Origin of the sequence: Carnobacterium divergens DSM 20623 (assembly GCF_000744255.1) — a bacterium.
GTDB classification, from domain to species: domain Bacteria; phylum Bacillota; class Bacilli; order Lactobacillales; family Carnobacteriaceae; genus Carnobacterium; species Carnobacterium divergens.
Genome location: NZ_JQLO01000001.1, coordinates 1,037,847 through 1,095,517 on the forward strand (window position 1 = coordinate 1,037,847; position 57,671 = coordinate 1,095,517).

Annotated in this window: 55 protein-coding genes and 1 other annotated feature (2 of these 56 cut by a window edge); of the genes, 8 read left to right on the top strand and 47 right to left on the bottom strand. The window is 35.4% G+C overall.

Features of this window, described 5'->3' with window-relative positions:
* The 3 genes from BR52_RS05075 to BR52_RS05085 form a co-directional block, all read right to left on the bottom strand.
* Positions 1 to 45 carry the 5' end (the start) of a GatB/YqeY domain-containing protein gene (locus BR52_RS05075; protein ID WP_034569882.1) on the bottom strand. Its footprint begins 399 nt before the window's first position, so only the first 45 of its 444 coding nucleotides appear in the window; its start codon is at positions 43 to 45; its stop codon lies beyond the left edge, outside the window.
* Positions 46 to 74: 29 nt separating this feature from the next.
* The gene (gene rpsU / locus BR52_RS05080) at positions 75 to 248 is read right to left on the bottom strand and encodes a 30S ribosomal protein S21 (RefSeq protein WP_010053707.1); all 174 of its coding nucleotides are present in this window, start codon (positions 246 to 248) and stop codon (positions 75 to 77) included.
* 250 nt (positions 249 to 498) lie between these two features.
* The gene (locus BR52_RS05085) at positions 499 to 924 is read right to left on the bottom strand and encodes a Fur family transcriptional regulator (RefSeq protein WP_034569884.1); all 426 of its coding nucleotides are present in this window, start codon (positions 922 to 924) and stop codon (positions 499 to 501) included.
* A 218-nt stretch (positions 925 to 1,142) separates the two neighbouring features.
* Here BR52_RS05085 and BR52_RS05090 point away from each other — a divergent pair, with 218 nt between their 5' ends.
* The 3 genes from BR52_RS05090 (at position 1,143) to BR52_RS05100 (ending at position 3,600) form a co-directional block, all read left to right on the top strand.
* A complete protein-coding gene (locus BR52_RS05090) occupies positions 1,143 to 1,766 on the top strand; it encodes a helix-turn-helix transcriptional regulator (protein ID WP_034569887.1) in 624 nt (207 codons plus the stop codon).
* A gap of 27 nt (positions 1,767 to 1,793) precedes the next feature.
* Positions 1,794 to 2,594, top strand: a complete 801-nt coding sequence (locus BR52_RS05095) for a pyruvate, water dikinase regulatory protein (protein WP_034569889.1) — start codon at positions 1,794 to 1,796, stop codon at positions 2,592 to 2,594.
* Between the two features lie 178 nt (positions 2,595 to 2,772).
* Positions 2,773 to 3,600, top strand: coding sequence for a pyruvate, water dikinase regulatory protein (locus BR52_RS05100; RefSeq protein ID WP_034569892.1), 828 nt, complete (start codon positions 2,773 to 2,775; stop codon positions 3,598 to 3,600).
* A 42-nt stretch (positions 3,601 to 3,642) separates the two neighbouring features.
* On the opposite strand, the gene BR52_RS13130 is transcribed toward BR52_RS05100, so the two are convergent.
* From BR52_RS13130 to psiE, 3 genes are all read right to left on the bottom strand, one after another.
* Entirely contained in the window at positions 3,643 to 4,485 is an 843-nt protein-coding gene (locus tag BR52_RS13130; RefSeq protein WP_269083317.1) for a TPM domain-containing protein, read from the bottom strand.
* 29 nt (positions 4,486 to 4,514) lie between these two features.
* Entirely contained in the window at positions 4,515 to 5,087 is a 573-nt protein-coding gene (locus tag BR52_RS05110) for a LemA family protein (protein ID WP_034569899.1), read from the bottom strand.
* A 113-nt stretch (positions 5,088 to 5,200) separates the two neighbouring features.
* Positions 5,201 to 5,614: a phosphate-starvation-inducible protein PsiE gene (gene psiE / locus BR52_RS05115; RefSeq protein WP_034569903.1), complete on the bottom strand. Its 414-nt coding sequence runs from the start codon at positions 5,612 to 5,614 to the stop codon at positions 5,201 to 5,203.
* 241 nt (positions 5,615 to 5,855) lie between these two features.
* On the opposite strand from psiE, the gene BR52_RS05120 reads away from it, so the two are divergent.
* Entirely contained in the window at positions 5,856 to 6,542 is a 687-nt protein-coding gene (locus BR52_RS05120) for a response regulator transcription factor (RefSeq protein ID WP_034569906.1), read from the top strand.
* A gap of 173 nt (positions 6,543 to 6,715) precedes the next feature.
* Here BR52_RS05120 and BR52_RS05125 read toward each other — a convergent pair whose 3' ends face one another.
* The 8 genes from BR52_RS05125 to hisS all read right to left on the bottom strand — a co-directional run bounded on the left by BR52_RS05125 (position 6,716) and on the right by hisS (position 16,216).
* Positions 6,716 to 7,384 carry a hypothetical protein gene (locus tag BR52_RS05125; protein WP_147291893.1) on the bottom strand — a complete coding sequence of 223 codons (669 nt, stop codon included), beginning with the start codon at positions 7,382 to 7,384 and terminating at the stop codon, positions 6,716 to 6,718.
* A gap of 174 nt (positions 7,385 to 7,558) precedes the next feature.
* Positions 7,559 to 7,897 carry a PadR family transcriptional regulator gene (locus BR52_RS05130; RefSeq protein ID WP_034569910.1) on the bottom strand — a complete coding sequence of 113 codons (339 nt, stop codon included), beginning with the start codon at positions 7,895 to 7,897 and terminating at the stop codon, positions 7,559 to 7,561.
* A 184-nt stretch (positions 7,898 to 8,081) separates the two neighbouring features.
* The gene (locus BR52_RS05135) at positions 8,082 to 9,956 is read right to left on the bottom strand and encodes a DUF2207 domain-containing protein (protein ID WP_034573521.1); all 1,875 of its coding nucleotides are present in this window, start codon (positions 9,954 to 9,956) and stop codon (positions 8,082 to 8,084) included.
* A 123-nt stretch (positions 9,957 to 10,079) separates the two neighbouring features.
* A complete protein-coding gene (locus BR52_RS05140; RefSeq protein ID WP_034569913.1) occupies positions 10,080 to 10,982 on the bottom strand; it encodes a deoxyribonuclease IV in 903 nt (300 codons plus the stop codon).
* A gap of 147 nt (positions 10,983 to 11,129) precedes the next feature.
* Entirely contained in the window at positions 11,130 to 11,903 is a 774-nt protein-coding gene (locus BR52_RS05145) for an RDD family protein (protein WP_034569916.1), read from the bottom strand.
* A gap of 1 nt (position 11,904) precedes the next feature.
* On the bottom strand, positions 11,905 to 12,933 hold the full coding sequence (sppA, locus tag BR52_RS05150; protein ID WP_034569919.1) for a signal peptide peptidase SppA: 1,029 nt from the start codon (positions 12,931 to 12,933) through the stop codon (positions 11,905 to 11,907).
* Positions 12,934 to 13,080: 147 nt separating this feature from the next.
* Positions 13,081 to 14,868, bottom strand: a complete 1,788-nt coding sequence (aspS, locus tag BR52_RS05155) for an aspartate--tRNA ligase (protein ID WP_034569922.1) — start codon at positions 14,866 to 14,868, stop codon at positions 13,081 to 13,083.
* Between the two features lie 25 nt (positions 14,869 to 14,893).
* On the bottom strand, positions 14,894 to 16,216 hold the full coding sequence (gene hisS, locus BR52_RS05160; RefSeq protein WP_034569925.1) for a histidine--tRNA ligase: 1,323 nt from the start codon (positions 16,214 to 16,216) through the stop codon (positions 14,894 to 14,896).
* A gap of 79 nt (positions 16,217 to 16,295) precedes the next feature.
* Positions 16,296 to 16,511, bottom strand: a binding site (T-box leader).
* Positions 16,512 to 16,720: 209 nt separating this feature from the next.
* Here hisS and BR52_RS05165 point away from each other — a divergent pair.
* The gene (locus tag BR52_RS05165) at positions 16,721 to 18,040 is read left to right on the top strand and encodes an N-acetylmuramoyl-L-alanine amidase family protein (protein WP_034569929.1); all 1,320 of its coding nucleotides are present in this window, start codon (positions 16,721 to 16,723) and stop codon (positions 18,038 to 18,040) included.
* A gap of 39 nt (positions 18,041 to 18,079) precedes the next feature.
* On the opposite strand, the gene dtd is transcribed toward BR52_RS05165, so the two are convergent.
* The 7 genes from dtd to BR52_RS05200 form a co-directional block, all read right to left on the bottom strand.
* Positions 18,080 to 18,526, bottom strand: coding sequence for a D-aminoacyl-tRNA deacylase (gene dtd, locus BR52_RS05170; protein WP_034569932.1), 447 nt, complete (start codon positions 18,524 to 18,526; stop codon positions 18,080 to 18,082).
* A 16-nt stretch (positions 18,527 to 18,542) separates the two neighbouring features.
* Positions 18,543 to 20,753: a RelA/SpoT family protein gene (locus tag BR52_RS05175; RefSeq protein WP_034569937.1), complete on the bottom strand. Its 2,211-nt coding sequence runs from the start codon at positions 20,751 to 20,753 to the stop codon at positions 18,543 to 18,545.
* Between the two features lie 222 nt (positions 20,754 to 20,975).
* Complete coding sequence (deoC, locus tag BR52_RS05180) at positions 20,976 to 21,647, bottom strand: deoxyribose-phosphate aldolase (RefSeq protein WP_034569940.1); 672 nt, start codon at positions 21,645 to 21,647, stop codon at positions 20,976 to 20,978.
* A 66-nt stretch (positions 21,648 to 21,713) separates the two neighbouring features.
* A complete protein-coding gene (locus BR52_RS05185; protein WP_034569943.1) occupies positions 21,714 to 22,472 on the bottom strand; it encodes a 16S rRNA (uracil(1498)-N(3))-methyltransferase in 759 nt (252 codons plus the stop codon).
* Positions 22,473 to 23,423, bottom strand: a complete 951-nt coding sequence (gene prmA / locus BR52_RS05190) for a 50S ribosomal protein L11 methyltransferase (protein ID WP_034569944.1) — start codon at positions 23,421 to 23,423, stop codon at positions 22,473 to 22,475. It lies immediately after the preceding gene.
* 21 nt (positions 23,424 to 23,444) lie between these two features.
* A complete protein-coding gene (locus tag BR52_RS05195; protein ID WP_034569947.1) occupies positions 23,445 to 23,939 on the bottom strand; it encodes a DUF3013 family protein in 495 nt (164 codons plus the stop codon).
* Between the two features lie 14 nt (positions 23,940 to 23,953).
* Positions 23,954 to 24,577 carry a DNA-3-methyladenine glycosylase gene (locus tag BR52_RS05200; RefSeq protein WP_034569949.1) on the bottom strand — a complete coding sequence of 208 codons (624 nt, stop codon included), beginning with the start codon at positions 24,575 to 24,577 and terminating at the stop codon, positions 23,954 to 23,956.
* A 145-nt stretch (positions 24,578 to 24,722) separates the two neighbouring features.
* Here BR52_RS05200 and BR52_RS05205 point away from each other — a divergent pair, with 145 nt between their 5' ends.
* Positions 24,723 to 25,742, top strand: a complete 1,020-nt coding sequence (locus BR52_RS05205; protein ID WP_034569951.1) for a S66 family peptidase — start codon at positions 24,723 to 24,725, stop codon at positions 25,740 to 25,742.
* A gap of 45 nt (positions 25,743 to 25,787) precedes the next feature.
* On the opposite strand, the gene BR52_RS05210 is transcribed toward BR52_RS05205, so the two are convergent.
* The gene (locus BR52_RS05210; RefSeq protein ID WP_034569954.1) at positions 25,788 to 26,519 is read right to left on the bottom strand and encodes an NAD-dependent protein deacylase; all 732 of its coding nucleotides are present in this window, start codon (positions 26,517 to 26,519) and stop codon (positions 25,788 to 25,790) included.
* A 176-nt stretch (positions 26,520 to 26,695) separates the two neighbouring features.
* Between BR52_RS05210 and BR52_RS12530 the strand changes: the two genes are divergently transcribed.
* Positions 26,696 to 27,733 carry a hypothetical protein gene (locus BR52_RS12530; protein ID WP_051915640.1) on the top strand — a complete coding sequence of 346 codons (1,038 nt, stop codon included), beginning with the start codon at positions 26,696 to 26,698 and terminating at the stop codon, positions 27,731 to 27,733.
* Positions 27,734 to 27,808: 75 nt separating this feature from the next.
* On the opposite strand, the gene BR52_RS12920 is transcribed toward BR52_RS12530, so the two are convergent.
* The 16 genes from BR52_RS12920 to truB form a co-directional block, all read right to left on the bottom strand.
* Positions 27,809 to 28,819, bottom strand: coding sequence for a phage tail tip lysozyme (locus BR52_RS12920; protein ID WP_160113849.1), 1,011 nt, complete (start codon positions 28,817 to 28,819; stop codon positions 27,809 to 27,811).
* 215 nt (positions 28,820 to 29,034) lie between these two features.
* Complete coding sequence (locus BR52_RS05225; RefSeq protein WP_051915641.1) at positions 29,035 to 29,421, bottom strand: hypothetical protein; 387 nt, start codon at positions 29,419 to 29,421, stop codon at positions 29,035 to 29,037.
* A gap of 34 nt (positions 29,422 to 29,455) precedes the next feature.
* Positions 29,456 to 29,992 (bottom strand): hypothetical protein, encoded by a 537-nt coding sequence (locus BR52_RS05230; RefSeq protein WP_034569955.1) that lies wholly within the window; start codon positions 29,990 to 29,992, stop codon positions 29,456 to 29,458.
* Positions 29,993 to 30,283: 291 nt separating this feature from the next.
* A complete protein-coding gene (gene lepA / locus BR52_RS05235) occupies positions 30,284 to 32,119 on the bottom strand; it encodes a translation elongation factor 4 (RefSeq protein WP_034569958.1) in 1,836 nt (611 codons plus the stop codon).
* Between the two features lie 159 nt (positions 32,120 to 32,278).
* Positions 32,279 to 33,451, bottom strand: coding sequence for a molecular chaperone DnaJ (gene dnaJ, locus BR52_RS05240; protein WP_034569959.1), 1,173 nt, complete (start codon positions 33,449 to 33,451; stop codon positions 32,279 to 32,281).
* A gap of 143 nt (positions 33,452 to 33,594) precedes the next feature.
* Positions 33,595 to 35,421, bottom strand: coding sequence for a molecular chaperone DnaK (dnaK, locus tag BR52_RS05245; protein ID WP_034569960.1), 1,827 nt, complete (start codon positions 35,419 to 35,421; stop codon positions 33,595 to 33,597).
* 77 nt (positions 35,422 to 35,498) lie between these two features.
* Positions 35,499 to 36,080 carry a nucleotide exchange factor GrpE gene (grpE, locus tag BR52_RS05250; RefSeq protein WP_034569961.1) on the bottom strand — a complete coding sequence of 194 codons (582 nt, stop codon included), beginning with the start codon at positions 36,078 to 36,080 and terminating at the stop codon, positions 35,499 to 35,501.
* Between the two features lie 20 nt (positions 36,081 to 36,100).
* Complete coding sequence (gene hrcA, locus BR52_RS05255; protein WP_034569963.1) at positions 36,101 to 37,138, bottom strand: heat-inducible transcriptional repressor HrcA; 1,038 nt, start codon at positions 37,136 to 37,138, stop codon at positions 36,101 to 36,103.
* A 188-nt stretch (positions 37,139 to 37,326) separates the two neighbouring features.
* Positions 37,327 to 37,791: an NUDIX hydrolase gene (locus BR52_RS05260; RefSeq protein ID WP_034569965.1), complete on the bottom strand. Its 465-nt coding sequence runs from the start codon at positions 37,789 to 37,791 to the stop codon at positions 37,327 to 37,329.
* 101 nt (positions 37,792 to 37,892) lie between these two features.
* Positions 37,893 to 38,306, bottom strand: coding sequence for an EVE domain-containing protein (locus tag BR52_RS05265; RefSeq protein WP_034569968.1), 414 nt, complete (start codon positions 38,304 to 38,306; stop codon positions 37,893 to 37,895).
* Positions 38,299 to 38,760 carry a MarR family winged helix-turn-helix transcriptional regulator gene (locus BR52_RS05270; protein WP_034569970.1) on the bottom strand — a complete coding sequence of 154 codons (462 nt, stop codon included), beginning with the start codon at positions 38,758 to 38,760 and terminating at the stop codon, positions 38,299 to 38,301. Before BR52_RS05270 ends, BR52_RS05265 begins: the two co-directional genes overlap by 8 nt.
* Positions 38,761 to 39,174 carry an SRPBCC family protein gene (locus tag BR52_RS05275; protein WP_034569973.1) on the bottom strand — a complete coding sequence of 138 codons (414 nt, stop codon included), beginning with the start codon at positions 39,172 to 39,174 and terminating at the stop codon, positions 38,761 to 38,763.
* Between the two features lie 133 nt (positions 39,175 to 39,307).
* Complete coding sequence (locus BR52_RS05280) at positions 39,308 to 40,906, bottom strand: ABC-F family ATP-binding cassette domain-containing protein (RefSeq protein ID WP_034569974.1); 1,599 nt, start codon at positions 40,904 to 40,906, stop codon at positions 39,308 to 39,310.
* Between the two features lie 317 nt (positions 40,907 to 41,223).
* Positions 41,224 to 42,366, bottom strand: coding sequence for a radical SAM family heme chaperone HemW (gene hemW, locus BR52_RS05285; RefSeq protein WP_034569976.1), 1,143 nt, complete (start codon positions 42,364 to 42,366; stop codon positions 41,224 to 41,226).
* 18 nt (positions 42,367 to 42,384) lie between these two features.
* A complete protein-coding gene (gene ribF, locus BR52_RS05290) occupies positions 42,385 to 43,329 on the bottom strand; it encodes a riboflavin biosynthesis protein RibF (RefSeq protein ID WP_034569978.1) in 945 nt (314 codons plus the stop codon).
* 19 nt (positions 43,330 to 43,348) lie between these two features.
* Complete coding sequence (gene truB / locus BR52_RS05295) at positions 43,349 to 44,263, bottom strand: tRNA pseudouridine(55) synthase TruB (protein WP_034569981.1); 915 nt, start codon at positions 44,261 to 44,263, stop codon at positions 43,349 to 43,351.
* A 203-nt stretch (positions 44,264 to 44,466) separates the two neighbouring features.
* On the opposite strand from truB, the gene BR52_RS05300 reads away from it, so the two are divergent.
* Positions 44,467 to 45,309, top strand: a complete 843-nt coding sequence (locus BR52_RS05300) for a DegV family protein (RefSeq protein ID WP_034569985.1) — start codon at positions 44,467 to 44,469, stop codon at positions 45,307 to 45,309.
* A gap of 65 nt (positions 45,310 to 45,374) precedes the next feature.
* Here the strand turns inward: BR52_RS05300 and BR52_RS05305 are convergent, their stop codons facing one another.
* The 9 genes from BR52_RS05305 to BR52_RS05345 all read right to left on the bottom strand — a co-directional run.
* On the bottom strand, positions 45,375 to 45,971 hold the full coding sequence (locus BR52_RS05305; RefSeq protein ID WP_034569986.1) for a hypothetical protein: 597 nt from the start codon (positions 45,969 to 45,971) through the stop codon (positions 45,375 to 45,377).
* Between the two features lie 95 nt (positions 45,972 to 46,066).
* On the bottom strand, positions 46,067 to 46,414 hold the full coding sequence (rbfA, locus tag BR52_RS05310; RefSeq protein WP_034569991.1) for a 30S ribosome-binding factor RbfA: 348 nt from the start codon (positions 46,412 to 46,414) through the stop codon (positions 46,067 to 46,069).
* Between the two features lie 35 nt (positions 46,415 to 46,449).
* Positions 46,450 to 48,864 carry a translation initiation factor IF-2 gene (gene infB, locus BR52_RS05315; RefSeq protein ID WP_034569993.1) on the bottom strand — a complete coding sequence of 805 codons (2,415 nt, stop codon included), beginning with the start codon at positions 48,862 to 48,864 and terminating at the stop codon, positions 46,450 to 46,452.
* Positions 48,865 to 48,879: 15 nt separating this feature from the next.
* Positions 48,880 to 49,188: a YlxQ-related RNA-binding protein gene (locus BR52_RS05320; RefSeq protein ID WP_034569994.1), complete on the bottom strand. Its 309-nt coding sequence runs from the start codon at positions 49,186 to 49,188 to the stop codon at positions 48,880 to 48,882.
* Positions 49,185 to 49,469: an RNase P modulator RnpM gene (rnpM, locus tag BR52_RS05325; protein WP_034569995.1), complete on the bottom strand. Its 285-nt coding sequence runs from the start codon at positions 49,467 to 49,469 to the stop codon at positions 49,185 to 49,187. Before rnpM ends, BR52_RS05320 begins: the two co-directional genes overlap by 4 nt.
* A 14-nt stretch (positions 49,470 to 49,483) precedes the next feature.
* On the bottom strand, positions 49,484 to 50,761 hold the full coding sequence (gene nusA / locus BR52_RS05330) for a transcription termination factor NusA (protein ID WP_034569997.1): 1,278 nt from the start codon (positions 50,759 to 50,761) through the stop codon (positions 49,484 to 49,486).
* A 39-nt stretch (positions 50,762 to 50,800) separates the two neighbouring features.
* The gene (rimP, locus tag BR52_RS05335; RefSeq protein ID WP_034570000.1) at positions 50,801 to 51,274 is read right to left on the bottom strand and encodes a ribosome maturation factor RimP; all 474 of its coding nucleotides are present in this window, start codon (positions 51,272 to 51,274) and stop codon (positions 50,801 to 50,803) included.
* A gap of 181 nt (positions 51,275 to 51,455) precedes the next feature.
* Entirely contained in the window at positions 51,456 to 55,799 is a 4,344-nt protein-coding gene (locus tag BR52_RS05340; protein ID WP_034570002.1) for a PolC-type DNA polymerase III, read from the bottom strand.
* A gap of 168 nt (positions 55,800 to 55,967) precedes the next feature.
* A protein-coding gene (locus BR52_RS05345) for a proline--tRNA ligase (RefSeq protein WP_034570006.1) crosses the window boundary here: on the bottom strand, positions 55,968 to 57,671 show its 3' portion. It continues 3 nt past the right edge of the window; the window shows 1,704 of its 1,707 coding nt (coding positions 4–1,707); its start codon lies beyond the right edge, outside the window — the gene reads right to left on this strand; it ends in the stop codon at positions 55,968 to 55,970.

The following is a 57,671-nucleotide window of genomic DNA, read 5'->3' on the forward strand; positions in this document are numbered from 1 at the left end:
CATCGCTGTTTTCATGTCTTCATTTAACGTAGTTAGAAGAGACATATTATCCACCCTCATTAAAAAGCAACTGATTAGAATTTACGTTTTCTAGCAGCTTCAGATTTTTTCTTACGCTTCACACTTGGTTTTTCATAGAATTCGCGTTTGCGAGCTTCTTGCAAAGTACCTGTTTTAGATACGGTACGTTTGAAGCGACGAAGAGCATCATCAAGAGATTCGTTTTTACGAACGACTGTTTTTGACATATTAAATTCCCTCCCTCCGAGCTTATAAAAGTAACCGTTTTTTATTATGCAACTAACAATCTACTACATAAATAATAACTGTCCTTCTTCATTATATCGAATGAATAAAATTACGTCAATAAGACATTGGAAATTCTTTTAAAAAAAGTGAAATTATTTTTAGATTTTCGTAATGAAAAAATAATAAAACAAGGCGATTCTACTAAAAATCCCACTAAATCAGTTCTTAAAGCTGTCATAGCAAGTTTTTTTATAATAGAGAGCATTTTTCACACTTACCAAAAATTTCAAATCGGTGGCTTTCAATCTCACAACCAGTTAGTTGTTCTTCAAAGAAATTCATTGGACACATATGAATTTCTTTTGTATTGCCACAAATTGTACAAATAAAATGATGATGGTGGCCTTCATGAACACAAGCAAAACGAAACATTTTTTCACCATTTAATTCGGTTTCTTCTAAAACATTTACTTCAACAAATGTATATAAATTTCGATAAATAGTATCATAACTTAAATTTGGAAAACTTTCTTTCAATCCACTTTGTACATCTTTAGCAGTCAAATAACGATTTTCATTCGCAAAAAGCAATAACATACCTTCGCGTTTATCCGTATACTTATAGCCATTATCTTTTAAAATATCAATTGCTCTTTTAACAGCAGTTTCATGCATTTTTTCTGCCTCCCATCTACATTTCTCTTAGTTATTATACCCTATTTTATCTTCAATTAGCAAATTTGCTTACTTAAAAGAAGCAGAGAATAGTTTTCGGAATTTTCAATAACGCTATTTATTTGTTTATTCGATTCATTAAGACGTCTTATTGATTTTATTTGTGACCTACTATATAATTAAGATACATGATCAACACATAAGAACTGAGGTGCACAATGGAGCTAACAGAACGTCAAAAAAGGATTATTCAAATCGTGAAAGAAAACGAGCCCATTAGTGCCGATAATATTGCAAAACATCTCTATTTATCAAAACCTACTTTGCGAACAGATTTAACCATTTTAACCATGACAGGAATCCTTGATGCTAGACCTAAAGTCGGTTATTTCTTTGCAGGTCAAAATTTTGAACCTCTGCTATTTGAGGATTTATATGAAAAAAGCATTTCCGAAATTATGGTTCCACCTGTTGTGATAAAAAAAGAGGCAACTATTAATGACGCCGTGACTATGTTGTTTATGCATGATGTTGGAACCCTTTACGTAACAGAAAATCAAGTATTACTTGGAATTATTTCAAGAAAAGACTTATTGCGTAGTACGATTTCCAACACCTCAATAAATAAAGTTCCAGTTGCGATGATTATGACAAGAATGCCCAATGTCGTGACCCTTCAAGAAGACGAACGGATTTTAGACGCTGGATATAAAATTATTCAACATCAAATCGATTCTCTACCAGTTATAAGTAAAGATAACCCCGCTTTAGTAATCGGAAAAGTTTCTAAAACTGTTGTCTTAAAGCATTTTATAGACGAAGCCATGCACTTGAAGAAATAAAACGTATCCTCGAAGGAGTTCGCTATTATGAATAAAAAACCAATTATTTACATTTTATCTGATTCCATTGGTGAAACTGCTCAAAAAGTTGTTTCTGCCGTATTGGTTCAGTTTCCAGAACTTAAATTAACAGACATTCGACGCTATCCTTTCATTGAAGATGAGCGCATGCTACTTGATATTTTGAATGAAGTATTGAAAGAAAATGGTGTGATTGTCCACACGTTAGTCTCAAAAAAATTTGTAAGTCTTGTAATGAATTTTTGCAAAGAAACAGGATTATCTTATATTGATGTGATGAGTCCACTAACTAGTGTCTTACATGCTAAAACAGGAATATCTCCTTTGGAAGAACCTGGTGCGCTTCATAAATTAGACGAGCATTATTTTAGTCGAGTGTCAGCGATTGAATTTGCAGTAAAGTATGATGATGGCAAAGATCCGCGAAGCTTCTTATTAGCAGATTTTGTCTTGCTAGGCGTTTCACGAACCTCAAAAACTCCTTTAAGTATGTATCTAGCAAACAATAATTTTAAAGTAGCAAATCTTCCAATTATTCCAGAAGCTACATTGCCAAAAGAATTATTTGAAATAGATCCTACAAAAATTATTGGTTTAACCAGTAGCGCCCATTCTTTGATGAAAATACGAAAATCAAGATTGCGTACGCTTGGTTTAAATGAAGATGCAAGTTATTCAAGCGAAACACGAATCGAAGAAGAACTCGCTTTTGCAAATGAACTTTATCAAAAATTAGGCATTCAAGTCATTGATGTCGAACATCGTGCGATTGAAGAAACCGCCGCATTGATTTGTGCCTTAACTTAATTTGTTTGTCCCTCCACTTGGAGTACAATATATATACCTCATAGACATAAAAAACCTCAATTTTATGTCACTTTAATTGACCTATTCTACCTCAGGATAGGTCTTTTCTTTTATTTTAAAGTTCGTTTAAATAAGGTATAATAAAGTATCACATTACTTTTTAACAAAGGAGTTCATTATGAGTAAAAAAGAGCAATATGTATACATTATTTCTGATTCTGTTGGAGAAACAGCAAATAAACTGATTCAAGCAGCCTTAGCACAATTTCCCGATTTAGAAGTGGATGTTTCCCGCTATCCATTTGTTCGAGGAGAAGACACACTTATTTCAATTTTAGAAAAAGCTAAAGAAGATAACGCCATGATACTTCATACGCTAATCACAAACGGATTGAGTTCTGCTGCAAATCAATTTTGTAAAGAAAATAACTTATACTGTTTTGATTTATTAAACCCTGTTATTGAAGAAATTGAAAAACGAACTGGCGCTATTCCTACAAAAGAAGCTGGTGCTCTACATCAACTAAACGATAATTACTTCCATCGAATCAGTGCAATTGAATTCGCTGTAAAGTATGATGACGGGAAGGATCCTAAAGGCTTCCTTGAAGCTGACATTGTTTTACTAGGTGTTTCTAGAACTTCAAAGACCCCTCTAAGTATGTTTTTAGCCAATAAAAATTTAAAGGTAGCTAATTTGCCACTTGTTCCTGAAGCACACATTCCTGATCAATTATGGAAAGTAAATCCTAAAAAAATCGTTGGGTTAACAAACGATCCAAAAATTTTAAATTCGATTCGTCGTGAAAGAATGATTGCCTATGGATTAAATCCAGATACTGCGTATTCCGATATGAAGCGTATTGATGATGAACTAGCATTTGCGCAAAATTTATATAATAAATTGGATTGTCTTGTTATTAATGTTTCAAACCGTTCAATTGAAGAAACAGCAGCGATTATTTTAAATACTTTACAACTAAATGACATGAGTTACGACAATTAAAAAAGCGAGCTAAACAAATGTTTAGCTCGCTTTTTAGCATTTTTAGAATCCTCGACTAGAGCCACCTCCGCCAGAGCTTCCTCCGCCTCCGAAAGAACCGCCGCCGCCAAAACCACCACCAGATGATCCGCCGCCACCTCTGAAAATGCCACTAGACAATCCATAAAGTAGCGCTGTACTTACATTGCTTCCCCTTCTTCTTCCACCAGGGCCGCCACTATTTCCACCGCCACCAAAGAAAAAAATAGCTAGAATAACAATGAACAGAATTGTAAAAATAGAAACTGGAGAATCTTTACTATCCTCTTGTTTATAATCAGAAGGGTCTACAGCATAGCCCGAAAAAATCGTATCATCTTTATAGCCGTATTCTTTATTGACTTTTAGTGCTGTTTCAGTAAAAATTTGTTTTAATGCCTCATCAAATTGATCCTTTTTTAATAAATCGATATTACGATCTAAAATTTGCCCAGTTCCACTATCTGTTAGAGCGCCTTCTAACCCATAACCCACTTCAAACCGAATTTTTCGGTCTTCTTTGGAAAATAAGATTAATACTCCATTATCATCTGTCTTGTTTCCAATTTTCCATTTCTCAAATAAATGAGAGGCATACTCTTCTATCGTCAAACCTTGTAAATTATTAACTGTTGCTACAACAATTTGAGGTTTTTCTTTAGTTTCTTCATAATGTTTATTCACATCAACAATAAATTTATTGGTTGTTTGTGATAAAATAGAGGCTTCATCATACACATAAAATGCTTTGGATGCTTCTGGATAAGTGACTGCTGCCTGACTTATTCTGGGAAACAGTATCAAACAAAAAGAGGCCATTGCCATTACTAGAAAATAGAGACTTAATTTTTTAGACCCATTCTTCAAGATTAAACAGCTCCTTTCTCTTTGAACGATTATTTCGTATCAAAATTGACACTTGGAGCATTTTGAGCTCCTTCAACTGCTTTAAAGTAAGTTTTAGAATCAAATACACTCATTTTAGCAACAATTGATCCAGGGAATCTTTTAACTTTATTATTATAAGTTTTAACAGCATCGTTGTAACGGTCGCGTTCAGTTGAAATACGGTTTTCAGTTCCTGCTAACTCGTCCATCAAGGCTTGAACATTTTTATCTGATTTAAGATCTGGATAATTTTCAACGACTACTAACAAGCGAGACACTGCTGAATCTAATTCATTATTTGCTTGAACTTTATCATCCGTGGTTGATGCATTGCTTAATTTTGAACGAGCATCTGCAATCTTTCCAAAAACTTCTTTTTCTTGGGTCATGCTTCCTTTAACAGAGTTTACAAGATTAGGAATCAAGTCATAACGACGTTGTAATTTTGACTCAACTTTTGCCCACTGTGCATCTACTTCACTTTCTGCACTAACTAAACCATTATAAGAACTAGCAAATGGCACTACCAATATTACAATCGCCACAACAATTCCAATAGCTATTTTCATCCAATTTTTCATTCCAATTCCTTCTTTCTATTTTAAGTGTTATCTTTTGTAATTACTGTTACTATTGTTGATTTTACACTACTTCCATGTGAAATAAATCCATCCAAAGTCCTATTTTTATGCAGTTAGCTTTTATCATCTAAACTATGACGATTAACAATCACTAACGCAATTAGCAATACCACAATCGCACAAGCTAAAATCAATGTATCCCACGGGCTACCATGATCTGTAATAATAATACGGACAATCGCTGTGATTCCAATATAAATAAAGTAATCTAACGGAAAATGGTAATTTGATTCAAAATACTTTACCACTAATGAAATAAACTCGAAATACAAGAAAAAGACGAGGACTTCTTGGATTAAAACATAATAATCATTAAATCCAGATTTTGCGATCATCAAAAAGATATACACTACTTCCTTTGCAATGCAGTAAGCAAGGACTAAGCCTAAGATGGACAATGAGATGTTCAAGATAAATCTCAAGCCTTTTGCAATTTTAAGTGTTAGCTTATTTTGTTCATGTTCCATGATTATCATCTCTTTCCTATTTAAATTGATCAGCTAATTTTCTGCTTCTATTACATAATAACCGTTTTAGGAAAAAAAAAAAAGAAAAATTTATTTCTTTAATTCGAGTGATAATAATACTTTTTTAATTTCTATTCAATTAACGGAAAAAAAAGAATAAAAAAAAGGTAGTATCTCCATAAAAATACTTCTAAATAAAGTATACTATAAGAAGATACTTAGATTCACATAGGAGGTTTACATGAAAAAGATTTTAATCGTTGAAGAATCACTGAATACAAATAATCGGTTACTTGATCAATTAAAAAGCGCAGGATATTTAGTAAAAAATACGTCTAGCTGTGATCAACTGAAATTATTTATTGAACAAATTGAATTTGATTTAGTTTTAATGAACCTATCTTCCTCAGCACAAGTAAAAGAAAGCATTCATTTAATTCATAGCATCGATCAAATACCCGTCATTGTGATTTCGGATTCTTGGGACAAACAATCTAAAATTAGAATTTTAAAGGATGGGGCTGATGATTTTATTGCAGATCCTTTCGATATCGAACTTTCATTAGCACGAATAGAAGTTGCTTTGAGAAGAACACAGCCCATTATTTTTGAAAAAAAAGAAACGATGATTCAACATAAAGATTTGATAATTTACCCTGAAAATCGTAGCTTGTATATTCAAGATAAAGAAATTCATTTAACTAATTCTGAATTTGATATTTTATCGTTTTTAATGTCCAATCCTAAAAAGGTATTTACTAAAAAAGAAATTTTTTGTTATGTTTGGAAAGTCCATTCTTTTGTTGGTACAGAAGGAACAATTAATGTACATATTAGCCATTTACGTGCGAAGTTATTAAAAGCAAACTCGGAAATGACTTATATTGATACTGTTTGGGGAATAGGGTTTAAAATGAATGAAGAGTAATGACTAAATCAGATAGTGTACAAAAGAGTCGCTACTCTAAAAATTTATTAGCAATTCATAAACTATGGAAGCATAATTTCTTCGTTCTTTAATAAGTTTTGATATAATTGAACACCTTATTTGAGCTTAATTAATAGTGTAAAATTTACATTATTGATTAGCTCTTTTTTTATTTATTTATCTGATTGAGTTTTAAAAATAATACGGTTTAAAACGCTAAAAACAAGGTAACCAACTATCATGGCTACTACAAATAAACATCTGCCCTTCGTACTATTAAACAAAGATTTTCCAAATGCTAATTTTGAGTATATACCAACCATACCTATAATAAATGTAATTGGCAAAAAAGCATACAATTTATCTGGATTTTTCAAAAAATCATAGCCTAATACAGCAATCATTAGGATTCCGATAAAAATCAAATCAAAAGGATTAGGGATCCTAAAATCTAAATTTTTAGGTGTGAATAAATCAATCAAAATAAAAGTACCCATGACACAAGAACTAATTAACCATAAGTAAAAATATCCCAATAAACGCTTTATTTTAGTGGGAGTACTATGTGAATACACATTTTTATGTACATAGAAAAAAGTTAAATAAACTATAATAAAACTTAAAATACCCTTTAATAAAAGAAGAATCGGATTAAAATTGAATTCAGGGGCTGCCAATTCTCCAAGTAAGCTAAAAAATGAACTAATTCCAACTATATATCCTGATAATTTCAATTTTGTTTGAAATTTAGGTTTTTCTAGTTTTGAAATTAAAGAATCTGCCATTTTTTTAGGATCTCTTCCTAAATAGTCGGCTGCTGCTTCACCATGTTCTTGTGCCAATACTATATCGCTTAAAATAGCATATAACAAGCTCTCAGTTTCATCTTCATCATAAAAAAATTCAACGCTTCGAATATAAATTAATAGTTTTCATAGTAGTCCTTATTGGCATCCTCTAATTTATCTCGCAATAAATTATTTTTTACAATCCATTGATTGGTATCATTTTTCTGATTATTCATCTGGATACATCCTTTCTGAGGTTAATAAATGATTGACTTTCTTTACCAAACCATTCCACTGGTTGTCAAATTCTTGCAGATACAATTGACCTTCTTTAGTTAAGAAAAAATATTTACGGTCAGGACCATCATGGGAAGGAAGTATTTTACTTTCTATGAACTGTTGCTTCTCAAGTTTTTGTAAAAGAGGATAAACCGTTCCTGCAACAATAGTAGTAAATCCATAACTTTTTAAAATTTGAACAAGTTCATAACCATAAACTTCACGGTCTGCAATAATTGACAACACACAGCCTTCCAATACACCCTTTAATAATTGAGTTTCTTTCAAGTCACTCCCTCCTCTCTAGTATGCTTTACATACTAGTCAATTACAGTATAAAATAAATCCACTAGTTTGTAAAGCATACTAGTGGATAAAATGATTTTCTAAAATAACACATAATAAAAATAAGTTAAAGCAGAGACTTCGTTTAAAAATTTGGGATAGCCTCTTCTTTTATACTAGTTATTGACTAAAAGGCACCTCCGCCTCCGCCTCCAAAACCTCCTGAAGATCCACCACTAAATCCACCACCAGTTCCGCCGGCATTACTTGAATTTGAAATAGCACTTCCCATTGCGTTCGTAAAACTACTTTCAAAAGCACTATTAAAGGCACCATTTGCCCCCATGTTCCACGCTGCTCCATACAGGTAGTAATGTCCTACATTCATCGTCCCCAAATCTGCTTGTGGAAATTGGACTGCTAAAGCTTTAATGACTTCTTTTGAAACCCCAAGAGAAATGGCATACACTAGGAAATGATCCCATAAAATTAGCGAACCAACATCTGCCATTTTCAAATTGCTAACGTCTTGTAACATCTGTTTAAAAGACGCCCACTGCTTAAGTGCGGTCTCACCTTCCAAATTGCGAACTGGAAAATAGCCGATCCATTGAATGAAACCAATCGTTGCTGCTAAAACTACAATAACTGCAACTATTGGATAAAAGCCATTTAACATCAACATAGTCATGATCGTACTTACTCCGATCAAGGTTAAAGTTCCCCCATAAATCATTGCAAGTGTGAAAGCTTTTTGGCTACTTGATTTGATGTAGCCTAAGTTCGTTGAAGCTTTTTTTACTTTTTGTTGCCAATTTAAATATTTTTTTGTAAATATTTCTGCTTTTTTCACATCTTTTTTTCCGTAATCCTCAATTTGTTTTAAGGTTACTTTTTGGCCATCTCCAATTTTCTCAATCAACCATGTCTGTAAATAAATTTCATGCTCAAGTAAATGAGCGGGTTTTGATGGAATCACTTTCTCAATTAAAAAAGTTTTTTCAATTTTTTTATTTTTTCTTTTAATTGGTATTTCAATCTCAATTTCTTCGATTGTAAGTTGACCTTTACGAACTAAATCCATAATGGTTGCTGTTAAGTCCGTTGTTCTCGGTAACTGATTCGTCGTCGCGTGGTACATTACAGCTGGGGTAATATCTGCTGGAATATCATACAGATGCTCTGGAACTCCAATTGAGAATTTTTTTTTGCCTGCTACTTTTCGAACATGTAGTGAACCAAAAATTAAAATAATAACGGATAAAACTGCAAAACCATAGCTTATGCCCATTACCATTTTACGTTCTTTAGTTGCTTTTTCTGCAGCTATTTTTTCTGATTTAAGAATCTTGTTTAATTGCTTAGTATTTACTTTGTTTTGATTTTCACTAGTAATAGTAGTCGGAAAAATGACTCTTGCTTCAATTGGACTATTCGCTGGATTTTTTTTGATTGTTAATTGAACCGTATTCTCATTCGCTAATTTTATGCTACCATTTAAGGAGCCGTGTGCCCATGCGCGTAACTCGTCACTTTTTGTTCCCTTAGGTAAATGAATTGTTATATGGACATCATTTAGCGTATCTTGCCACTCTTCACCAATAACAATTTGATTTAATTCTGCAATATCTTCATAGTTTGTCACCACATTTTTTAAATGATAACGATAAATAACGGCTTGCTTTTCATTTGTTACTTGATTGAACACTTTAAACTTAGCTATTCCATTATTTTTTGTTAGTTGATACGTGTTATTTTTCCCTGAATTATCCTCTGTGTATGGCGCTGTTTCTTTTCCTCCAAACGGTTGTGTTCGAATTTCAATATCTGAAATGGATGAATCATTTCGTCGTCCAGTTAAATTTAAATCGTAAAATACACCATTAAACGTTCCGTCAAACTGATACAACATTCGCTCTTCATAGTTTGCGCTACCATCTTTTTGCAGCTGAATATCGACATTGTATTGATCAATTGAGTAAGAACGTTCTGCATTTACATTATTCGGAAAACTTAGCCCTATTCCAATGATTAGAATTAAACCAACTATATATTTTTTCATTTTTTTCCCTCCATTTTTCATTGACTCCTTAGTTACATTATGACACAGATGTTGTTTTTTCGGTAGTCAAACTATACGAATTTTAGGGATAAAAAAAGACTCTTAATCAGAGTCTTTAGTGATTTAAAATCCAACTTGATTAAGAATGTCTTCTAATAAATTAGGATTAAATTTTTGTTCCCGTAGCATTTTAATTTCATAGCCATATGGTGCTTTTTTGTCTTTTTTATCTTCGCCAACATAAGGTGTTTCTAGAATTTTAGCTAGTCCTTTTAATTCTGGATGATGCACAATTTTATTTAGCGCATCAAAGCCAATTGTACCAAATCCAATATTGGCATGTCGGTCTTTGTGACTACCTTGTGGATTTTTTGAGTCGTTGATGTGCATCACTTTTAAGCGATCTAATCCAATAATTTTATCAAATTCTGTCAAAACTCCGTCAAAATCTTCTCGGACATTGTAGCCTGCATCATTCGTGTGGCAAGTATCAAATGTGACAGATAATTTATCATTTAATGTTACGCCATCCATAATTCGAGCCAATTCATCAAAGGAACGACCTATTTCTGTTCCTTTTCCAGCCATTGTTTCCAGAGCGATTTGAGCTACTTGGTCTTTGTGTAAAACTTCGTTAAGCCCCTTAACTATTTGGGCAAGTCCAGCATCTACCCCCGCTCCAACATGAGCTCCTGGATGCAAGGTAATTTGAGTTGCGCCTAGTGCTTCCGCTCGAACAATTTCTTGGCGTAAAAATTCTGTTGCAAAACCAAAATTCTCTGGTTTAATTGTATTTCCTAAATTGATGATATACGGGGCATGGACCACTATATTCGATAAGTGATGCTCCTTCATATATTCTTGACCAAGTGGAATATTCATTTCTTCAATTGGTTTTCGTCTAGTATTTTGCGGGGCTCCTGTATAAATCATAAACGTATTTGCTTGGTAACTTGCTGCTTCTTCAGCTGATCCTAGCAACATTTTTTTTCCACTCATTGAAACATGACTTCCTAATAAAACCATTTTTTCACTTCTCCCTTTTTCCCATTTTCCTCTTAATCATTGTATGTGATATTTCTTAAAAGTACAAATTATTTATTTTCTTTTGTTACACTCTATTTTTTAGGAATAAAAAATAAAGCGTGTCTTAATTAAAGACACGCTTTATTATCAATTGACAATCGTTACCTGACTCGCTTTCACTAGGTTTTCTGTTACTACACTGGTATCGCAAAATAAATCTGCTGCTTGCTGTTTGCGCTCATTAAAAAATAAAATCAAGTACAATGCATACATAAAGAACCAAACTTGCATTAAGTAGCGCCCGAAGCCTTCTCTTACAATAACGGTTCCCCAACTTAAATTTTCTTCTCTAAAACAAACTACCCGTAAGCCAAAAATCATTTTCCCAATCGTTTGCCCATTGCTTAATTTTGTCATTAAAACAAAATACAGTAGAAAAACTGCTAAGTGTGCTAAAGCATAAGGTGAATAAGGAACAGTCGATTTTTCTATTTGAAAAGCTGAAAAAATAGGATCCACTATAATTCTACCGATGCTTCCCACGACAATTAAATCGACTAGATAAGCAAAGAATCGCAACCAAAATCCTGCATAAAAATAATTTGGATAACGGTGATACGGTTTTTCAGCTAAATCTTCTTCCACTTGTTTTTCATGTAAATAACGTCTTCTAATTTCACGACTTAAAGCTAATTCTTTTTCTTTAGCTTCTTTATTTTCTATATCATTGAGTTTCTCTTCATATCTTAGCTTTGTATCCTCTGTATCATTCTCATCGCTTATTTCTTTTTCAACGACAGCTTGATCTAAGGCTTGAGTAAATTCTTCCATTTCTATTTCCTTTTGAAAATCATTTAAATCAAATTGTTTTGTTTCGTCAATTTCTCCATCAATTTTTTTATCTAAGAAATCATTTGACATTTTACTCACCTCCGTACAGATACATCATTTTAGGAGAATTCGTTGTTCCAAATTTACTCATCATACCATCCAATTCACTTAATACCGAATTTTTAGGTGAAATCATTTGACTTGCTTTTGATGTAAATAAACTCGATAGACTTGGACTAGCTGCTTGATATTCAAATAATTCTGCTTCTTTTAAGGAGTAATCTTTTCTCATCGCTTTGATTACATCTTCTTGGTAGCCGATTTCATCTACTAAACCCGCTGCTTTTGCTTGTGCGCCATCGTAAATTCGCCCATCTGCTAATTCTCTCACACGAGACTCATCCATGTGACGACCTGTTGCAACGACATTTACAAAACGGCCATAAGAATCATCGATCATTTGTTGTAAAATAGCACGGTCCTCTTCTGTCATTGGGCGACTAGCTGAGCCAATATCCTTAAATTCTCCACTTTTAATGGTTGTATCACTAATGCCTAGCTTTTCAAATAAACCACTGTAATTTGAGCCTGACATAATCACACCAATTGAACCAGTCATGGTTTCATCTGTTGCAAAAATTTTCTCAGCATTTGCTGACACATAATAGCCCCCACTGGCAGCCATATTCTTCATTGATACATAAAGTGGTTTCTTAGTTTTTTCTTTAATTTCGACTAATTTATCTTTGATTTGAGCACTTTCATACGTCCCACCACCTGGAGAATTGACGGATAAAACAATTCCTTTAATAGTGTCGTCTTCTTCGATTTTTTGCAATTCACTCATAAATAGTTGATGGTCGTAACTTGCTGTATTAAACATACCCGACGTACCACCAGATAAAATGGTTCCTTCAATCGTTAACAAAACGATTCGTTGATTAGCTTTTCCAGCTTCAATGACATTCTCTGAAAGTGAATCCTCTCCACCTAATAACTCATTAATTGAGTTTGTTGAGCTGGCATTCTTTTTTGAAATCTCCATAACTCCTGTAGCAACAATTGATGCTACAAATAATATTATTGCTGAAACAATTGCAATCCATCTTTTTTTATTCACTTTTTATTCCTCCAATGCTAATTTAAATTCTTCTTATCTTTATTTTGACAAATTTTATGACGCATTACAAGCTTTATCCTAAAATGGCTCCACTTAACGAAAGAAAGTCTTGTAAGAATTCTTCCATTTCTCACAAGACTTTTTCTCTTATTCTTCTTCGGTTGTTTCTTCTTCAATTCTTGTTGTTGCAAGTGACAACTCATCTAATTGTGCTTCACTGACAACACTTGGTGCTGACGTTAATGGATCTGATGCACGCCCATTTTTAGGGAAAGCAATCACTTCCCGAATATTTTCTTTGCCTGCTAATAGCATTGCTAAGCGGTCTAAACCAAGTGCAATTCCGCCGTGTGGTGGGAATCCATAATCTAATGCTTCTAATAAGAAACCAAATTGTTCTTCTGCTTCTTCTTTTGAGAATCCTAATGCTGCAAACATTTTTTCTTGTAATTCTCTTGTGTGGATACGAAGAGATCCACCACCTAATTCATACCCATTTAAAACGATATCATAGGCTTGCGCGTAAACTTCTCCAGGACTCGTTGTTAATTTATCAATGTCACTCTCTTTTGGCATTGTAAATGGATGATGAGCTGCAGTATAGCGTCCATTTTCTTCATCGTATTCCAATAAAGGCCAGTCAATGATCCAAAGAAAAGCAAATCTAGTTTCATCGATTAATTCTAATTCTTTTCCTAATTTATTTCTCAATGCTCCTAAAGCGTCGGCTACAATTGATTTTTTATCTGCTACAAATAATAATAAGTCACCTGGTTCTGCATTCGTTGCAGCGATTAAGCGTTCTGCGTCCTCAGTAAAGAATTTAGCAATTGGCCCTTTTAAGCCATCCTCTTCCATTTTTAGCCAAGCCAAACCTTTCGCACCGTATCTGCCAACAAATTCTCCTAAGCCGTCAATGTCTTTTCTTGAATACTTGTTAGCTGCACCTTTTGCATTAATTGCTTTTACTTCGCCGCCATTTTCGATAGCTCCACTAAAGACTTTAAAGCTAGAATCTTTTACTATCTCGTTTAATTGGATTAATTCTAAGTCAAAACGGATATCTGGTTTATCTGAACCGTATCGGCTCATCGCTTCATCGTAACTCATTTGTGGAAGGGGCAATGAAATATCAATACCTTTTGTTTCTTTCATTACTTTTCTCAATAATTCTTCTGTAAAACCTTGAATTTCATCAGCTTCTAAGAAACTTGTTTCAATGTCAATTTGCGTAAATTCAGGCTGACGGTCACCACGTAAATCTTCATCTCTAAAACAGCGAACGACTTGATAATAACGATCAAATCCAGCTCCCATCAACAACTGTTTAAATAATTGCGGGGATTGTGGCAATGCGTAGAAATGACCTGGGTGTACTCTAGAAGGGACTAAGTAATCTCTTGCACCTTCGGGAGTTGATTTTGTTAAATAGGGCGTTTCAATATCAATAAACCCAGTGTTATCAAGGTAGTTACGAATTGATTTAGTAATTTCATGACGTAAAATAAAGCTCTTAGTCATTTCTGGACGACGTAGGTCTAAATAACGGTATTGCATTCTTTTATCGTCTGAAACGCTGACGCCGTCTTCAATGTAGAATGGTGTCGTTTTTGCTTTATTTAAAATCGTAATTTCGTTTGCTTCGATTTCTAACATTCCTGTTGCAATATTTTTGTTAATTACTGAAGCATCTCTATTTACAACTTTACCTGTAATTTCAAGTACATATTCACTTCGAACATTTTCGGCAATTTCTAGTGCTTCTTTTGAAAAATCTGGATTGAAAACAACTTGTATAATGCCTTCACGGTCACGTAAATCGATAAAGATTAAACCACCCAAATCTCTACGTTTTTGCACCCAACCTTTAACTGTAATTACTTCTCCTAATAAATCTTCTGAAACTTTTCCACAATAAACTGTACGTTTTGCCATTTGAGTTGCTCCTTTTTAGTTGGTTTTAGTCTTTGTTAAAAAATTCATTAAATGCTGTCATATCTGTTGTTTGTAAATTATAGACTTTATCAAAATCGCGGTAAATATTTTTTAATGACACTTTTTCTTGTTTTCCTGTTTTCATCACTTTGAAATTCACTTCACCATTTGCAAGTTCTTCTTCTCCAATAGTAATTACAACTTTTGCACCTAATTTATCAGCTGTTTTAAATTGAGCCTTTATTTTTCGATTTAGGTAATCACGCTCTGCTGAAAAACCTGATTCACGAATGGTTTGAACTAATTTTAAGGTTTCAATATTAGTTTCTTCTCCTAGTCCGACCACGTATACATCTAACTCATCCAGATCTGGAATTTCAATTTGTTCAGCTTCTAAAGCTAACATTAATCGTTCCAAGCCCATTCCAAAACCAAAGCCCGGTGTTTCAGGTCCGCCAACTTCTTCGACTAAACCATTGTAACGTCCGCCTGCACATAGCGTTGTAATAGCTCCAAAGCTCTTAGCATCACTCATAATTTCAAAAATAGTGTGATTGTAATAGTCCAATCCACGTACCATATTCGAATCAATTTCGTAAGGAATCTCCAACGCTTCTAAAAGAAGTTTAACGGAATTGAAATAAGTTGCGGATACTTCATTTAAGTAATCCAAAATAGATGGAGCATTTGCAACAATTTCCTTATCTTTTGGATCTTTACTATCCAAGACACGTAAAGGATTTTTGTGTAAGCGAACTTGTGAGTCATGGCTTAATTCATCAAAATGAGGTTCTAAAAATGCAATCAATGCCGCGCGATAGGCATCACGACTTTCTTTATCCCCTAATGTATTAATAACCAATTTAATATTTTTTAATCCTAGCTGATTAAAAATATCCATTGCCAATGCCATTGTTTCAACATCTGTTGCTGGATTATCGCTACCAAATACTTCGGCGCCTAATTGGTGGAATTGACGCATACGTCCGCCTTGTGGACGTTCATAGCGAAACATTGGTCCCATGTAATATACTTTATACGGCTTAGCAAATTCCGGTCCGAATAATTTATTTTCAACAAATGCACGAACAATCGCTGCTGTCCCTTCTGGACGAAGTGCCATATGACGATTCTTTTTATCCATAAAGTCATACATTTCTTTAGAAACAATATCACTGGTTTCTCCTACACCACGTGAGAACAAATCATAACTTTCAAAAATTGGCGTTCTCATTTCATGAAATTGGTAATCTCTCATAATCATACGTGCAATTTCTTCCACATATTGCCATTTTTTTGAATTTCCTGGTAATAAATCTGCTGTGCCTTTTGGTCTTTGAATTGCCATTTTAAAACACTCCTTAGATAATAATTAGTTGAATAATGCTATTTGTAAAATAAAAAAAGCCCGCCCTTATTCTATATAGAATAAGGACGAGCGAAATGAATTAGACCGTGGTACCACCTTTTTTTGAAAGCAATGGATGCTTTCCTCAACGATTAACGCTCGTAAACGTAACAGCTTTGCACTGTTAACCCTCCAGAGTGTCTTTCAATCAAAATTACGGGAATCTTTTTCAGCCATCGAAGATCCTCTCTTTATACTCGCTAATTTTGTTTACTTTTTCTTTCATCAGGTAACTTATTAGATTATAACAAGATTACAAGAAACACCTTCCCTTGTCAAGAGATTATCTACAATTCTTTCGAACTTTTTTGAGAATTCGCTAAATTTTTGTTATTTTTCAATTAAAAAAATTGCTAATTACTAGGAAATATTGCTATAATTAAAGAGAAATCATTTTTTTGAAATTTGATTTATTTGGATAAGTAGAAAGTAGTGGATAAATGAATGGAACAGACAACAATACCGAGGAATCATAAAAAGACTTTTTTACTTTTTTTCATTCTATTAATTAGCCTTACTGCTTTTGCTACAATGGCTTTAGCAAATTATAGTACGATTAAAATTGACGCCGCTGTAGTAAATGTTCGAACTGGACCGGGTTTATCTTATGATACGATGACCCAAATCGGTGCAGGAGATCGAGTCAATATTTTAGAAGAAAAAAACAACTGGTACAAAGTGCGTTTAAGCAATGACAAAATTGGTTGGGTTGCGAGCTGGCTCGTAAATAATACTGAAATCAGTGCTGCTACAAATACCATGGGAACTGTTACCGGAGAAAAAATTAACATTCGCAGTGAAAGCAACGATCAAGCAGCAATCATTGGTTCTGTTACAAAGGGAACAGAATTAACTGTGTTGTATCAAGAAAATGGTTGGACTCAAATTCAATACAATCAACAAGTAGCTTGGATTAGTTCAAAATTTATCGATGTAAAACCAGCTTCTGTTCAACAAGAAGCTCCGACGACTGTTAGTACAACTGATGAGAAATCAGCTTCAATCAAGACCATTACAATTCGAAATGAAGAAGCTAATATTCGAAGTGCACCAGGTACAACGTCTAGTTTAGTAACAACCGCTACTAAAGGTCAAAATTTTGACTATGTTGGAACAAGTGGCGATTGGTACCATATTCGAAATGATGCTGGTATTGATGGGTATGTCGCTAGCTGGTTAGTTGATTTATCTGCTGATACTTCTTCTGCACCACTGGCTAATGTTTCATCGTTAGCAGAAGCGACTGTCGTCATTGACGCAGGACATGGTGGGGATGATCCAGGCGCAGAAGCATCTACCTTTTACGAAAAAGAAGCGACGTTAAAAACCGCTCAAACATTAGCAGCTAAACTAAAAGCTGTCGGTGCGAATGTTATTTTAACGCGTGATTCAGATAAGAGCGTTAGTCTTCGCCAACGTCCAGCTATCAGTAACCAAGCTAAAGCTGACGTCTTTATCAGTATTCATTATGATTCAACGGAAAATGCGAATGATGGAAGCGGAACAACCACGTATTATTACCACGAACGTGACAAAGCACTTGCAAAAATAGTGAATGATGGACTGGCTAATGGTCCGTTGCCTAATAACGGTGTGCGTTTTGGTGATTTCCAAGTAACAAGAGAAAATACGCAACCTGCTCTATTGTTAGAGCTTGGTTATGTGAATAATACGACGGATAGTTCAATGATTAATACAGACAGTTATCGAGAAAAAATTTCAAATACTATTGTTCAATCTTTAAATCAATACTTTAAAAAATAATAAAAAATAGGATTTGATCCGTGGATCAAATCCTATTTTTTATTTTGATTGGCTGTCTATTATGATTGTAACTGGACCGTCATTTATTAACGAGACTTGCATATCGGCGCCAAATTCACCTGTTGCAACCGATATCCCCATGTCTTTTAACCCTTGATTAAAAGCTTCATATAAAGGAATTGCTTGTTCTGGTCTTGCTGATTTTATAAAACTTGGTCGATTGCCTTTTTTTGTATCAGCAAACAATGTAAATTGTGAAATTGATAAAATTTCGCCAGCTACATCGGTAATAGCTAAATTCATTTTTTCATTTTCATCTTCAAAAATACGCATCTTTGTTATTTTCCCTACTAAATAGTCCACATCTTCTTGAGTATCCTCTTCGTTAATGCCAACTAATAAGACTAATCCTTTTGATATCGCTCCTACTACCATACCCTCAATGGCAACTTCTGCTTTTTTACTTCGTTGAATTACAACTCTCAACTCATCGCCTCCACTTTTAAGATGTCATCCGTCTAACACTGTATACATCTGGAATCGTTTTAATTTTATCTACAATTTTTTGTAATTGATTTAAGTTTTGAATGCCAATCGTCAACGTAATTGTTGCCATTTTGTTGTTATCGATTTTCCCATTGACACTTGTTAAATTTCTCGTCATGCTATTTACAACTTGCAGAACCTCATTTAATAAGCCTGTTCTATTATAGCCTTCTACTTGAAGTTCCGCATCATAATCATGTCCTTTTGAAGCCGCATCTTCCCATTCCACATCGATTAATCGATTCTCGATATCATCCGCACCTTTGATATTAGGACAGTCTGCACGGTGGATTGAAACACCTCGACCCTTAGTAATATATCCAACGATTTTATCTCCTGGTACGGGGCTACAACAGCGACTAATTCGAACTAATAAGTTATCGACGCCTTGAATAACAATGCCACCTTCGTGACGAACTTTCATTTTTTCTGGCTCTTTTTTGATCTTTTTATCCATTTGATTCATGGTTTGAGTTTGCTTTTCAAGGTCACGTTCACGACGTTCTTTTTCAGTTAAACGATTTGCGATAATTAAGGCCGTTAATTCTCCATAGCCTACTGCTGCAAATAAATCGTCTTCACTTGTAAAATTAAACCGTTCTAAAAGTTCTTTGATGTGTTGTTTTGTTAGAAAGTCTTTTGGTGTAAATTGCATTTCTTGTAATTGTTTTTCCACCATGTCGCGACCCTTGTCGATATTCACTTCTCGGTCTTGTAATTTGAAGAAACGTTTTATTTTATTTTTCGCCTTACTTGTGGATACTAAATTAACCCAGTCTCGACTTGGACCGAATGAATTTGGTGACGTCATCACTTCAACGATATCGCCATTTTTGAGCTTGTAATTTAGGGGAACAATTTTACTATTAACCTTAGCTCCAATCGTTTTATTGCCAATTTCAGTGTGAATATTGTAAGCAAAATCTAATGGACCTGCTCCTGATGGCAATTCACTAACATCGCCCTTTGGTGTAAAGACATATACCTTATCTTTAAAGATATCCTCTTTTACACTTTCCATAAAGTCACTTGCATCATTAGCTTCATCTTGTAACTCAATAATGTCTCTAAACCAACTTAACTTCGTTCCAACTGGATCATTGTCGACTTTTTTAGTGATACCTTCTTTATACGCCCAATGCGCGGCTACCCCAAACTCGGCTACTTGATGCATTTCAAAGGTTCTAATTTGAACTTCAACAGGATTACCATTAGGTCCAATTACAGTGGTGTGTAGTGACTGGTACATATTAGCCTTTGGCATGGCAATATAATCCTTGAAACGCCCTGGCATCGGTTTCCAACGTGTGTGGATTGCCCCTAACACAGCGTAACAATCTTTGATAGAATCCACCATTACCCGAATTGCAAGTAAATCATAGATCTCATTAAATTGTTTCTTTTGATCTTTCATTTTACGATAAATGGAATAGATATGTTTTGGACGCCCATAAATTTCAGCTTTCATATTTAACTCATCAACTGATTCTTGAATTTTTGAAATAGAGTCTGCAATATAGGCTTCTCGTTCCTCCCGTTTAGAATTCATTAGATGAACAATTCGGTAATACTGTTGTGGATTTAAATAACGTAAAGAAGTATCCTCTAGCTCCCACTTGATACGACTAATCCCTAAACGATGTGCTAATGGTGCGTATATTTCAAGTGTCTCATTAGCAATTCTTCGTTGCTTATCTGGACGGTGGTGTTTTAAGGTACGCAAATTATGCAATCGGTCGGCTAATTTCACCATGATAACGCGTAAATCTTGCGCCATTGCTAACAACATTTTACGGTGATTTTCGGCTTGTTGCTCTTCATGAGATTTATATTTTATTTTCCCTAATTTAGTAACCCCGTCTACTAACATGGCTACTTCTGGTGAAAATTCTCTTGAAATATCTTCTAAGGTCATGTCGGTATCTTCTACAACGTCATGTAAAAAACCAGTTGCAATTGTTGCAGGATCCATTTTTAATTCTGCTAAAATCCCGGCAACTTGGATTGGATGAATAATGTAAGGCTCTCCTGATTTTCTAAACTGTCCTTCATGAGCATGAGTCGCATAATCACATGCTTTTTTGACAAATGCCACATGGCTACTGTTCATATAAGTTGTGGTCAATGCGATTACTTCACCAGCTGAATAATCTTTATTTTTGGGCATAACGTCACCTTCTTTTCCTCTTTTTGTAAGTAGGCCTTCAACGACTTATCGTTAGGCTTGTTGTAAAAAGAAGCGCTCAAAAAGAGCGCTTCTTTACTTTTTACACTTTTATTAATTATAACTTTAATTTCTCTTAAATTCAAACAGAATAATAACTTTTAACATTTTTCCAAAGAAAAAAACTCTTTTAAAAATGTGTTTTAAAAGAGTCCTTCTGTATTCTTAATAATCGGTTGCCGCTACTTGTCCTTCCATGATTGCCACACCACTTGAAGCGCCTAAGCGAGTTGCACCAGCTTCTATAAGAGCTGTTGCATCTTCCAAACTACGAACTCCACCACTTGCTTTGACACCCATTTCTGGTCCAACGGTTCCACGCATTAGACGAATATCAGCAACAGTGGCGCCTCCAGTTGAAAAGCCAGTTGAGGTTTTAACAAAATCTGCTCCTGCTTTTTTAGCAAGTTCACATGATCTTACTTTTTCTTCCTCCGTCAAAAGTGCTGTTTCAATAATCACTTTTGACAGTGCTTGGTCTTTGGCAGCATCCACAACGCCTTTTATATCATGTAATACAAGTTCATCGTCATGATCTTTTAGTGCACCGATATTAATTACCATATCAACTTCTGTTGCACCATTACGAATCGCATCATTAGCTTCATATGCCTTTGTTTCTGGGGTGTTTGCTCCAAGTGGGAACCCAATAACTGTACAGACTTTCACTTGACTACCTTCTAAAAAAGCTGTTGCTTTTTTTACCCAAGTTGGATTCACGCAGACAGACATAAAATCGTATTGTACTGCTTCTTCACAAAGAAGCTTGATTTGTTCTTCCGTAGCCTCTGGTTTTAGTAAGGTATGATCAATGTACTTGTTTAATTTTTCTATCATATCGATTCCTACTTTCTGTTAGTTTATAGTATTAGTATACTTGAACCTGTATGCGCTTATCAACTCTTAGTGATTCAATTCTAATTGATAAGAAATTGCAGAAAGTGCGTATAAAGGAGCCGTTTCTGTTCGTAAAATACGTGGTCCTAATGCGCATAAAACAAATCCTGCTTCGCTAAGTTTGGTAACCTCTTTTTCAGATAACCCACCTTCTGGTCCAAAAACAAGAAGAACTTTTTCACCAGGCTTTAATTTTTTTAATGCTGTTGCAAACTGACTACCTTCATTTTGTTTGGCACTTTCTTCGTATGCCACTAAACAGACATCATATGAACGACTTTTAACGATCAACTCTGTTAAAGAAAGAACAGTTGAAATGACTGGGACTTGCGTTCGATGAGATTGTTCTGCTGCTTCTAAGGCGATTTTTTCTAAGCGTTGAATTTTTTTGCTAACTTTTTTAGGCTCCCACTTTGAAATGGAGTAGGTTGCTGCAAAAGGAATAAATTCACTTGCTCCAAGCTCAGTCCCCTTTTGGACAATCAATTCTAGCTTATCACCTTTTGGCAAGCCACTAACGATTGCGACTTCAACTGGCAATTCCTTTGTTTGCTCTTCATCGTAAAGCCATTTACAAATGACTTTATCCGATTCAATTCCTTTAATTTCTGCAATAAAGGATGGACCTTTAGGTAAGACTAGAAAAACAGTCTCCCCTTCTTTCATCCTCATTACTCGCACCATATGATGGTATTGTTCTCCCTCTATCTCAATTGGCTGTGTTTGGTAATCGGAAAGAGATTCTTCAAGAAAGTAACGTTGCATTTAGTCTTCCTCCAACTGTTTTCTAGCAATGATAGCAAACCAATCTTTCATTTGTTGAACTTGTTCAATTTCAAATCCTTGAGCTAATAACTGCTCTAATACCGTATCTTTTTTACTATCGATAATTCCTGAAGTAATAAACAACCCATTTGGTTTTAACACGCGCCATGCATCTTCAATTAATAATAAAATAATTTCAGCTAAAATATTCGCCATAACAATATCTGCTTCAATTGAAATACCTTTAAGTAAATCATTCGCTGCAACTTGAACTTCTTTTGCATAGTCATTTAAATCCATATTTTCTTTTGCTGCTCTAACGGCTACCTCATCTAAATCATAAGCATAGACGTCTCCTGCTCCTAACGCTTTACTGGCAATGCTTAAAACACCAGAACCAGTCCCCACATCTAAAATCGTTTCGCCACCGACAATCGACGTTTCTAATGCTTGCATCGATAAACGTGTGGTAGGATGTGTTCCTGTTCCAAAGGCTAAACCTGGATCAAGGCGAATAATGCGTTCGTCAGAAAACTTAGGTGTGTATTCTTCCCAACTTGGAACAACTGTCATAAAACGCGTTACTTGCAATGGATGATAGTATTTTTTCCAAGCCGTTGCCCAGCTTGTATCGCTGACTTCACTTGTTTTAACTTCATTTGGTCCAATATCTAGGCCAAAGGTTTTCAACTCTAGAATTCGTTGTTGAATGCTTGGTAAAATTTCTGGTAAGAAAATCGTTTCTGGAAAATAGGCTTTAATGACGACCCCTTCTTTTGAGTAGTCCGCTTCATCTAATGCCCAAATTTGACCAAATCCATCGTCTGGTGTATTTTCAAAATCAGAAAGATCTTCAATTGATACACCGCTTGTTCCTGCTTCCACTAATATATTCGAAACGGCTTCAACCGCTTCGCTTGATGTTAATACACTCACTTCTGTCCATTTCATGTTTCATTCCTCCAACGCTTTTTAAAATTTAGGATATGCTGCCAATTCAGTGTTGTATCGTCCTGTTTCACGATACGTTTCAAGGGTTCCCTTAAAGTCTGCCTCATTCCAGTTCAATTCAAATGTTTCGATTGTTGGATCTGTTGCAAAATCTAATAAGTCTGATTGTCCTTCTGTCATCACAATGCGTAATTGTTTAATCACAGCATCAATTAATCCTTTTTCTATCCCCTTTTTACTATCAAATGGAATAGCTACTAAGTAGTCTGCTAAATCCAATGTCGTTTTTTTAGGGTCATAGAAAATGATAGCATCTTCAAATTCAATAATATCATTTTCCGTAACGGTGCCTTCTACATCTTCGATAACCGTCTCAGCTAAGTCAACTTCTGCAAAGATAGAACAAAAAATTTCAACTGCTGTTTGGCGTTTATTCCATTGTACCATCCAATCAAATTCTAAATGAGCCTCGTCCATTACTTCCTCAATATACGTTACACAATCTAATTTTGCCATTTCTATTCCTCTTTTCATCGATTATTTTCTAACCAACCATTATTTCCGTCTATTTTTCCTCTACGTTTAGAGACATAAGGATTTCCTGCAACACTATAACGCAAGGGTGCCTCTGTCCATTTACCTTTATTAGGAATACCGATTCGTGGTGATACATCAATAGACACTGGGATTTTTCTTTTTTCTTTAGCTATATACAAAGGCTTTTCATAAATCTTACTACCATCATCCGTTTGATTAATTGCAAAGGCTTTTGTTAATTTACCAGGCCCATTAGAAACTTCTATGCCTGTTTTGCCTCGTCTAGTCTCCATTAATTCAAGTCCCATAAGAGGCTCGATGCCACGAATTAATACAGCTTCCGGATTCCCCTCTTCTTTTACGACTAAATTTAACATTTGATGAGTATGCATTTGATAGACGTAAATTGTACCTGCTTCTTCGTACATGGATTTTAAACGGGGAGTGTTTTTCCCATTAAAACTGTGAGCTGCTTCATCGATTACACCTAAATAAGCTTCGGTTTCAACAATCCATCCACTAACAGTGCCCTCAGGTGTTTCTTTTACAAGCAATCTGCCTAACAAAGATTTTGCAATTTCTTCAGTTGTTTTACTGCTATCTAACCATGGCTTCATATCACGATACGATTCCTTTCATTTCCTCCATTATAGTATACATGAAAATCCTTTATTCTGTTACTATAAATTAAGCTTTCTTGACAAACGAGCTTAATTATTTCAATATAATAAGAAGAACAATCGTAAGAGAGGGGGATTTTTCATGATTCGTTATCCAATTTGGGATCGTCAGAAAAAAATCGGTGTCACAGCACCATCAAGTGGCGTTCAAAAAGAGTTGCAACCCATGCTTTGGATGGCTATTAACTATTTTAAAAATCAAGGGCAAGAAGTCATCGTAACACCTAACGTTTGGACGCAAGAAAAAGTCGTTTCCAGTTCAGCTTATGTGCGAAACAACGAATTAAACGCGCTACTTACAAATCAAGAAATTAGCTTAATCATTCCGCCTTGGGGTGGTGAATTATTATTGGAAATGTTGCCGTTAATCGACTTCAATTCATTTCCAACAAAATGGCTATTGGGGTATTCCGATATTAGTGGCTTGTTATTAGCTATTACTTTAAAAACAGGTATCGCAACCGCTCATGGAACAAATTTTATTGATTTACGTGGAACAACAATGGATGACACAACGGCAAGTTACCAAAAGGTATTAACTACATTACCCTATAAAAGTGTCACGCAACAGTCTTCTTCTTTTTATCAATCAAAATGGGACTTTGAAAAAACCAATAATAGTCCATTTTATCTCGATACGCCTACAAAATGGCGTCATATTGATCCCACAATAACTAGTCAGCATTTAGAAGGACGTGTTCTTTGTGGCTGTATTGACATTATTCGCCATTTGATTGGTACCCCTTTTGGAGATGTAGAAGCTTTTTGGCAAGAACATATTCCTGATGAACCTGTGCTTTGGGTACTTGAAAACTGTGAACTCAATAGTGCTGATTTGAGAAGAAACTTGCTTCAAATGCACTATGCAGGCTGGTTTAAGCATTGCACTGGAATTTTATTTGGTCGTAGCAATGCCAATGAGGTTTTTGAGGATTATCATTTTATAGATGTCTATCAAATACTTGCGGAGGAATTACAGATTCCCATTCTTTACGACATTGATTGTGGTCATGTTCCTCCACAGTTAACGTTTATTAATGGTGCCTATCTTGAAGTAAGCTATTCAAATGGACACGCCACTGTGATTCAAACATTTAATTAAAAAAACAAGACTATTCAGTTTATCCCTGCTTAGTCTTGTTTTTTATTAGTTAAGCTGTTGAAATAACTCCCCTACTGCTTGATGAATTACCAATGTCGCTTGGCTTTCAGCAGATAAACTACTTTTATTAATTAAAACTAAGTCTTCTCCTTGATAGAAGTCAATCAAGCCACTAGAAGGATAGACTGAAAGGGACGTACCCGCAATAATTAATAAATCAGCCTCTTTAATTGCTTGGATACTTTGATCAATGACAACATCCTCTAATGCCTCTCCATAAAGAACAACATCTGGTCGCACAATGCCATTATCCGCATCACAACGAGGAATCCCATTTTCATCACGCATTAACTCATTTAAAGAATATTTTTTTTGACATAACTCACAATGATTATGCTGAACACTTCCGTGTAATTCCAATACTTTTTGACTGCCTGCTACTTGATGCAAGCCATCAATATTTTGAGTAATTACTGTCACTGATTTGTCTTGCTGTTCCAAAGCCGCTAAATAAGCATGTGCTGGATTTGGTTTAGCGGATGGATAAATTAAATGCTTAAAGTAATAATCAAAAAACAACTGAGGATGCTTTTTCAAAAAAGAATGACTGACAATCTCTTCTGGTGTCACTTTAGTCTTTAATTCTTGGTTAAAGAGTCCATCTGCAGATCTAAAGTCTGGAATGCCGCTTTCAGTTGAAACCCCTGCACCGCCAAAAAAAACGATTTTTTGATGGTGTTCAATTAAATTTTGTAAAATAAGTGCTTTATTTCCCAATATTTCCACAACCCTTCTAGCTGACTTTGTCATAAACGTCTCTTTTTCTGTCCTTTTTGATAGGAAATGCAATAGTTTCTGAAACTTAATTATGATAACATATATTATATAAGATGATAACTCAAATTCTTTAATGGTTAAGTCTTATCATAACATGAACTTTGGAGGAATAAAACGTGAAAAAAATGATTTTACAGTTGGTGACGATTGCAACGCTCTTTACCCTTGCAACTCCAGCTCTAGCAAAAGACACTTTGGATTTAACGTTTAAATCAACTTCATCAGCAACTAAAAAGAACGTGGATTTAGCAGTTAAAACGAATTTACCAAAGGATACTAAAATTCAAACGACTGTTGAGGGTCCAAAAGATTTTAAAGAAAAATTTAACTTAAAAGTCGACAAAAAAGGTTTTGTCAAACAAGAATTTAAAGGAAAAAAATACGGTACCTATAAAATCACGTATGCTACTCAAGTAGTAAAAAAACAACCCAGCAGTGTTCAAAAGAAATTAGGAAAGAATGGTTCTAATTTAACTGGGAAATTTGTTTACAAAGGAACTGGAACCTATGCAGAAAAGCTGACTGTCCAAAAGGGAAAAAAACAAGTAGCCGTTAAACAACAAAGTAAAAATGAAAAATTAATAAACGAACAAAAAGTTGCAAAAGCAGCAGCAAAGAAAAAGGCTAAAGCGGAAAAAATTGCCAAAGAACAACTTGAAGCAGCTGTAAAAGCTGTTGAGCTTGCAGAAGCAACACCTACCAGAGAAAATTATGATAAAGCCAATACGTTGGTAGCATCATTAAGTCAAAAGAATAAAGGTCTATCTGATCGTCTAACAACCGTAAACACTACTATTCTAGCTAGCGAAAAAGCTGAATCTGACCGTCTTGCTGCTGAAAAGAAAGCTGAAGAAGATCGACTAGCAGCCGAAAAAGCTGAGGCTGACCGCGTTGCTAGTGAACAAAAAGAAGCTGCACGAATCGCAGCAGAGCAGGCACAAATTGCTGAAGCAAATCGTATTGCTAACGAACAAGCTCAAGCGGCTCAAGCAGCCCAAACACCCGTTGGGAATACTGTATACGTTACAACTACTGGACATCGCTATCATGCTTCGCCTAATTGTCGTGGTCTGAACAATGCTAATTCTACCCGTTCAGCTACTCTTGAAGAAGCACAAAATCGTGGATTAACGCCTTGTAAGTTTTGTTATTAAATTCATTAATAATAAAATAGAGCAAAGAGAGTATTGTAACCCTCTTTGCTCTATTTTAATTTTTGAAATTTCAATCTAACTGATTTTAACACCTTGGATATTTTCAGCTGGTAGCAATTTACGTTTTAAAGCATAATCATCTTGAAAAATTGGAACTAATTGAGCTGCATTATATAATGAAATATTAAAAATAGTTACTTTACCATCCCCATCTGTAATAAATTCGGGATTATTCATGTAACGTACACCTGCATTTCCATAATCTCTACGTAATTCATTCCGAATATTTCGAGCATCATTTAAATTCAATCCTCTAAATTCAACCTTATAGACTTCTTGAATTGTTTTTTCTACATATATACTCTCTGCATTTACTAAATGTTCAATATTAACATATTGATTGATCCAGATTGATTGCAACCAATTTGCAACACCTTCTGCAATGCCATTAATCATCACAATGGCAGATGAACCGTTGTCTCTATAATTAATTGTGATATCACTAGATTGGCAAATTCTTTTGCCATTTTCTGCCATCTCTTGGGTAAATCTTGTTTTTAAAATTTCTGCAGCTTGAGGAGAAAGATTTCGAATCGCCGCACGATATAAGTGAGGTTTTTCAACAGTTCCACCATCATTTCCTGACAATAAACGGAACCATTCTTCTGCCCAAATTCCTCTTTGTGGTTGATCTGGATTTGCTGGACGCTCATAATTATGAATAAAGACACTTGCTAAATAGGTTGGACTTTGCGTACTTTGAGTAAATTGTCTAAAATTTAGTGGGTAAGCAGTCGTCGCATAAAATTGTTGCCCATTTTCAAGTTCCCACTGAATTCTTTTACATTGTGTTTCTACCGTACGATAATTGAGTCCATTGCTATTCGCCCAGTTAACTAAATTTGATTTCGGTGTCCATTGTACAAGACCATAGCCACCCCCACCGCCTAGTTCGTCTTTATCTGCAATAATACCTGATTCTCCTTGCATGTTCCCAAGTAATCCAGAAATGGCCTGTGCTGTCCATCCCTTATTTCTAAAAAATAAATAAATTGCTTTTGCGTTCTCTGTTGCATTTTCTACCATTGTTTTTCCCTCCAATTAATTTTTATAAGAAAACTAACGATCGTTTGTACTATTTTCTTACTGACTCAATCATATCTTTTTTAGGGATACTCTTCCTATCTAGAATCTTTTAATATTCTAACTAAGTTCTTTCAAAAGTCTTTTTAAATACTAGATTATTAAGTAGAACTACTCCACAGTTTCCTTTGGTAGCCCTTTAGAAAATAAACCATGTGTTATAGCATTTTATTGTTTTTTAAGGGAGCGTTCCCTTTTAATTCATCATCCATAGAACCAAAAAGAGACCTCTCATCATCTGATAAGAAGTCCCACATTATGGTTTCATGCTCTCCAGTTCGGAGCACATTTTTATTATTTCGAGGTGCACCCCCGTCATTATTTAACGCATTTTTATTGCCTTTAGGAGCGCCAAACCCTTTTGCATTCTGATTTCCAACAGGTGCGCCCTTATTCTTTTTAGGTGCATTCTTTTCTTGCGCCCACTTCCCACGTTGAATCCAACTTTTTAAGGTATTAAGTGGGACGTCATATTTTTGGCAAATATCTTTTTGTTTCAATCCGTTCAAATAATCTTGCTTAGCTAATTTCTTGATATCCTCCATGATACATCATCCCACCTCCTTATTTGTGTTGTTTTTATCTGTTCCCTAACATTGCTCCTATTATTAATGTTATGACTGGAATAATAATATTAAGTTTTTCGGTGTCTCCAAGTTTATTAAATTTATCGAATAAAAAGATGCAAGCGTAATAAATATCCATAATTACGACAAACCAAGTAATTAATAACATTGCCGAGAGCATAATCCAATTAATACTACTATACCCTGCATCCCCCATAACCATTATCATGAGAACCATCCCTACGATACCAGCAACCATACCCAACCAATTAACTTTAGAAAGTAAACCTCTGGACTCAACGCTTATTGAAAATCCCGCTTGAACTAATAATAAACTTGCCAAAAACATAGAGCCGGATATTATAGCGATTTTATCATAGGGTTGACTAGGCGGAGCAGAATTCATAGTTTCTTGATATTTAATTGTCCATTTTAAAATAAACAGAATTGAAATTGAAGTAAATACTCCAGAAATACCTCCAATTATTAATTTAAAATAACTTTTACTAATAGCTTCCATTTTGTTATAAAGTTTGTTTTGATTTTCCATACAATTACCTCTCTTTAATTTGATAATATAATTTTACCAAACATTACCAAAAAAGAGAATATCACGGGATATATTGTCAGTTTTTACTACCTAATCTCTCCTAAAAATTCCATATAGTTGATTTGAATGTGTGTATTCCTCCTTTTAAATGCAAAAAAGACACCTCAACAAACGTATTACTACGTTGTTAAAGTATCCTCTAGTTTTCTAGTCATACTATTAAAATTTAGTTTTTGTTTCACATTTAACTAATGTGACTTTATTATCAATCAATTTTCAAGAATACCCTTGCTATTTCTTAGGTTGATCTTCGTCCATTTTAAGAACTGCCATGAAGGCTTCTTGTGGAACTTCGACAGATCCGATTTGTTTCATTCGTTTCTTACCTTCTTTTTGTTTTTCCAAGAGCTTACGTTTACGTGAAATATCTCCGCCGTAACATTTGGCTAAAACATTTTTACGTAAGGCTTTTATATTGGTACGAGACAGAATTTTTTGTCCCACAGCTGCTTGAATCGGTACTTCAAATTGTTGACGTGGAATCAAGGCTTTTAATTTTTCAACAATGATTTTTCCACGTTCATAAGCAAAGTCACGATGGACGATAAAGCTTAATGCATCGACTTTTTCAGTGTTTAACATAATATCCATCTTAACAAGTTTGCTTGGACGGTAGCCAATTAAATCGTAATCTAACGAAGCATAGCCCTTGGTACTTGATTTTAATTTATCAAAGAAATCATAAACAATCTCTGATAAAGGAATTTCGTAAACAACATTTACACGGTACTCATCTAAATAATCCATGGTCATAAACTCGCCACGTTTGCGTTGAGAAATTTCCATAACGGCTCCAACAAATTCATTTGGTACCATAATACTTGCTTTTACATAAGGTTCTTCAACGGTTTCAATCACACCTGGTTCTGGCATGTCTGCTGGGTTATCCACGATCAGAGTCGAACCGTCTGTTAAGTTTACTTGATAAATAACGGATGGTGCAGTTGTAATTAAATCTAAATCAAATTCACGCTCTAAACGTTCTTGAATAACATCCATATGAAGCAAGCCTAAGAAACCACAACGGAAACCAAAGCCTAATGCTTGTGATGTTTCTGCTTCAAATTGTAAGGCTGCATCGTTTAATTGCAAACGTTCTAAAGCTTCACGTAAATCATTGTAGCGGGAAGAATCAATTGGATACAGGCCACAGTAAACCATTGGATTCATTTTACGATAGCCAGGTAAAGCTTCCGTTGCAGGATTTACTACAGAAGTAATGGTATCTCCAACTTGAGTGTCTTTAACTGTTTTGATACTGGCTGTAATATAGCCAACATCTCCTACCATTAAAAAGTCACGTTTGATGGTTTTTGGTGAAAAAATACCCACTTCAGCAACTTCAAATGTTGCGCCATTGCTCATCATTTTGATTTTATCTCCAGGTTTTACAGTACCATCTACAATTCTTACGTTTAAAATAACGCCACGATAAGAGTCATATACTGAATCAAAAATTAGCGCTTTTAAGGGTGCGTCTAAATCACCTGTTGGTGCAGGAACTTTTTCTACAATTTGTTCAAGAATATCTTCGATTCCAATGCCTGCTTTTGCGCTAGCTAAAACAGCTTCACTTGCATCAATTCCAATTACGTCTTCAATTTCACCACGAACTCGTTCTGGATCAGCTGCGGGTAAATCAATTTTATTGATGACTGGGATAATTTCTAAGTCGTTATCTAAGGCTAAATAGACGTTAGCCAACGTTTGAGCTTCAATCCCTTGTGCAGCATCAACTACTAATACGGCTCCTTCACATGCCGCTAAACTGCGTGAAACTTCATAAGTAAAATCCACATGTCCTGGTGTATCTATTAGATGAAAAGTATATTCGTTTCCATCCTTAGCTGTATATTTAAGTTCAACTGCGTTTAATTTGATTGTAATCCCGCGTTCTCTTTCTAAATCCATTGAATCTAGTAGTTGCGCTTGCATGTCTCGATCCGCTACGGTGTTTGTTTTTTCTAAAATTCGATCGGCTAAAGTCGATTTCCCATGGTCAATATGAGCGATGATGGAAAAATTTCGAATTTGCGATTGGCGCTGTTTCATTTCATCTCTATTCATTCTATTTAGTGCCTACTTTCATTATTTATTCCAAAAAGTGTCATTGTAAATTATACCAATGAAACACAGTAAATACAAGAAAAGTTCAAATTGGAGCTACGTTTTTCTTCAAAAAAAGCCAGCCTGTCACTACTTAAGGGAACAGGCTAGCTCATTTTCTTATTTTCTTTTTTTCTTGCCTTCTGATTTAAAGGCATCTTTGACTTTATCAAAAATATTGGTTTCTTGTTCACTCACTTCAATTCCACTCGCTTTGGCAAATTCTCGCATTGCTTGAACTTGTTGCTCAGATAGGTTTTTCGGTGTAATGACTTGAACTTTCACGTGTTGGTCTCCAGTACCGGTTCCTCTCAATTTAGGCGCACCCTTACCTTTTAGGCGGAAGTTTGTTCCTGTTTGAGTTCCTGCTGGGACTTTTAATTTAATTTTCCCGTGAACGGTTGGGACTTCAATTTCGTCGCCAAGGGCTGCTTGTACAAAGCTAATTGGCAAGTCATAGAAAATTTCAGATCCATCACGATCAAATAAGTCGCTTTCTTCAACACGGAAGACAACATAAAGATCCCCATGAGGTCCACCATTGATACCGGCTTCCCCTTGACCTTGTAAACGCATTTGTTGACCGTCTTCCACACCTGCTGGTACAGTAACTTTTACGCTATGCGCTTCTTTAACATGGCCTGAACCATGACATGTCGGACATTTTTCTTTGATTTCTTTTCCTGAACCATGACACACATCACAGGTTTGACGTGTCATAACGCGTCCAAGTGGTGTATTCCGTTCTACATTAATTGAACCGGCTCCATGACATTTCGAACAAGTTACGGGTTCTGTCCCTGGTTTTGCACCGTTTCCGTGACATGTTCCACATTCATCTTCACGATTGTATTTGATGGTAGATTCTTTTCCAAAAATCGCCTCTTCAAATTTTAAATTCATCGTGTATTGTAAATCTTCACCTTGTCTTGGCGCATTTGGATTGGATTGACGACCACCTCCGCCAAAGAATGATTCGAAGATATCTTCAAATCCGCCTCCGCCAAAGCCACCACCGAAACCACTTCCGCCAAAACCGCCACCAAAGCCTCCGCCAGCACCAAAGTTAGGATCTGTACTTGCATGTCCATATTGATCATAGGCTGCACGTTTATCCGCATCACTTAATACTTCATAGGCTTCTGCGATTTCCTTAAACTTATCTTCTGCTCCAGCTTCTTGGTTGATATCTGGATGAAATTGTTTTGATAATTTACGATATGCTTTTTTAATATCTGCATCAGTTGCGTCTTTTGCAACACCTAACACTTCATAATAATCTCTCTTTGCCATTGCTTTCCCTCCATCGTTACGTAAACATAATCTTTTGATTGAATAGACTGATACGTCCGACTATCGTTTAAAATCATAACACATCTAGAAGAAAAAGCCAAAAGCATTTTGCCTTGGCTTTTTCTTCTTTAATCTGTATTAAATTATTTGTTGTCGTCTACTTCTTCAAAATCAGCATCGACTACATCATCAGCGCCACCTTGAGCAGCTTCTGGGTTTTCTTCTGCTTGTTGTTGTGCAGCTTGTTCATATAGTTTAACTGTTAATGCTTGAACGATTTCGTTAAGAGCATCGCGTTTTGTTTTCATTGCTTCGATGTCGTTTGCTTCAACAGCCGCTTTTAATTCATCGCGTGCTTCTTCTGCTTTTTTAACTTCGTCAGCATCTACTTTGCCTTCTAATTCAGTTAATGTTTTATCAACTGAGAATAACAATTGGTCTACATCATTACGTAAATCAACTTCTTCTTTACGAGCTTTATCTGCTTCAGCATTTGCTTCCGCGTCTTTTACCATACGATCGATTTCGTCGTCTGATAAGCCTGATGAAGATTTGATTGTAATTGTTTGTTCTTTACCAGTCCCCATGTCTTTTGCACGTACGTTTACGATACCATTTTTATCGATATCAAAAGATACTTCGATTTGTGGAACGCCACGTGGTGCTGCTGGAATATCTGTTAATTGGAAACGACCTAATGTTTTGTTATCTGCTGCCATTGGACGTTCACCTTGTAATACGTGTACATCTACTGCTGGTTGGTTATCTGCTGCAGTTGAGAATACTTGAGATTTTGAAGTTGGGATTGTTGTGTTACGGTCAATTAATTTAGTGAACACGCCACCCATTGTTTCAATACCAAGTGATAATGGAGTTACGTCAAGTAACACGATATCTTTAACGTCACCTGTGATAACGCCACCTTGGATTGCTGCACCCATCGCTACAACTTCATCTGGGTTAACTGATTTATTTGGTTCTTGATTTGTTTCTTTTTTAACAGCTTCAACAACTGCTGGAATACGAGTTGATCCACCAACTAAGATCACTTCATCAATTTCGCTTGCTGATAAACCAGCATCTTTAAGAGCTTGACGAACTGGACCTTTCGTACGATCTACTAAGTCATGTGTTAATTCATCAAATTTAGCACGAGTTAAGTTCATTTCTAAGTGTAATGGGCCTGCTTCGCCTGCTGTGATAAATGGTAAGCTGATTTGAGTTGAAGTTACACCTGATAAATCTTTTTTCGCTTTTTCAGCTGCATCTTTCAAACGTTGAACGGCCATTTTGTCGTTTGATAAATCAATGCCGTTTTCTTTTTTGAATTCTGCAACCATGTAATCGATGATTTTGTTATCAAAGTCATCTCCACCTAGTTTGTTGTCACCAGCTGTTGACAATACGTCAAACACGCCGTCACCTAATTCAAGGATAGATACGTCAAAAGTACCGCCACCTAAGTCAAATACTAATACTTTTTCATCTTTGTCTGTTTTATCTAAACCGTAAGCTAATGCTGCTGCAGTTGGTTCGTTAACAATACGCTCTACTTCTAAACCAGCGATTTTACCAGCGTCTTTTGTTGCTTGACGTTGTGCATCATTGAAGTAAGCTGGAACTGTAATAACAGCTTTATCAACTTTTTCACCTAGATATTCTTCAGCAAATCCTTTTAAATATTGTAACGTCATAGCTGAAATTTCTTGTGGTGTATATTTTTTACCTTCAACTTCAACTGTATAACCGTCTTCACCAATATGGCGTTTAATAGAAGCAATTGTATTTGGGTTTGTTACTGCTTGACGTTTTGCAACTTCACCTACTTGGATTTCTCCGTTTTTAAATGATACTACTGAAGGTGTTGTGCGGTTTCCTTCTGGATTCGCAATAATTTTTGCTTCTCCGCCTTCTAATACTGCTACTGCTGAGTTTGTTGTTCCTAAATCGATTCCGATAATTTTACTCATTTTAAATTCCCTCTTTACTAGTTATTTTTTAGTTTGTTCGCTGATAAAAATCAGCTTATCCGTTTTTTAGTTAAAACTTATTGTGACACAATAACCATTGCAGGACGCAATACGCGATCCTTCAAGATATACCCTTTTTGTAGAACGTTTACGACAGTATCTGTGGCTTGACCGTCTTCTGCCGGCACTGTCTGTACTGCTTGATGGAAATTTGGATCAAAGCTTTCACCAACTGGGTTAATCTCTTCAATTCCTTCACTTTTCAAGGCTGTTCTAAAGGTATTCATGACCATTTCTAAGCCTTTTTTCAAGCTTTCTCCTTGTTCATCACTCACTTCTATTGCCATCGCGCGTTCCAAGTTATCAATCACTGGTAACAATTCTTTGGCAATGTCTTGTGAACGGTATTTCGCTGCGTCTTCGCGTTCTTTTTGATTACGCTTGCGCATGTTTGCCATTTCTGCTTGAATGCGTAGATAGCGATCTTCCATGTCACTAAAGGCTGCTTTTGCTTCAGTTAATTCATCCACTGGAGCTGTTTCTTGCTCGTCCTTTTCTGGTTCTTCAACGGAAGTTACTTCATCTATTTCATCCATGCTTGCTTTGATTTCTTCATCTAATTTTTCTTCTTGGAAACTTTCATTTTTCTTGTTAGACACGACAAAATCTCCTTTTTAAATTATTTTTCCATTCCTTGGTAATAATCCATCATTTTCTGTGAAAGCTCATTTCTAAAAGCATCGACTAATCCAATCATTCTTGAATACGGCATACTCGTTGGTCCTAACAGAGCAATCGTTCCCGTTCCATGTCCCATTACACTATAAGTTGCTGTAATTAAACTAAAATCTTGAAACAAGGTATTCTCTAGCTCTTGCCCAATCCTGACTTCGATTCCTTCTTGATTTTGGGTAATCAGCGAGGCTAAACCTGAATCTTTTTCCATCAGTGTATAGATCGACTTAAATTTTTCGACATCAAGTGCATTTGAAAAATCTAAGATATTCATGCGACCTCCAACAAAGACTCGTTCTTTAGCGGCTTTCATGATGATGTCATCAAATACATCTAGAATTCCAGATGGCGTACGAACATACTTTTGAATCAGCTGTGGAATTTCTGTTTTTAGTTTTTGATAAACTAGAACCAGAGGATATCCAATCAATTCATCATTAAAGATTGCAACAATCTTTTCTAATTCGTAACTATTGATGTTTTTTGGCAAATTAAAAATTTGATTTTCAACGTGCCCTTTATCTGTTACCAAGATGGCCATTACTTGGAAATTACTTAATGGAACTAAGCGAAAACCAGTTAATTTACTGTCTTTCAGCTCAGGACCTAACGTAATTGCCGTGTAACTGGTTAGGTTTGACAAAACTTCAGCAGATTGTGCAACGATTTCATCTAATTCGTGAAAAGGTGAATTGAAGGATGACTTGATGGTTGCAAGATCTTTTGAATTGACTTTGTCTGGGTGTACTAAATGATCCACATAGAAACGATAGCCTTTTATTGACGGAATCCGTCCAGAAGAAGAATGTGTTTTTTCAATGTAACCAAGCTCTTCTAAGCGCCCCATCTCATTACGGATCGTCGCTGAACTAAAATCTAGTCCTGCCTCATTCATCAAAGTTTTAGACCCAACAGGATTTCCAAAATCTGTATACAATCGAATAATTGATTTGAGAATCAGGATCTGTCTTTCTGTTAACATTTGGTTCACCTCTTTTTAGCACTTAACAACAACGAGTGCTAATACATTTATTAATTTAACAAATTAGTCAGACTTTGTCAACAATATTCCCTTATTTTTTTACGAGTTTTTCCCAAAAATAGTTAAAATCCTACTTAGTACCTAGAAAGCTCTACGTACTAAGCAGGATAAGCATTGTCACTCTTTGCTTACTGTTTTTCGACTTTTAAAAATTGATTGTTTTCAAAGTAACACATGTAGCAATTTTCTTGAGGATTGAGTAAAAGATCCTTCAGTACAAATGGAATATTATCTGGCATTCCTTGATTTTTAGAATCAAAAATCCAATCAATTTCTTTAAAGTCTAAAATTCCTTCTCTCGTAGCGAGTGGTGTTGAAAAATATTCTTTTTCTGGTAACTCCGTTAGAAACAGGTGTAGACCACCTGTGATTTCGTGATCTACGGTCCAAAGAAGTTTGCCGCCATAAAAAAGTTCACTTACGTCAATTGTTGTTTCTTCTTTTATTTCTCGAATCGCAGAATTTAATGGCGTTTCTCCCACTTCAATTTTTCCGCCAACTCCATTCCACCGCCCCATCCATGGATTTTTTTGTCGATTAAGTAGCAGGACTTTGGTGCCCTGTTTTAAAAAACATAATGTGTACCATTGCATAAATATGCCTTCTTTCATCTTTTAAGTTAACGATTATATAGTAGTTCATTAACTTCTATTATATCGTATTTTATGTAATTAGAAATAAAAAAGAAGAGAAACTAATTCTCTTCTTTCATTAAATGGTAGATTGATTGATACAGGGAAACTGGAATTTCAAAATGTCCAAATCTTAACTTCGATCGTTGGGTTGTCCATTCAGTTAATTGATTTAATGCTACCAATGTCACTTCTTTAAGACCTTCTTCATAAACTACATTTCTTCTAAAGGGGACAAAACCTGGTGCCATTTCAAAAGAATAGACTTCTTCATCTACCACCGTTCCAACTGCAATAATTTTTTGGTACGGTTGTGTGTCATTCCTATCCAACTTAGGTGAATAATAGAGAATTCGATCCCCTTTTTTCATTTTTATTAAAGGGGCTTTTTTACCATGACATAGTTGACAAAATCCATCTTGAATTCCTAATAAAACATGGTTTTTCGAAGCTACTCCAATCCAATAGTTAGTCATTATTTCCCTCCTCTGTAAGAAGATGCAGGAGCGCATTAAATTGTTCTTCATTAGCTCCAAGTTTTGAAAAAAATAACTTATCAATCTGTTCAACTATTTTTAAAGCCTTGTTAAGTTTACTCCTTCCAATTGAAGTAAGCATGACAACTTTGGCTCTTGTATCAATTTTAGAATGACTTCGTTGTATCAACTGTTGTTTTTCTAAATTTTTTAGAATTGTCGAAACGGTCATCACATCTATATCTGATTTTTTAGAAATTTCAATTTGCTTGATTTCATTTTTTGACTGTTCCAAATAGCCTAATGATGCTAAAACAACAAATTGAGGATGGGTAATTCCAATTGCTGCTAACTCTGTTTTAATTTTCTTATGCCAATTATTGTAAGCCTTAATAAAGGATAATCCAATTGATTGGGAAGAGTCTTCTTTAAAGTTAGAATTAAATTGCTTCATTTAAATTACCTCGGATAAACTAAAAACAGATGCTGGAACATCTGAAAATACTTGAGATAAAAATGCTAATGCTTCTTTGTTTTCTTTTCCTGTTAAACTAGCAAATTCAACGGAGTGTCGAACAATCGTTTTTCCCTCAATAGGAATCAATTCATGATTAAAATATAAAGAACCTAAATTAGGTATCTCAGTCTTGTCACAAAAGCTCTGATTTCCCGTTACTTCCACAAGCTCAAATTCCATTGGTTGTTGACCTTCTAACGTCATGATTCCAGTTGTTCCTTGTTCAAAAGCTCCTTTTAATTCAATTGCACTTAAATTATCTTCCCATTTAAACCAATTAGTAACTTCTGAATAAAATGGCCAAATTTTTTCTGGTGTTTTTGTAGTGATTAACTCAAATGAAAATTTCATTTTATATCCTCCTAACGAACATAGTAATTACACTTATAATATAACTCTTTACTATTCGGTTGTCAACATAAAAAAAGCTCTTGCTCCTTAAGAACAAAAACTTTTTTTAGTAAGCAATATTTTAGATTTAATTTCAATCTTTTTTAGCAAGATAATCCTGATAATCACCAAGATACATTGTTGTTTTTTTGGGGGTCAACTCTAATACATGAGTTGCCAATTTATTGATAAAATAGCGATCATGAGATACAAAGAAAATAGTTCCTTCAAAGTTAATTAATGATTTTTCCAACATATCTTTAGTTGCTAAATCTAAATGATTGGTTGGTTCATCTAAAATTAAAACATTTGGTTTGGCTAACATCAATTTAGCAAAAATTAATTTCCCTTTTTCACCACCGCTTAAATCTTTGATTCGTTTTTCAACATTTTCTTGCGTAAATAACAGGCTAGCCAATGTTTGTCTAACTGTTAAATCATCTTCCTCGGGAAATGTTTGACGCATTTCTTCCAATACAGTTAACTCAGGGGTTAATGATTGAAATTCTTGGTCATAGTACCCTATTTTAGTATTGCCTCCCCATTTTATTGAGCCTTCAGCATAGGGCAACTCCTTAATAATTGATTTTAACAAGGTTGATTTGCCGACTCCATTACTACCTAATAAAGCAACCCGATCGCCTCGCTCTATTTTAAATTGAACATTTTCTAGTAATAACTCATTTGGTTTAACTGATAGTGCAACATCTTCAAGTGCTAGAACAGCTTTATGAGAAGGGTACTCCATTTCAAAATTTAAATAAGCACTTTTTAAAGAAGCTAGTGGGGCATCGATACGATCGATTCGATTTAGTTGTTTTTGTTTATTTTTAGCACTTTTAGCTGAGGTTGCTCGAACTATATGCTTTTCAACGTATGTCTCAAGACGTTTCACTTCTTTTTCTTGTTGCTTAAATCTTGACCACTGAAGTTGTTCATTTTTTTCTTTTTGACTGACATAGCTCGAATAATTCCCTTTGTAACGAGTGATTTGGTGTCTTTCCAACTCAACAACCGATTGGATAAATTTATCTAAGAAATAGCGGTCGTGTGATACTACTAAAATAGCACCGCGATATTGAAACAGGAAATTCTCCAGCCATAAAATGGCTTCTAAATCCAAATGATTGGTTGGTTCATCTAAAACCAATAGATCAGGCTCTTCTAGTAATTGTTTGGCTAAAGACAATTTAGTCTTTTGTCCGCCACTTAATTGTTGGATTTTAGTTTCTTTTAAAGAATTGAATCCCATTCCTGAAATAATAGAATCAATTTTAGCTTCAAATTCATATCCACCAAGCATTGCAAAGGATTCCGTTATTTGACCGTATTGAGTTAAAAGGGTCTCTAAATCTTGTGTTTCTGATTGGCTCATTTGAACTTCAAGCCGCTGTATTTCCTGTTGCAATTGAATCAATCCACTAAAAACCGTCGTTAATTCTTCTTTGATTGTATTTGTCATAGTCAAATCTGACATCTGCTTAACAAAACCAATTTTACGGTGTGGATTCCGATAAATTGATCCTTCACTTATTTCCATCTCATTCATTAATAAACTTAATAAAGTTGATTTGCCTGAACCGTTGACTCCAACTAATCCAATTTTTTCGCCTTCCTCAATTTTAAAGTTGATTTTATTTAAAATCGTGTTGCCATCGAAATATTTTGTTACAGAATTTAATTGTACTAACATTTGTTCATCTCCTAGTTAATTGTTTTTAAATGACTAGAGATGAGCAAGCCGATGATTATTTATTGCTTTTATCGAATAACTCATCTCAAAGGAGATTCGTCTTTCCACAATGAAGCAATGGTAAATTGTTCCCGATATTAAACACAAATTGAAGTTCAATTGTTGTTTTCATTCTTAAGCCCCCCTACTCATAGATTCTTCCTTATCTTAACTCGTTAAAATAGAAATAACAAGAATTGACATTTTTTAATGAGTTGATACTCTGAGACAAAAAAAAACTAAAACTCCCTGATTCAGGTAAGTTTTAGTCGTTATTTTTATTTAGGGCTGCTTAGTAAAAAAGCTTGGAAAACTTCATTTCCTAAAAATTTCCCTTTTTCTGTTAATCGAATTTTATCAAGGGTAACTTCAAGCAACCCATCTGCTACAAGACTGTCGATAACCTCTTGATAGACTTCAAAAACGGACACCTGAAATTTATCAAAAAAGTGTTGAATTGAAACGCCTTCTAGTTTTCTCAATCCTAAAAACATTTCTTCTTCAATTTTTTCTTCAATCGATAATTGTTGGGTTCTTAAGATAGGCAACCGATTTTTTCTAAGGGGCTCTAAATACTGTTGAATCGGCCCGTTATTTTGATAACGGTGCCCTCCTAAATAACCATGAGCACCTGCACCAAACCCATAATATTTTTCATTTTTCCAATAAATTAAATTGTGCTGAGATTCATATCCAGGTAATGCATAGTTACTGATTTCATACTGTTTACGCCCTTTTTCAGCCATTAAATCAATCGCCATCTGATACATGTTCGCCTCTTCATCTTCAGTTGGCAACGGCAATTTCCCTTGTCGCATCAAATTGTAAAAAATCGTTTTATTTTCTAAAATCAATGAGTACGTAGAGTAATGTGGCAATTCTAATTCTAAAGCTTTTACTAGGCTATTGTTAAAATCAGCTTCTGTTTGGCCTGGCAGACGATAAATTAAATCAATACTAATATTTTCAAATCCTACTTGTCGTGCGTTCGCAATGGACTGATAGACATCCTTCACTTTATGAATACGTCCTATTTTTTTGAGTAAATCGTCATTGAAAGACTGAACCCCCATACTTAGACGATTGACACCATGATCATGTAGAACTTTCAATTTATCAACTGACAAATCTCCTGGATTGGCTTCAAAAGTAAATTCGTTTCCCATTTGAAAGGGAAGAATTTCTTTCATTCCAGTTAGCAATCGATCTAATTGTTTTTCATTTAAGGTAGTTGGTGTACCTCCACCAACATAGATCGTCTCAATTTTTTCATCTGGCGTTTGAGCCATTGTCAATTGCATTTCTCTTAAAAGCATTTCAACATATTCATCTACTGGTTGCCCTTCTAAAAAGACTTTATTAAAGTCACAGTAGAAACAAATATGTTCACAAAAAGGAATATGAATATAAGTTGCTGTCATGAGTTCACGTTCCTTTCCTTACTTTTCATTCTTAAAATAAGCTGCCGTATCCAGTTCATCTTGCTTTAATTGTGCGATTAAATCTACTACAGAATCAAATTTCAACTCTTCTCGCAAATAGTGGTGCCAAGAAACCGCAACGCGCTCGCCGTAGATATCTTCCTTAAAATCTAAAATATACACTTCAACAGTCATATCCCGGTTATCTCCAAAGGTTACGTTATAGCCAATTGAAGCCATCCCTAAATGCCACTGATTGCCTACCTTAATTTTCACAGCATAAACACCTACTCGTGGCAACCGTACTCCTGCATCTACTTCAATATTAGCTGTTGGAAAACCTAACAATCGACCTCTAGCATCTCCGTGAACGACTCTGCCAGGAATTTCATAGGCATAGCCTAACAATTCATTAGCTACTTCCATATTTCCATCTGCTAGTTCTTTACGAATGCGTGTTGAACTGATTTTTTCGTCATCTGACTCCTGCTTAGCAACTGTTACAACTTCAAAGCGATTGTCGGCGAAACGTGGCAATTGCTCCATATTAGCTACATCTTTTGGTCCATAAGTGTAATCAAAGCCTGCAACCACTACTTGAGCGTGCAGATCCACCATATATTGGTTCACAAATTCAATTGGCGATAAACTTGCAAAAGCTGAGGTGAATTCAATCACATAAAGGATATCAACACCTTGCGCTTCCATTAATTCTTCTTTTCTTTTAATTGTTGATAAATATTTCATTTGATCTGGATCGATTTTTTGAAATACGATGGATGGGTGTTGGTTAAATGTCATTAGAGCTAGCTTTAGATTCTTTTCATTTGCAATTTTTTTTGCTGTTGCAATGACTTCTTGATGACCTAAATGAACTCCGTCAAAAAAACCCAAGGCTAAAACAACATTATCAGTTGGAATTTGATTGGCTTGATATGGATGATGGATATTGACAACTTTCATAAAAAAGAACCCCTTTAATCTATTGATTTCTTAAGACTTTTGTTGGTTTTACTAATTGTGGTTTTGTTGGATGAATGGCATATAAACTAGTAGCTACTCCTTGGTACATCATTACAACTGGGTAGCTTTCGTATGCTTTAAATAAGCTTCTCGGCAATGGCACACCATTTTTTACTTTTGGCCAAAGTTCTTCCGTAACTTCCATTGTTTCAAACTCTTTTAAACCAAATTCTAATGGAAAAAGTTTATCTTGAATACTTTCATCTGTCATCGCTTTAGCAACTTGATCTAAAGTCAAGCAATCGCTCGCTTTAAATGTTCCACTTAATACTCGTGTCAAATCTGACATATGCGCTGGATAGCCTAAAGCATTACCTAAATCAACTGCTAATGTTCTGACATACGTTCCTTTCCCACAAGTTACTTCAAAACGCCATTTAACGGTTCCTTGCTCTTCATTAAATATAGGCTCACTAGTTCGAATGAATGAACTAATTTCAGCTTTTCTTTGAGGTCGTTCTACAGTTTCCCCGTTTCTTGCATATTCATATAACCGTTTACCATTCACCTTAACCGCCGAAAACATTGGTGGAATTTGGATAATCGTTCCTTCCAATTGTTTCATTTGCTCATCAATTTCTTCAATTGTCGGAGCAACGGAAACTTTTTTTGATTCAACAACTTCACCACTTGCATCTTCAGTTGTTGTGGAATAACCTAAGGTAATTTCACCTATATAAGCTTTTCCAGTTTCCATCATATATTCAACGACTTTTGTTGCTTTCCCTACACAAATAGGTAAAACGCCGTCTACATCTGGATCTAGGGTTCCAGTGTGTCCTATTTTTTTTGTATTTAAAATTTTTCTTAATTTAAAAACGCAATCATGGCTTGTCATGCCACGCTCTTTCCAAAGTGGAAGAATTCCGTCCATTTGCAACCCAACTTTCTTGTTTCATAACCACGCTATTATAACATAGTTAAGAAAATAAAAGAATCTACTATTCTTGATTTTTCTTTAGTTATTCATAAGGTTTCTACATTTTTTTCAAAATGGATGTCTTTTTAAAGTGAAATTTGGTATTCTTAAGATGGTAGCATTTTCATAAAAGCTACTCTATTTAAGGAGGCAACTAAATGAAAAACATTAAGATTGTAACGGACTCTACAGTTCAACTATCAAAAGAAGAAATTGAAACCTATAATATTACTGTAGTGCCATTGTCCGCTATGATTGATAGCGTTGTATACATTGATGGTGAAACAATTACAAAATCAGAATTTTTAGAGAAAATGAATGAAAGTCCAACCCTTCCAAAAACGTCACAGCCCCCGATAGGACGATTTGTTGACACATATAATGAACTAGGAGAAGATGACAGTCAAGTCTTATCAATTCATTTAACGGAACATTTAAGTGGCACTGTTCAAGCTGCTCACCAAGCCTCACATTTATCCCACACGGATGTTACTGTCGTTGATTGCCAATTTATTGACCGGGCAATGGCCTTCCAAGTCTTAGCTGCTGCTAAATTAGCGCAAGAAGGTGCAAAAATGGAAACCATTCTTGAAAAAATTGAAGCCATTAAACATAAAACAGTTTTATATATTTGTGTGGTAAACCTTGAGAACCTCATAAAAGGTGGTCGAATTAGTCCAACTGTTGGAAAAATATCAAGTTTTTTAAATATGAAACTGTTGCTGCGTTTAACTGATACTGGATTAGAGCCAGACACAAAAGGACGAGGTATGCGCTCTATTCAAAAACGTATGGATAAGTTAATCGATGAAATGAAACAAACTGCTGGTATAAAAGCTATTGGCATTACACATATTGGTTTGACGCCTTTTACGGTAAGTTTAATTGAAACCTTAAAACTACATTTTCCAAATGCAAACTACTCTATCAACTATGCTAGCCCGAGTATTATGACTCATGCAGGACAAGATGCTTTTTCGATTATGTATGAAACAGTCTAATTGAATCCATTAAAAGGTCAAGTTAAGGAATTTCTCCTATAACTTGACCTTTTGATTGTCTTCTATTAATCTTTTTCAATTAGTAAAAATTCTTGCTCTTGACTATCTAATAAGCGTTTATTTTGTTGAATCGTCGCCCATTTTTCTAAACGACGATTTTTTTCTCGTTCTTTAGCTTTTGTTAAATCACATGTATATAATTCGACTTTATCTGTTTCAGTTAAACACGTAGTGAGGATTTTCAAAAAGCCCTCTTGCTGTGCCTTATTAACTGCCCTTGCTTCATCCATCATTTGTTTATATTGTACAATCTGTTCTTGCGGATAACTTTCTAAATCAGGATCGTCTTCGATAGGTTCCCAAACTGGAAAATCCGTTGTCTCGTATACATATGACGTTGAAAAATGCTTCAAAAGATCTTGATCTTCCACTTCTCTCAAAATTTCAAAGCCTCCCATAATTTCGGCTTCCGTGTCATAGAATAAAATTTGCTTCATTAGTAGTTCTGGATTTTGCGTTTCTTCTTTTAAATAATCTAAAACCATTTCATCGGTTACACCCGCTTCTAGTGTGTCTCTGGCAATCATTGCAACCACTTCTTGATTTCCAGTATTTGAAAGAGTTAAAGGCGTATTTGTACCTAAATACGAAACTAAATTCATTATTTTTGCTCCTTTTGATTGTTATTGTACTGCTATTATAGCAAATCTTAAACAGTAAAAAAACTAAGATTAGCCTAAACTAATCTTAGTTTTTTTTAGTCTTTATTTAAATTACGCAAGAGTTCATCGATGCGATTGCCATATGCCACTGATTCATCACGTTCAAACATGATTTCTGGTGTTTTATACAATGTTAAACGATGCCCTAATTCTTTTCTGATTAAGCCAGAAGCTTTTTCAAGCCCCAATTGTGCTTTTTCAAGATCACTTGCTTTATCAGATAAGATGCTGTAATAAATGGTTGCTTGTTGTAAATCCCCAGTTACACGTACATCCGTAATGGTAACATCTTGAACGCGAGGGTCTCTCACTTTTTTCTTTAAGATATCATTTACCTCACGTTGTACTTCTTGGGTAACACGACCAACTCTAAAATTTGCCATAATAGCCCTTCTTTCTGATGAATGAAGCTATTTGATTATTTACGTTTGATTTCCACCATACGATAAGCTTCCACTACATCGTCTACTCTTAAATCATTGAAATCTTTAATCATAAAGCCACATTCATATCCTAATTTAACTTCTTTTGCATCATCTTTAAAGCGTTTCAAACTTGCCAATTCGCCTTCAAAAATAACAATGCTATCACGAATTAAACGAACACTGCTGTTACGAGTAATGAAACCATCAGTTACATAACCCCCAGCAATAACACCGACTTTAGATACTTTGAAAGTTTCACGAACAACTGCTTGTCCAGTGATTTCTTCTTCGTATTCAGGATCTAACATCCCTTTCATCGCTGTTTCAATTTCATCAATTGCGTTGTAGATAATACGGTGTAAACGAATATCCACTTCTTCTTGCTCTGCTTGTTGTTTTGCTTGTGTTGTTGGGCGAACGTTAAATCCAATGACAATAGCGTTACTTGCTGCAGCCAATGTAATATCGCTCTCATTAATTGCTCCAACGGCTGTATGGATAATTTTAACACGGACACCTTCAACTTCGATTTTTTGTAAGCTGGCTGCCAAAGCTTCAACTGAACCTTGTACATCGGCTTTGATGATAACATTAACGTCTTTCAATTCACCCTCTTGTAAACTTGAGAATAAATTATCAAGTGTTACACGGTTCGTTGATGAACGTTGTTCAACCATTGCACGTTTTGCACGTTCCTCACCTGCTGCACGAGCAGTCTTCTCATCTTCAAAGACAACAAAGCGATCTCCTGCTTGAGGTGCGTTATTTAAACCTGTAATTTCAACTGGTGAAGCTGGTCCTGCTGTTTTCACACGGCGACCAATTTCATTAGCCATTACGCGGACACGACCAAATGTGTTTCCTACTACGATTGGGTCTCCAACATGCAACGTTCCTTCTTGAACTAATAATGTTGCAACTGGTCCTTTGCTCTTATCTAGACGAGCTTCAATTACTGTTCCAAGTGCTAAACGAGTTGGATCAGCTTTTAATTCTTGAACTTCTGCTACTAACAGGATCATTTCTAACAATTCATTGATATTTTGACCAAATTTAGCTGAAATCTCAACGAAAATCGTATCGCCACCCCATGCTTCAGGAATTAAACCATATTCAGTTAATTCTTGCATCACTTTTTCAGCATTTGCTGCTGGTTTATCAATTTTGTTTACTGCAACAATAATTGGAACTTCAGCTGCTTTAGCATGGTTGATAGCTTCAATTGTTTGTGGCATAACGCCATCATCTGCAGCTACTACTAGTACGGTAATATCTGTAATACCCGCTCCACGAGCTCGCATTGTTGTAAATGCCGCATGTCCTGGTGTATCTAAGAAAGTAATTGGTTTGCCGTCAAAATCAATTTGATAAGCTCCGATATGTTGCGTGATTCCGCCTGCCTCACCTAAGCTTACTTTTGAATTTCTTAGTGAATCTAATAAGGTTGTTTTACCGTGGTCAACGTGACCCATGATAGTAACTACTGGAGGACGCGTTACTAGAGCTTCTTCATTTACCTCTTGGTCAAAGTAGACATCTAAATCAGAAACATCTAATTCGATTTTTTCTTCTGCTTCAATTCCGTAATCAGCAGCTAGTAATTCGATTGCATCTTTACTTAAAGCTTGGTTTAATGTTGCCATTACGCCTAGCAAGAATAATTTTTTAATAATTTCAGCTGGTTCACGGTAGATTTTTTTAGATAAGTCTGCCACTGTCATTCCATCTGAATAAACAAGAACTTCTGGTAATTCTTTAAATTTACGAGGTACTGGTGGTGCTACTGGTTTAGTTTCGCCACGTTTCCCTTTACGTTTTCTGAAATTATTACGGTTGTTGTAGCTATTATAGCCGCCACGGTTTCCGCCTTGACCACCACGATTGTTGCTACTTTGACCACCGCGATTGTTACTTGCTGCAGGCCCGTTTGATTGTGGACGTGTATTTCCTGTGCCAGTCGTTTGTGGACGAGCGTTAGCTGTTGTTCCGTTGCTTTGCGAACGGTTTGCTGTATTATTTTGTGCTGGACGAGCTGCTGTTGATTGTCCAGGTTTACTTTGAGTCGCTGGGCGATTCGTTGATTTTGCTTGTGTTGTTTGATTTCCAGTCTTCGGTCCATTTGTTGTTGCTGGACGTTGCTGTTTATTGTCTTTTGAGTTCGTAGTAGTACCTCCTACGTCACTTTTAGGTGAACGATTTGTTTTTTGTTTAACTTCATTTTGACTGCTTTTAGGAGCTACATGCTCTTTTTTAGAAGCAAAACTTTGGTTTAATTTTTGAACTTGACTGTCTTCCATAGAAGACATATGACTGTTGTAGTCAAAGCCTAATTCTTTTGCTTTTTCAATCACACGTTTACTTGACACGTCATGTTCCTTGGCGTATTCGTAGACACGTTTTTTCCCCATGTAATCACCCTCCAATTAAATTGATAGTAATTCACGAAATTTTTTGGCAAAACCATTATCCATAATGGTCGAAATTGTCCGTTCTTTACCAATTGCGTGGCTAATTTCAGCTTTTGTAAATCGCACTGCAACTGGAACCTTATAGTACTGACATTTATCTGATATTTTTTTGATTGTGTTTTCACTGGCGTCAGTTGCCACAATTACTAATTTCGCTTGTTCGTTTCGAATCTCTTTCAAACTTAAATCTTCTCCGGTAACAAGTTTTCCAGCTCGTTGAGCCATTCCTAAAAGATTTAAGATTTTTTGATCATTTGCTATCATAGGCTCATCCGTGCTTTCTGATGAGTAACATAATCAAGTAATTCTTGATAGAACTCATCTGTAATCGTTGCATTGATTTGTCGATCTAACACTCGTTTATCCCAAGCCTTTTGAACAACAGTTGGCTCAATAGAAACATAAGCACCACGGCCAGGCAGTTTCCCAGTTGGATCAATGGAAACTAGTCCTTCTTTGTTTCTAACAATCCGAATCATTTCTTTCTTAGGTTTCATTTCGTTTGTTACAACACATTTGCGCATTGGAATTTTTCGCTTTTGCATCTAATCACCTCTTTTTATTCTTCGTGTCCAGCTCGCTCTTCACCCAATTCAATCATGCTTTCAGCATCTTCTGGATTTAAAATATTTTCTTCCACTTCTGAATCTAATTCAGAGATTTCTTCGATTCCATCTAAATCTTCGATATTTTCAATCACTTCTTCAACATCCACAGCTTCCATATCTTGGTCAACTGCTTCAACTGCTTCTGCATAATCTGCGGCTTCTTCTAATCCAGCTTCTTCTTTTGCAAGTTCTAAAGCTTTCATATCTGATTCTGATTTGATATCAATTTTAAAGCCTGTCAATTTAGCTGCTAAACGAGCATTTTGCCCACGTTTACCAATAGCTAACGACAATTGATAGTCAGGAACTACAACAACGCAACTACCTGCTGCTTCATTGAAAGTTACACTAACGACTTGTGCTGGGTTTAACGCATTCGCGATATAAACCGCTGGATCTTCATTGTATTCAACGATATCCATATTTTCGCCTTTTAATTCATTTACGATTGCTTGGACACGTTGTCCTTTAGGACCTACACATGTGCCTACTGGGTCAATGTTTTCTTCACGAGACATCACGGCAACTTTTGCACGGTCGCCAGCTTCTCTTGCAATTGAAACAATTTCAACAGTTCCATCGTAAATTTCAGGTACTTCTTGTTCAAACAAGCGTTTTAATAAATCTGGGTGGCTACGACTTACAAAAATTTGAGGTCCTTTTGAAGTATTTTCTACTTTGGTCACATAAACTTTAATGCGATCATGCGGTTTGTAAACTTCATTCGGGATTTGCTCTTGTTTTGAAAGAACCGCTTCGATTTTTCCAAGATTTACGTAAATATAACGATTATCTTGACGTTCTACGATTCCTTGCATAATATCATTTTCGTAAGCAACAAATTCATTATAGATAATGCTTCTTTCTGCTTCTCGAACGCGTTGCATAATTACTTGCTTCGCAGTTTGAGCTGCAATACGACCGAAGTCTTTAGGGGTTACTTCAAAGCGAATATGGTCGCCAACTTCATAAGCGGCATTTACTTCCATTGCGTCTTGAATACTCACTTCTAAGCGAGAGTCAAAAACGACATCAACGACTTCTTTTACAGCATATACGTGAATGTTTCCTTTTTTCATATCAAATTCAACTTCCACGTTTTGGGCTTGACCATAATTACGTTTATATGCAGAAACTAAAGCAGCTTCTAGTGCGTCAATGACGATTTCTTTAGCAATTCCTTTTTCGGTCTCTAAAGCATCAAGAGCATTTAACATTTCTTTGCTCATTTGTGATTTCTCTCCTATCTTCTCTCATTATCAATAAGTTTAGAACTTAATTGCTAATCGAGCTTTTGCAATTTTTTTACGATCAAATTCTATTTCTTTTTCTCTTGTTTTGATACGAATGGTCAATGTTAATGTTCCTTCTGTTAAGTCTTTTAACGTGCCTTCATATACTTTTTGACCTTCAACTGGTTCATATAATGAAATATTGATATAAGAGCCAATTGCATTTTGATAGTCTGCTTCTTTCTTTAATGGTCGTTCCGCTCCAGGACTTGATACTTCAAGGAAGTATGCTTGTGGGATTGGATCTGGATCAATTTGATCCATTCGTTCACTAATTTTTTCGCTAACTAATGCACATTCTTCGATATCAATGCCACCTGGCTTATCGATATAGGTTCTTAAAAACCAATTTTTACCTTCTTTTACAAACTCTACGTCAACTAATTCAAACTGAAATTCGTCAACGATTGGTTGAACAATATTCTTAACCGTATCAACCACATTACTCAAATCCATCGCCTCCTTTAGACACTTTTCACCTGACTGCCGAAAAAGAGTGAGCGTCGCCGCTCACTCTCAACAGGATATCTAAATACAGTACTATAGTAACATGAATTCGCGTCAAATGCAACTATAGGACTAGTTAAAACCGCTTTTTTATAACGTAATTTTTCAAATTGGACTATCTATTTTAAAGCATGTCAAACAATGATAATTGATTTTCATCTGGTAAATCTTTTAAAACTTTATTCTCAGTCATATATTCAATCAGAGTTTTTGAAACTTTTCCTCTTGTTGCTAAGTCTTCTTTAGAAAGAAATTTCTTTTCTTCTCTTGCAATACAAATTTGTTTCGCCACATTAGCTCCCAAACTCGGAACGGCTCTAAACGGTGCTATTAAAGAGTTTCCATCAATGACAAAATCATTTGCATCTGACTTATACAAATCAATCATTTTAAATTCAAAACCTCGTTCAACCATCTCATTACATAATTCTAAAACCGTTAACAGGTTTTTTTCTTTTGTTGATGCATCTAATCCTTTATCCATAATTTCTTTCATTTTTGCTTTGATTGCATCTTTTCCTTGGCTCATTGCCACTAAATCAAAATCATCTGCTCGGACAGAAAAGTATGCTGCATAGTAAAGAATTGGAAAATGGACTTTATAATAAGCTACGCGCAGTGCCATTAAAACATAGGCCGCAGCATGGGCTTTAGGAAACATATACTTGATTTTCAAACAGGAATCAATATACCATTCAGGTATTTTTTCATCACGCATTGATTTTTGCCAATCATCTGGGATACCTTTTCCTTTACGAACGCTTTCCATAATTTTAAAGGCCAATCCATCATCTAATCCATTGTGAATAAGGTAAACCATGATATCATCCCGACAACCAATTACTTGTGAAAGCGGAATATTTTGGGTTCGAATCAACTCTTCAGCATTTCCTAACCACACATCGGTTCCATGAGATAATCCAGAAATTTGTAACAGTTCTGTAAACGTTGTTGGTTTGGTTTGTTCCAACATTCCTCGGACAAAGCGTGTTCCAAATTCTGGAATTCCTAGCGTTCCTGTATTGGATTCAATTTGTTCACTAGTAACGCCAAGTATTTCAGGTCCGCCAAATATTTTCATTACTTCAGGATCATCTGTCGGGATGGTCTTTGGATCAATTCCAGATAAATCTTGCAGCATTCTAATGACGGTAGGATCATCATGCCCTAGTATATCTAATTTTAAAACATTGTCATGAATAGAATGGAAATCAAAGTGTGTCGTTTTCCATTCAGAATCTTGAGCATCCGCTGGAAATTGAATTGGAGTAAAGTCATAAACATCCATATAATCTGGAATAACGATAATTCCTCCCGGATGTTGTCCAGTTGTTCTTTTCACTCCAGTAGACCCTTTGGCTAATCGGTCAATTTCTGCTGCTCTAAAATTCAAATTCATATCCCGTTCGTAGCCTTTTACAAAACCATAGGCGGTACGATCTGCTACCGTACCAATTGTTCCTGCTCGAAAAACATATTCATCTCCAAAAAGAACTTTAGTATAGTTATGTGCTTGAGGTTGGTAATCTCCAGAAAAGTTCAAATCAATATCAGGTACTTTATCGCCATGGAATCCTAGGAAGGTTTCAAATGGAATATCATGTCCGTCTTTAAACAATCTTGCCCCACATTTTGGGCAAGGTTTTTCTGGTAAGTCAAAGCCTGAACCCACTGAACCATCATCAAAGAATTCAGAATATTGACAATCTGGGCAACGATAGTGTGGAGGCATCGGATTAACCTCGGTAATTCCTGTCATGGTTGCAACAAAACTTGAACCAACAGAGCCACGTGAACCAACTAAATAACCGTCATTTAAACTTTTATGCACTAGTTTTTGAGAAATTAAATAGATAACCGAGAAACCATTTCCAATAATACTATTTAATTCTTTTTCAATTCTTTTTTCAACGATTTCAGGAAGAGGATCTCCGTAAAGTCTTTTCGCTTCATCATAACTCAGTTTTCGAATTTCTTCTTCTGATCCTTCAATCTTAGGTGTATATAAGTCCGTTTTCACGGGTGTCATTTCTTCTACCATATCAGCTATTTTTTGGGTATTTTCTACAACAATTCGATGAGCGGTTTCTTTGCCTAAAAAGTTAAATTCATGAAGCATTTCATTTGTTGTTCTAAAATGAACTTCGGGTAAAATGCTACGATTTAAAGGATTAGCCCCGCCTTGAGAATGAATCAAAATTTTACGGTAAATTGCATCTTCTTCATTCAAATAGTGAACATTTCCAGTTGCAACAACGGGTTTATCTAGTTCATCCCCCATTTTTACCATATTGCGCAAAATCTCTTCTAAGTCAGATTCACTTTTAACTAATTCTTGCGCCAATAAATGCGCATAAACTGGTTTTGGCATAACTTCTAGATAATCATAAAATTTGGCTTTATTTTTAGCTTCGTCATAGCCTTTTTGCATCATGGCTTCAAAAACTTCACCTTGACTACATGCCGATCCGATGATTAAACCTTCTCGTAACTCATTTAATTTTGACCTTGGAATTCGAGGCACACGGTAAAAATAATCCACCATTGACATAGAAACCAGTTTAAATAAATTCTTCAACCCTGCTTGGGTGGTCGCGATAATTGTCGCGTGGAAAGGTCTTGCTCGTTTATAAGAATCCCCTTCACCAATATGCAGATTTAATTCATCGTGATAGTGCATATTATGTTCTTCTTTTGCTTCTTTTAGAAAAATCCAACATAGCTGCCCAGTTGACTCAGAATCATAAATAGCGCGATGGTGTTGTTCCAAATTAACACCATATTTTTTTGATAAAGTATTCAAACGATGGCTCTTTAATTGTGGATGTAAGAATCGGGATAATTCCAATGTATCAATTACGGGATTAGCTGCTTCTGGAATATCATATTTACCATAACTTGTATTTAAGAAACCCATATCAAAGCTAGCGTTATGAGCTACTAAAATATGATTCTCTGAAAATTCTTTGAAGAGTTTTAACACATCTTCTTCTGACTTAGAGCCTTTCACCATGTCGTCTGTAATCCCAGTCAAGTTAATGGTTGTTTGAGATAGTGGATGACCAGGGTCGATAAATTGCTCAAATGTTTCTATCACATTTCCTTTATACATTTTAACTGCTGCTAATTCAATAATCGTATCATATACAGCTGATAATCCCGTTGTTTCCACATCGAAAACGACATAGGTTGCATCGGCTAACTCAATGTGATCTGGATTATAGGCAATGGGAACACCGTCATCAACGATGTTAGCTTCAATTCCATATAAAATTTTCACACCGTGTTTTTGACCTGCATGAAAAGCATCTGGGAAAGATTGTGCGCCTCCATGATCGGTAATTGCTATAGCAGGTTGCCCCCATTTAGCAGCTTGTGCAACTAAATCAGTAATGTTATTTGTCGCGTCCATTTGACTCATATTGGAGTGTAAATGTAATTCAACCCGTTTATCGCCTTCAGCAGCTGTATCCTTACGAGCCTCATGCTTCCATTCGGTTACATCACGAGCACTCATGACTAAATCACGCATAAAGCTATCTTCCTGAACGCTTCCTCTTGCTCGGACCCACATGCCTTTTTGCAAGGCAGCAAAGGCAGCTTCGTCTTCTGGCGAATTGGAAAACATTTTAACTGAAAAAGAAGAAGTATAATCTGTAATTTTTAAAATCATAATTTGTCGTTCAGAACGTAGTACACGAATTTCTTTATCAAATACATACCCTTCAATCGTTACTCGACGTTCTTCTTCAATAATTTCACTCATTTGTTTGACTTCTTCTTTAGCATTAATCTGGCGCCCTAAAACGATCGGTCCTTTTGGCAAATTCACCAGTTTTTGATCTTTATTGCGTTTCTTCTCTTCTTCAGCTTTTTGCAAATTTTCAGAAGCACGCATTGCTAATAATGCATCTGCTTCTTCTTTTTTTGCTTGGAATTGAGCTAATTTTTCAGCATTGGCAACTTCATCAATAATCGGTTCAATTTTGAAGCGAGGAAACCCTAGTCTTTGGTATTCTGCTTCTACTGGAGGCAAATACTCATTTAGTAGATGACTTTTAACGACTTCATTTTCAACAAAAAGTTGAACTTTTTTTAAATTCATGATAGGTAATTGTTGCGCAAATAAGTTATTGATTAGAGGTGAAGATACGCCACTTTTTTTAACAGCCTCTGGCCAATAATGTTCTAATTTTTCAATCGTTAACTGTGGATTTTCTGCCTCTATTGAAAATGTGACATCTGCAATAGTTCGAAATGAAATTTGCAAACGCTCTGATAAATTTTGATACACTTCAAATGGCAATATGTCTTTAAATAAAAAGTCAAAATGCCATATTTTAGATTGCTTATGGACAGTCACTTTCTTGATACTTCCATTTTCAAAATAAGGGCGGTAGCCTGCTTCATGATGTAGGTCTACTTGTTCCAGTAATTTTTGAAACAATTCTTGTTGATTTAAACTCATGGGATACCCCTTCCTATATATATACATGCAAACACTGACTTGTATCTGTTTGCCATCTTTGATAGCTACGTTTATCATTGTACCAAATTTCGAGGCGAAACGATATTTCATTTTACTAAAATTAAAAATAAAAGCAAAATGAAGACTCTTCATTTTGCTTTTATTTGTTTAAATGGTGTTTAAAAGAATATTCAATGTATCGGTTAATTCTTCTTTTTTAACTTCAATTGTTTCGCCTGTTTTACGTAATTTAATTTCTACGATGCCTTCGCTCGCTTTTTTACCCACTGTGATTCGAACTGGAATTCCAATTAAATCAGAATCAGCAAATTTCACACCGACGCGTTCATTACGATCATCCATTAAAACAGATAAACCAGCATTTTCTAGACTTGTGTAAAGTTCTACACTTAAGTTAACTTGTTCTTCTGCCTTCATATTAACAGGAACCAAATGAACTTCGTATGGCGCAATATTACGTGGCCAATTGATTCCTTTTTCATCTGCTTGTTGTTCAACAATAGCTGAAAGTAGACGGCTCACTCCAATTCCGTAACAACCCATGATTACTGGAACTGAACGTCCATTTTCATCTAAAATAGTTGCATTCATTGATTCACTATAACGAGTGCCTAGTTTAAAGATATGGCCAATTTCAATTCCTTTTGTAAACTGAATAACACCTTGTCCGTCTGGCGAAAGTTCACCTTCCATAACGAAGCGCAAGTCCTCATAACTTTCAATTTTGAGATCACGTTCTGGATTTACATTTACGTAGTGGAAGCCTGTCTCGTTAGCACCACAAACTGCATTTGCTAAGTCTTGGACATAACGATCAGCAATCACACGAATCTCTTCATTGATATTAATTGGACCAACTGAACCGAAGTCAGCTCCAATCCATTTGATGGCTTCTTCATCCGTCGCTAAATCTAAGAAATCTGCTCCAAGAAAGTTTTTTAATTTCACGTCATTGACTTCGTGATCACCACGAACCACCACTAAAATAGGTTTTTCATCCGCAATAAACAATAGGCTCTTTATCACACGACTTGTTTCAACTTCTAATAATGTTGCTACTTCTTCGACAGAACCCGCATTTGGTGTTGCTACTTTTTCTAATTCTTTTTCGATTTCATGAGATTTTTTGCGCATATAGAAATTAGTGGCCATTTCTAAGTTCGCCGCATAATCACTAGCATCTGAATAACAAATCGTATCTTCACCAATATCAGAAATCGCCATGAATTCTTTTGAATCTTTTCCACCCATCGCGCCACCATCACCAATGATGCTACGGAACTCTAAACCACAGCGTTCAAATATACGGTTGTAGGCTTGTTCAAATTGACGGTACCCTGTGTCTAGGCTTTCGTCACTATCGTGGAATGAATAGGCATCATTCATGATAAATTCACGGCCTCTTAATAAGCCAAAACGAGGGCGTTTTTCATCTCTAAATTTTGTTTGAATTTGATAAAGTGATAACGGCAAACGTTTATATGAATTGATTTCATCACGAATCAAGGCTGTAAAAGCTTCTTCATGAGTAGGACCTAATAAGAAATCCCGCTGACTACGATCTTTTAGTTTCATTAGATTTGGGCCATAGGTTTCATAACGTCCAGACTCTTCCCAAAGTTCACGTGGTAATAAGGATGGCATTAGCATCTCTACCGCATCAATTTTCTCAAATTCTTCGCGAATGATGGTTTTTAATTTTTCTAACACTAGATTTGCTAGCGGTAAATAACTATACACCCCACTTGATACTTGTCTGATGTAACCAGCTCGCAATAGCATTTGATGGCTGATTACCTCAGCATCGTTTGGAACTTCTCTTAATGTAGGTACGAATAGTTTTGACTGTTT

Coding starts and splice junctions, on each gene's coding strand:
- dnaK (WP_034569960.1), bottom strand. CDS start 35,421: ATGAGTAAAATTATCGGAATCGATTTAGGAACAACAAACTCAGCAGTA.
- BR52_RS05185 (WP_034569943.1), bottom strand. CDS start 22,472: ATGCAACGTTACTTTCTTGAAGAATCTCTTTCCGATTACCAAACACAG.
- BR52_RS05225 (WP_051915641.1), bottom strand. CDS start 29,421: ATGGAGGATATCAAGAAATTAGCTAAGCAAGATTATTTGAACGGATTG.
- BR52_RS05300 (WP_034569985.1), top strand. CDS start 44,467: ATGAAAAACATTAAGATTGTAACGGACTCTACAGTTCAACTATCAAAA.
- BR52_RS05270 (WP_034569970.1), bottom strand. CDS start 38,760: ATGAAGCAATTTAATTCTAACTTTAAAGAAGACTCTTCCCAATCAATT.
- truB (WP_034569981.1), bottom strand. CDS start 44,263: ATGGACGGAATTCTTCCACTTTGGAAAGAGCGTGGCATGACAAGCCAT.
- BR52_RS05305 (WP_034569986.1), bottom strand. CDS start 45,971: ATGAATTTAGTTTCGTATTTAGGTACAAATACGCCTTTAACTCTTTCA.
- nusA (WP_034569997.1), bottom strand. CDS start 50,761: ATGAGCAAAGAAATGTTAAATGCTCTTGATGCTTTAGAGACCGAAAAA.
- BR52_RS05175 (WP_034569937.1), bottom strand. CDS start 20,753: ATGCCCAAAAATAAAGATTATTCAGCTGGTGAAGTAATCGCATTGACC.
- rpsU (WP_010053707.1), bottom strand. CDS start 248: ATGTCAAAAACAGTCGTTCGTAAAAACGAATCTCTTGATGATGCTCTT.
- BR52_RS05140 (WP_034569913.1), bottom strand. CDS start 10,982: ATGGTTTTATTAGGAAGTCATGTTTCAATGAGTGGAAAAAAAATGTTG.
- rnpM (WP_034569995.1), bottom strand. CDS start 49,469: ATGCAAAAGCGAAAAATTCCAATGCGCAAATGTGTTGTAACAAACGAA.
- hisS (WP_034569925.1), bottom strand. CDS start 16,216: ATGGCAATTCAAAGACCAAAAGGCACAGCAGATTTATTACCAGGAAAT.
- BR52_RS05260 (WP_034569965.1), bottom strand. CDS start 37,791: ATGCAATGGTACACATTATGTTTTTTAAAACAGGGCACCAAAGTCCTG.
- BR52_RS05090 (WP_034569887.1), top strand. CDS start 1,143: ATGGAGCTAACAGAACGTCAAAAAAGGATTATTCAAATCGTGAAAGAA.
- ribF (WP_034569978.1), bottom strand. CDS start 43,329: ATGAAAGTTGTCAATATCCATCATCCATATCAAGCCAATCAAATTCCA.
- BR52_RS05280 (WP_034569974.1), bottom strand. CDS start 40,906: ATGTTAGTACAATTAAATTCTGTAACAAAATATTTCGATGGCAACACG.
- infB (WP_034569993.1), bottom strand. CDS start 48,864: ATGGGGAAAAAACGTGTCTACGAATACGCCAAGGAACATGACGTGTCA.
- BR52_RS05165 (WP_034569929.1), top strand. CDS start 16,721: ATGGAACAGACAACAATACCGAGGAATCATAAAAAGACTTTTTTACTT.
- BR52_RS05320 (WP_034569994.1), bottom strand. CDS start 49,188: ATGATAGCAAATGATCAAAAAATCTTAAATCTTTTAGGAATGGCTCAA.
- prmA (WP_034569944.1), bottom strand. CDS start 23,423: ATGAAATGGACAGAAGTGAGTGTATTAACATCAAGCGAAGCGGTTGAA.
- BR52_RS05200 (WP_034569949.1), bottom strand. CDS start 24,577: ATGAAGCCATGGTTAGATAGCAGTAAAACAACTGAAGAAATTGCAAAA.
- BR52_RS05340 (WP_034570002.1), bottom strand. CDS start 55,799: ATGAGTTTAAATCAACAAGAATTGTTTCAAAAATTACTGGAACAAGTA.
- hemW (WP_034569976.1), bottom strand. CDS start 42,366: ATGACAGCAACTTATATTCATATTCCTTTTTGTGAACATATTTGTTTC.
- psiE (WP_034569903.1), bottom strand. CDS start 5,614: ATGGAACATGAACAAAATAAGCTAACACTTAAAATTGCAAAAGGCTTG.
- BR52_RS12920 (WP_160113849.1), bottom strand. CDS start 28,819: ATGGTAGAAAATGCAACAGAGAACGCAAAAGCAATTTATTTATTTTTT.
- BR52_RS05085 (WP_034569884.1), bottom strand. CDS start 924: ATGCATGAAACTGCTGTTAAAAGAGCAATTGATATTTTAAAAGATAAT.
- rbfA (WP_034569991.1), bottom strand. CDS start 46,414: ATGGCAAATTTTAGAGTTGGTCGTGTTACCCAAGAAGTACAACGTGAG.
- BR52_RS05110 (WP_034569899.1), bottom strand. CDS start 5,087: ATGAAAAATTGGATGAAAATAGCTATTGGAATTGTTGTGGCGATTGTA.
- BR52_RS05230 (WP_034569955.1), bottom strand. CDS start 29,992: ATGGAAAATCAAAACAAACTTTATAACAAAATGGAAGCTATTAGTAAA.
- BR52_RS05275 (WP_034569973.1), bottom strand. CDS start 39,174: ATGAAATTTTCATTTGAGTTAATCACTACAAAAACACCAGAAAAAATT.
- BR52_RS05100 (WP_034569892.1), top strand. CDS start 2,773: ATGAGTAAAAAAGAGCAATATGTATACATTATTTCTGATTCTGTTGGA.
- BR52_RS05120 (WP_034569906.1), top strand. CDS start 5,856: ATGAAAAAGATTTTAATCGTTGAAGAATCACTGAATACAAATAATCGG.
- BR52_RS05265 (WP_034569968.1), bottom strand. CDS start 38,306: ATGACTAACTATTGGATTGGAGTAGCTTCGAAAAACCATGTTTTATTA.
- dnaJ (WP_034569959.1), bottom strand. CDS start 33,451: ATGGCAAAGAGAGATTATTATGAAGTGTTAGGTGTTGCAAAAGACGCA.
- lepA (WP_034569958.1), bottom strand. CDS start 32,119: ATGAATAGAGATGAAATGAAACAGCGCCAATCGCAAATTCGAAATTTT.
- BR52_RS05095 (WP_034569889.1), top strand. CDS start 1,794: ATGAATAAAAAACCAATTATTTACATTTTATCTGATTCCATTGGTGAA.
- deoC (WP_034569940.1), bottom strand. CDS start 21,647: ATGATAGAAAAATTAAACAAGTACATTGATCATACCTTACTAAAACCA.
- BR52_RS05145 (WP_034569916.1), bottom strand. CDS start 11,903: ATGTCAAATGATTTCTTAGATAAAAAAATTGATGGAGAAATTGACGAA.
- hrcA (WP_034569963.1), bottom strand. CDS start 37,138: ATGTTAACAGAAAGACAGATCCTGATTCTCAAATCAATTATTCGATTG.
- BR52_RS05195 (WP_034569947.1), bottom strand. CDS start 23,939: ATGGCAAAATTAGATTGTGTAACGTATATTGAGGAAGTAATGGACGAG.
- BR52_RS05135 (WP_034573521.1), bottom strand. CDS start 9,956: ATGAAAAAATATATAGTTGGTTTAATTCTAATCATTGGAATAGGGCTA.
- aspS (WP_034569922.1), bottom strand. CDS start 14,868: ATGGCAAAACGTACAGTTTATTGTGGAAAAGTTTCAGAAGATTTATTA.
- BR52_RS05205 (WP_034569951.1), top strand. CDS start 24,723: ATGATTCGTTATCCAATTTGGGATCGTCAGAAAAAAATCGGTGTCACA.